Raw genomic sequence first — 57,671 nt, 5'->3', positions numbered from 1 at the left:
CGGCTGCTATTATTTTCTATTTCCGTGACAAGGTTAGTCTCTGAACACCAAAGTTTAAAAGCGATCCACAACAAATAGCCAGCCCCTAAGACTTTGATCGTTAAAAATAGAGTCTCAGATAGTTGTAGCACAACAGCTAACCCTGAAGCTGCCAATGCAATCATTACCGAAAATGCGGCAATCCGCCCAAAACCCGCAACCAAAGAAGACTTAAAGCCGTAGCAGCGTGCATTATTCATAGATAGCAGGTTATTTGGTCCCGGTGCCATGTTGAGCGCAAAACACGGAGGAATAAAGAGCAATAACTTCCAGATTTCCAAAATACTTCCTCCATGAAAACTAACACCACAATAATGTGCTCGATCATAATTGACTAAATTGAGAGATAAAGAATACGAGCCGACCTTTAATAAGCTTATACGTTGATTTACCTGTTATGCTTCTCTAAATTCAGGCTTTAATAAACCAAAGCACTTTAAATCATGAAACTCATTTTTCCAATAGCCACTTGAGCGCCGAACCCCTTCCTCTCTAAAACCTAACTTTTTTAGTACTGCTTCAGAAGCCACATTATCTATCATGGTATCTGCTTGGATTCTGTATAATTCACAAAACGGTGATTCTTTAGAAAATGCTAAGCCAATGATCTTTCGCAATGCCTCAGTTGTAAAACCAAGCCCCCAGTATTTGGGTGAAAGCTCATAACCTATACCTGCATTTTTCATCTTAGAGTTTATTGCGTTCAACCCACATGTGCCAATCAACTGACCTGTGTTTTTCTCTCTAATGGCCCATCGAATACCAACTTTTTCATCAAAGCGACTATTGAAGAAATCAATTAATGCAGAAGACTGTTCTTCTGATTTATGAGCGTCGATATCGTAATATTTAACTACGCTTTTATCGGAAAAAATTTCGAACAAAGCTGGCGTATCGTCCTTTGATAACTTATTAAGGGCTAACCGTGATGTTTCTAACTCTGGGAATTCCACTATACCTTCCTTGAAGTTATACCTATTTAAAAGGCTAACTATCGCTTTGTAAAATTTGCGGTGAAACAGAGCAAACTGTTCGATTTATTATTTTGCAAATCGTTTTTTTGCTTGTTTTAATGTGATTAATAATTGAGAAAAAGCACATATTCCAGCGCCAATGAATCCGATTTGCGTAATCGCTATAGAAGAAAAGCCAAATTGCTCAGAATACATGTACTGACCAAGCAACTTCCCAAGAGTAAAGATACCTAATAAAACCAACAATGGACATACTACTAAAGTAAACCAAAACCATATACTTTTAATGTCTTTCATAAAAACGTCTCTTAAATTAAATGAGCACGACTATTACTCATTTTTTTGATGTGCCATGTGAACGATTATCGGTGCTTATACTGTGTCGGACAATAACCTCTCGTAATATCTGGACAACGTAACTTCATATGCTTCGCGTTGCGACCACTCACGCGTTCACGCCACAACTTAAAACTACATGATTTGAGTCGAGTTCGCATAAAACGAATAACTTCAGACTCACTTAAACCAAATTGAAATTCAATCGCCTCAAATGGAGTCCGGTCTTCCCATGCCATTTCTATAATTCTTGACTCGGCTTCAGGGGTCAATTTCACTGCAAATCACCTTGTTTTGAAATGACCCTTATTACGTACCAACTGAACGTTTAGTTCACCCACGGTTAAATTGATTGTGTCTAATCTACTCTCAACTTTATCACTCTTATAGGTAACTTAAGCCAAATTAAAAGACAAAATTCTGTTTGTTATACTCCGACGCGAGGCGAAAACAAACTCCGGCAATGCATCAGCTCAATTGCCTTGTTGGTGTTTGTGGAATCCTGCGATAAAGAACTCAACTTTACCGCAAGATTTGCATGCATACATGTCTAAATTTTCTTTACTGACAAATAGTTCACCTAACTCCCCCAGAACGCCCCAGCGAGTTCCTTCGTGGAAATTTTTTGTTCCAATGAAAGTTAAACCTGTTTGGCATCTAATACAATCAGGAGTTAGATTGGTAAGGTCTTGATCAGGAGCTGATTTTCCTTTTTCACAGCGACAGTTCCAACATACTTCAAAAGAATCATCGTCTATGATGGTATTGCAGTTTTGACACGTCCACGACATTGATTTTCTCCTGAATCCTAACGTCTGCCTAGATTGGCTTATTTAGTAAAAAACTACTCAATCGTTGTATTGTTTAGTGAATAATTCCAAACTTTGTAAAAATAAAAAGCGTAACCCAAACCAAGTGTAAGCAGAGTAATAATAAACCAAAGTATTACGTGGCCTATATTCCCAAATATATCGGTATGACATACCATTTGTCTCTGGTTTCCTTGTTCATCAATTAATTGCGAGCGATTAATTATAAATTTAGAAAATGAATATGGAAAAAAGAATGCTCCGATACCAAAGGTTATTAATATTAAAATAAACCAAAGGATTAAATGACCTAAGATGTCAATCGTTCCTACATCAGCTTGAATTCTCATACTTGCTCCTTGCTATACTTGTTACTTACACTAATGTAACTATATAATAAATGATAAAGGACATGAGGTTACTTGTCTTTACTTATTGTCTAGTAGTTTTTCCTCAACAATTTTATTAGCTAAACAAGCTCGCAAGCCAATCAAATGTTAAAAAGGTGGTAAAAACCTTTAGTCCAACCACCCCAATAAAAAGAAAAATTAAAGCAACTTTAACTTTTTTCTTTTTATAATGTTCCAGTTTAGCAATTTAGCTTATTTAGCACGCTACTCACCAGCCTTTCCAGCTTCTAGAATCGGCAGCCCTGCTTCTGTTGGTATATAAATACGTTCGCCATTACCCTCTTGCAACCCTTTGATCCAAATGTAACGTAGATAAGCCTCATTGCCTTTTAACGACTGACCAATAATTTTGTTAGCTTCTGCCGCAGCTTTCGCGCGTTCAATATCAGCTTGACCTTCCGCCTTGGCTTGAACAATTTTAGCTTCGCCTTCAGCCTGAGCCAAGGTTACTCTCGCCTTAGCTTGCATTAGCGCCGCTTGCTCTCTAGCTTTAGCTTCTTCGATTAAGATTTGTTTGCTCCACTCAGCTTCTTTAAGTGCTGCAATGCCGTTCATTTCTAACTTGTAGACTTTATACTTTGGCCATGCCATTAATGCGAGAACAATCAAAATTACAAAAAATAAAACTGTCGCTACAAGGCCACCAAAGGCTATTGCGTTTCTATTGGGATGCACGGTCTCTCCTATTGCTTATAATGCCCTGTTAATAGATAAATTGGGCAAGCCAGAATCAAGCTGGTCCAACTTTTCCCAGTTAAACGACTTGTCATGCGTTTATACACTGCTTTAAAAGGCTTAAACTAACAAACCGTATTAATACCACCAAACTATAAATGGCAAAGACGTATTTTACTGGCGAACAACCCTTATCTTCAAGCGCTGTAATGACTGTGTTTAATAATGCCTTATCTACGAATTCACTCGACTTCTAAGCTTAGCGTTCTTCAGGCTTGATATGTTTGGCTTTTGCTGAGAATTCTTTAAGTTCTTCAATACTATATTTGCTATGTATTCTTTTAACAGACGCTGGTTGATGGCTAATACTTAAACCTTCACGCCTTGCTACTTTTGGCCGAATAGGACGCGGCATAAAGCCCCCACCGCAATTTGGACATACATTCTCTAGTATCTCATTTACGCACGTGACACAAAAGGTACATTCATATGTGCATATCATTGCTTGTGTAGAATCTGGGGCTAAATCTTTATCGCAGCATTCGCAATTGGGTCTAATCTCTAACATAGTGTACCGCTCCATTTTGATTCACATAACGGCCATTAAATGCGATTGCTCATGGTACTTACACTGCACCCTTTTGGTTTTCAGTTATGCTTTTATAAATTAAGAATAATACCCTATAGATACTTCACTCGCTCATCCAAGCATTCATGAGATCCCATTTCAAATTCGCGACATATCCAAGGGCGATTTTCATAAATCGTGCACATTAAAGTTTCTCTATCTAAGGCTGCACACCAACCATCGTATAGTCGCTTCATTGTCTCACCACCATACTGGTCGCGTTCGATAAATTGCTCTGGCACACCCGTGTCTGAAATAATCATAACTTCAAGACGGCAGCAACAAGCTTCGCAGTTTGAGCAAGATACATCCGATGAGGAGACGTTTTTAATTGGTATAATCATGAATAACTACAAGTAGGTGAATTGTGTATGATAGCGTAAATTTATTACAAACTACCTTTCTTTCTCGAGAGCAATTATCTTTTAAGATATAACACTCAGCTAATGGGTAAAATTCAGCTGGTTATAATCTTAGGCAAAGTGAATAGCTCGCAATGTTCCACTGAACTGCTTATCATCCGTCGACGTTCCACTTCTAAAACTCGTGCGCCTATTTAACAAGCCGAATTTATAATTCTAAAACAGCAATTTACCTAAAAACAAAACTTAAGGAAAGGTTTAGGTAAAAATTGCCCTACTGGAGGACCGCATTCAAAGATGAGGTGTAACTGTCCACTTCCCTTAGCAAGAGTACCAGCATAAATGTTCGAATTTGAGTTAATGCGTTGGATCAAGCATCGGGTGTGGCACAATCACCGACGGCGTTAGGATGGCAACCAGTGAAAACTGATTGACCCACGAGCATAGACTGAAGACAGGTGCCACCGATAATCGGCATAGGACGAAATAAATAAGGTAGGCTTTGTTAACCGCAAGGTTGAAAAACCACGAATACCACCGGGGCGACGCTTCGCCATGATAACCGGCGAAACTACTTGCTTCATCCATGCATTAACTCGCTCTAATTCGAGCTCCACATTATGGTTTAAGAAGTTAAACAAGGATCGGTGCGCTTAACTTGACAGTGGGAGTCATACCAATGCTGCCTTAAGCGGTGAATAATTGTTGGCTAAAATGTGAAGCGGAGCCGAGCTAACTGTTACGAATCCGGCTTTAAGGACTTGTTAGAAGAGTTACAACGAGCACGCACTATATTATACCCCGCAACACCAAAAATAAGAGGGAAAGCAGTCCAAAAGCGTATTTGTAATGGTATTTTGCTTTTATATTCTTCATAACTGATTTCGTAATACTCTCTTGGCTTATCTCTCAAAGCAAAGTACTTCCCATTTTCAGTTTTAGTGTTTATGTCAGAGCCCATTCCTATAAAAAAATTTATCATTCCATTTAAAACAACTAACCCAAGTAATAGAAAATGCCGAACGCTCAAATTAGGTATTTTTTGCTGGCCTAGAGGTAAATTTTGATTCGCCATAGCTTCTTCTTTGTCTTCTGTTACTAGAGCATAAACAAACAAAGAGATTGCCATTAGCAAAGCAACAGCCATCCAAATAAAAGGTACATTTAGATTTATGTATGTCGAAAAATGGTCAAGAAATAAAGGTACAATCAAGATTTTTAAGTGTGCTACTTTCATCGACTCTTCTAACGCCGCCAGCAAAGGCGCAGCTATGCTGCGTCCTGTTGACTGACCTTGTTAGCCATCGTTTGCTCAATCATTTTTTTGCGTTTTGCCCAAAATGCTATTGCGCCGATAGGTATTGTAAAAGTAAATATTAACGGAGCGAATTCGCTTGCAGCACTAGCACCAACACCTAGAAACTTTATTGTTGCTATTTTTGTAGCTATTTCGCCAGTAGTCCAATTCATTGCAACCGCACCAATACCAACAAACGATAACAAGTACCAGCGCCACTTTTTCTCTATAGGGGTTCGATAAACAAAAACGCAAGTCACGACCATGAATATTGGAGTGACTATTGTTAGAGCCAATATCAAAAACTTAAACACACTTAATTCTGCGTTACCAAATGAATTTAATACTTTTTGTGATTCATTAGTGCGGTAAACATTAATTCCAGTTACCAAAAGTTTTCCGTCTTGCTTGGTCATGGAAACGCTTGATATTGACCAATCTACTTTGAATTTAGATTCAAACGAAAAATTCGCCGACCAAATATCATTGAATATGCGGACATGGGAACCCATTAATTCAGTTTTTAAAGGCTCACCTTCAGGAAAAAAGCTGGATAATTTATCCAGTTCTTCAAGTGTCACCTTGGTAAGAAGCTCTGGATGCATTTGATCTTTTATATATTCATAGTTTTTCAATCGAAGTTGATCTAAATATTCCTTGGCAAAAGATGACTCTTCTTTTGGAACTATCGATTCTTTCATATCATCGTACGAACAACCCACCACAAATAATGCAACAATGATGGTTAATATAAACTTCATTTAGTTGGTCTCTCCATGAGATGGCTAACGCCTTACTAATGGGCGCATAAATGCTTGGCTAAAATTAGCGACCAAGGAGCGTAAGCCTGCTATTTTACCTCCTTTGGTAAAATCATTTGTCAGCTAAGTTACACTCTAGAAAACGCACTTTTACGATGGAGATCACCGCCGCAATATGGACAAGCCAATGATGAGGTAAGAATTGTTCGACCACACTTAGTACAATCACATTTTTCTTTAGTGTTCACTCGACCATCCGCTTTACCATCCATTAAGTCAACTTTCTCAATGTATCTTTTTAAATCACCTTCAGTTAAACCTGAGTGGTCTTTTAATAAAGTCCACATAGCCATAGTCACTAGCTTTAATTGCTCGTGACGTGTTTCTAACTCTCGTAATCGCACTTCATTTGTCGATATTTTACCATCTTGATACTTATCTTTTTCATGGTTACTACGGAGTTCATCTTGCACATCACCGATTTGGCGATGTTGAAACATGTCCCAGATAAAGTCTATCACCTAAATTTCTCCCAGTGGCTAACGCCTTGTTAATGGCCGCATAAATGTTTGGCTAAAATAAACTGCTAACTAATGCTAACTGGACACCTGCTAACTGCTAACTGGATAACTGCTAACTGGACACCCACTTTTAAAGAATGTGCTAACTGGACACCCACTTTTAAAAAGAGATAGTCAGACCTTTTTCTGATTGGCTGTATCTTCTTTATGACCATATTACCAAAAATATATCCGTAGTTGACCCATGATTATTTCGCTTATGTGACTTTTTGTAAATTACCTTAAGCTTTAAACACACTAAGTCCTTCCAACAGTGGGGATTGTGTTTGGCATTGGTAAAGTAACTGCTAACTGGACACCCACTTTTAAAAAGAGATAGTCAGACCTTTTTCTGATTGGCTGTATCTTCTTTATGACCATATTACCAAAAATATATCCGTAGTTGACCCATGATTATTTCGCTTATGTGACTTTTTGTAAATTACCTTAAGCTTTAAACACACTAAGTCCTTCCAACAGTGGGGATTGTGTTTGGCATTGGTAATACTGCTTGAGTGTTAGGTAAATAGCGCTTCGCTGCTTTTTATACTTCGTCGCCTTTTATGCTGCTGTCGCTCACAATACATATTGAGGTTGTGTGCTTTGCCTACAGCACCATAAAACACTTTTTCAAATTGCGTGGTCAGTTTAAACCAATTTTCAGCTTTGATATTCAATCTTTGCAGAATTAGTTGTTCGTGTTGGTCTATATGACCTCGTTTGTCAGTGCGAATACATTTGCCTGTCAGCTCAACAAGCTCTAAGTAAGATGTAAGCTCGTATGGCAAACCTTTTGGCATGTGTTTTTTGGGACACCCTGCAAAACGTGCTAATACTTTGGGTTGTTTACCTGCTCTTGCATGTTCACAGCGCTTTTTGATACTCGTATGTATTGACGTCTCTGGTGTCTTTGCCATCTTAGCTCTGATGGGGTTTAAATCCACATAGGCCATACAGGCCATCAATGCGGCCTCATCCAGTAACGCCTGACTTTTAAAGCGCCCTTCCCAGAATCGGCCAGTACAACCATCTTCTTTGTTTGCTTCACGTGCGATGCCTTCGTTCAACACCCGCATAAACCAGCTAATACTCGACAATCTATCGCGATATTCTTTTATCTCATTATTTAAAAAGAACTGTTGGCCCGTATCTAAACGCTCGCCATTTAAAAATCGATGACTTAAATACGACCCTTTAAACAATTTATGCCAACGTAACAGCACCGCTTTGTCGCTCAGTCTCTGGGCTTTTTTATCATCAATAAACAACACCACATGAGTATGATTGCTCATTACCGCATACGCACACACATCTATACAAAATACTTGTGCTAAAAACAACAATCGTTCTTCAACCCAACCTCTGCGATGTTCATACGATTTACCCGTGAGTTTATCTTCTCCGCACAAAAATGCGCGTCTGACACAGCGTGACACACAGTGATAATACGGAGTATCTGACAAACTGATTTGCCGCTTCCTTGCTAATCCCATCGTTCACTCCTTGAACTTAAGAATTTGAAATGTTTTCTGAAGAACAAAAGCTTAGACTACCCTTCCCAGCATTCAAGTTAGGGTGGGCAAGTTAGGGTGGGTGTCCGTTTAAAAAACGTTCAAGTTAGGGTGGGCAAGTTAGGGTGGGTGTCCGTTTAAAAAACGTTTAAAAAACGTTCTCTTGATTTCATCGACAGTCCTCTTGGTAGTGCTAACGCCTCAGTTAAAAGGCAAAATTTGGTTGGCTATAATGTGAAGCGGAGCGAAACCAGCCAACTGAATTTTGTCCGCTTTTAAACTGTTTGTTAGGTTTCAGTTTCCCTAACTTTTTCAAGAACATCTAATGAATCACTTATGTATAACTGGTGCCCTTTACTATTTTTGATTTCAAACACCCTCTCTACACCCTTACAATGCAAGAAATCTAGCTCTTTTATATCGCACAAATCAACCCAACTACCAACACCTCTAACAGCAACTTGTTCATCTTGCTCTAATACACCTTCTTCAAATTTGATATCTTCGGCATAAGTACCTATGAACTTTCTGTACGAGAGATTTATTCTAGTAAGGGCTTTTTTTCTTAAAGTATTCTCACTTTCGGCCAAGAAACCTCCGCGGTCTTTGGTATAAGAATTTTCGTCATGAACGATATCTTCGTGAATTTTCAATTTACATTTATCAACCCGAATAATCGCGTACGATCTTTCACACTTGATTAAAAAATCACTTCTGTCTGAAACTAATTTTAAAGTCTCCCAAATTTGTTTCGAATCAACGTGCGAACCACCTCCTTTTGTTGTTACAACTTCTTCCATAGTGGACACTCTTGTTTCAAAAGCAGCACACTCTTTGCCAGAGAAAGGGGCTATCAATGGCTTTCCTATTAAAACTAGTTGTCCCTGTATTCTAACTAGCTCATTATCCTTGCACTTATCTAATTTAAATATGTTTGCTTCTTTAAATGTACGGATGAATTTCCTATTCCCCCAAAAATATGAACAGGTGTACGTTAATAGCCAAATAACAGAAGCAGTGCCAAAAATTATAATGAATAAACGGTTAGGCATAGATTCCCATAATTCCGCAAACCAAACCGACCGCTCTGCGAACTCCCAACCAGCAAAAGCAACAAGGAAGAAAATGGCAAAGCCACCAAAAAGCCCAATATAGTGCACAATTGATTCACTAATTTTCATTTACAACCCATCTTAATATTCGAGTGTTGGTATGACAAAACTCTGCTCTTTGCCCTGAAACCTAACGCCGCGCTCATGGGCAAAACGTAGTGGAGCCAATTTGTGGTAAAGTGAGCGTAGCGAACCACAAATTGGCGTAGCGTAGTTTTGTCCCTTGCAGCGCTTTGTTAAATGTTTTTGCACCAAACATCTAGCTCGCCTCTTGTATACAACCCAGAATCATCAGAGTAGATGCCATTCACAATTTCGCTCAATTTTACTGGGTTAACCTTACAGCGAAAAGGAAGCTTACCATGTGTTTGACTTACAGCAGAGATACGAATTTGTCCGGCCATCTCGTCAAACCATGAATAAAACACCATGCTAATACCCATACTTTTTCGTTCATAAAGCTCTGCACAAGATTCAATAAACTCTTGAACTGAATCTTTACCCCAATCATTTAGCACCGTGTCATTGAAACCAAAAGAAACCATATTTGAATTAGCTTCTTCATTGATTTCCTCTGAGGAAACTATCTCAGTTTCAGATTCAAGCTCCTGAACCCAATTATTCAACGTACTATGCATATCGTTTGACATTTAACGCCCGGTTATAGGGCGGAAAAGGCTTGGCTAAAATTAGCGACGAAGGAGCGCAAGCCAAGCTTTTTGCGTCCCATCATAAACCGCTTGTTATACGAAAGTTATCAACAATCTTGCATAGCTCATCAGGAGAAACACTGTTTAATCGTTGATGCTTTTCTTGAGACATACCTAAAGCTGGTTCAACCATATAAACTTCAAAATAATCACTTGTTAAAACATCTATACGATCTTTTATTACGTCACCCGAACGAACATATGGAGTAGAACTATACCCTACATAACTAAGCAAATGACCATCTTTGATCTCATAACGATTAGAATAATAAGTTACATCTATTTCACCACGTGAATTAAATTCATAACTTAAAACACATTTTTTACCATCTTCAGTGAAACCTATTTGGCTAAACCAGTATGGGTATATTCCATCAAATTTTAGTTCCCAAACACCAACTAAATCTTTTGAGCTAAATGACTTATCTAAACTGGTATTGGTACATGATGTTAAAGCCAATAAAAATAATAAAGAGGTTATAGTTTTCACTGAACTTTCCCTTTCGTATAACAGTGTATTAGCGTGAATTCGCGTTAATGTTCTACCCACTAGCCCTACAACACACCAATCATCAAATTTAATTACACCAAATATTAGCAGGTCAGATGCTATTAGCCCTCTAAAAAATTACAATGGGCGTAGTTCAAACCGAGAATCTACTTAAACGAGAATGAGTGACGCGTTTATAAAAGTTAAATCTATTATAAATCATGAACATAAATATCCAGCCTGATCTTTAGACAAACAATTTACGCAAAAATTAACGGGGCCTCTAGTTACGAATTTTAACGCTTTAAATTACACCAGTATAAAAAACAGCCAAGGATTTACTATAAACAAGCAATGCGAACAGGCACAAAAAACCCGAGCCTTGCTCGGGTTTTTACTAAACAATCTGTGATTAAAACTTCGGACCGCCACCGCCCATCATGCCCGGTGGTAACATGCCTTTCATGCCGCGCATCATTTTCATCATGCCGCCTTTGCCCTTCATTTTCTTCATCATTTTTTGCATTTGCATAAACTGTTTAAGCAACTTGTTGATGTCTTGAACTTGGGTGCCAGAACCTGCCGCGATACGTTTTTTACGAGACCCTTTGATAATATCAGGGCGTGCACGCTCTTTAGGCGTCATAGAGTTAATAATGGCTTCCATTTGAGTGAACGCTTTGTCACCCACCTGCCCTTTCACTGCATCAGGTAAGTTATTCATACCCGGCAGCTTTTCAAGCATAGACATCATACCGCCCATGTTTTTCATTTGGCGTAGCTGTTCAGCAAAGTCTTCTAATGTAAAACCGTCACCTTTAAAAACTTTTTCCGCTACTTTTGCGGCTTTGTCTTTATCGACCTTCATCTCAACTTCTTCGATAAGTGACAATACGTCACCCATACCAAGAATACGAGACGCTACACGGTCTGGGTGGAATGGCTCAAGCGCATCGGTACGCTCACCCACACCAATAAACTTAATGGGTTTACCGGTAATATGACGAATTGATAACGCTGCACCACCGCGCGCATCACCATCGGTTTTGGTTAAAATAACACCGGTAAGCGGTAGAGCTTCATCGAAGGCTTTAGCGGTGTTTGCGGCATCTTGACCGGTCATCGAGTCAACAACGAATAGTGTTTCAATCGGGTTGATGGCACTGTGAAGCGCTTTGATCTCATCCATCATGTCGTTGTCAACGTGTAAACGACCCGCGGTATCTACAAGTACAACATCAATAAACTTTTTCTTCGCATGACTAATCGCCCCGGTGGCAATATCCACTGGCTTTTGTGAGATATCACTGGGGAAAAACTCAACGTCAACTTCACTGGCAAGAGTTTCAAGCTGTTTAATCGCCGCTGGACGATATACGTCAGCACTGACCACCAACACTGATTTTTTCTTGCGCTCTTTTAAGAACTTAGCAAGTTTACCCACACTGGTAGTTTTACCCGCACCTTGTAAGCCTGCCATCATGACAACTGCAGGCGGCTGTGCAGCTAGGTTTAGCTCTTCGTTGGCCTCCCCCATGGCTTTTTCAAGTTCTTCACGAACAATCTTTATAAAAACCTGACCTGGGCTTAGGCTTTTTGTTACCTCAACACCAACAGCGCGCTCTTTTACTTGTTTAACAAACTCACGGACTACAGGTAAAGCGACATCGGCCTCAAGCAGCGCCATCCGTACTTCGCGCAGTGTTTCTTTAATGTTATCTTCGGTTAGACGGCCTCTGCCGCTGATGTTTTTAAGCGTTTTACCTAAACGTTCCTGGAGGTTTTCAAACATGTATTAGGTTCCAATAAATCGTAATTGCTCGACATTATACTGATATGGCCCCTACTAATACAGTGTTCAAGTGCAGACAAAGTTTCTTTTTGGAAACTCTATGCAAGCAGCAATGCTTAAAATACAATAGCTTTACAAAGGAAATTTATTATTAGGCACACTTTGATGTTGATTATTAGCTTGTCTTTATTCGCCAGTCTGTTCTACGTGCTTGCAACCGGCCATGTTTTATCAAGACTATTTCATAAAGAAGGGCCAAATCAAAAACTGACGATTGTTCTCAGTACGCTGGCGATTTTGGCGCATATGCTGCTATTGGTGAACTCAGTGTTTACCAGTGAAGGGCAAGACTTGAGCACGGTTAATGTCGCGTTGTTAACCTGCTGGGTTATCGTTGTCAGCGTCACGGCTGTGTCGTTAAAGCTTCCCGCCACCTTGTTGTTGCCTGTGGTGTATGGCTTTGCTGCATTATTACTGACAGCCAGTTTATTTATTCCTCATCATATTGTGATGCAAACCATTAATGTTGATTTGGGCTTGGTAATACATATCTCGTTGTCATTATTAGCTTATTGCGTACTTATTATCGCTACACTCTATGCTGTGCAATTCTTCTACATAGATAACCGCCTAAAACATAAAGACCTTGCAATCATGCACAGTCATTTGCCACCTCTGATGCAAGTTGAAAGGCAACTGTATCAACTATTAACCATTGGCACAGCGCTATTAACGTTGGCGTTGTTATCGGGTTTTGTGTTCCTCGATGGTATGTTTGCCAAAGAGTATATTCACAAAACGGTACTCTCTTTAGCGGCTTGGGTCGTCTTTACTGGCGTCACTTTAGGGCATCACCAATTTGGCTGGCGTGGTAAATCTGTTGTGGTTTCAATTATGCTTGCCTCAGGACTAGTAACACTGGCCTATTTTGGTAGCCGATTTATTCAAGAAGTCATCCTAGGCAAGTTTTAACTTGACTCTTTGGGCTGGCTAACGCTTAATACACGTTCGTAAGAAAGAAAGGGATCCACTGTTGGACGACATATCTACAAGCACCTTATTTATTATATTGGGCTTGCTTATCATGATCTCGGGCTATTTTTCTAGCTCTGAAACGGGGATCATGTCAATAAACCGCATTCGACTGCGTCACCTCGAAAAAGAAAACCACCGTGCAGCTAAACGCGTAAGCAAGTTGCTACGACGTCCCGACAGGCTTATCGGCCTGATCTTAATCGGTAACAACCTAGTAAATATCGCCGCGGCTCAAGTCGCAACGATTATCGGTTTACGTTTGTACGGAGATATGGGGATTGCAATTTCAACCTTTGTACTCACCCTAGTGGTACTGATCTTTGCTGAGGTAACACCTAAAACGCTCGCTGCGTTATATCCTGAAAAAGTCGCTTTCCCAAGCTCTATTATTCTAAAGGGCTTATTAAAAGTACTGTTCCCGCTGGTTATCACCGTAAACTGGATCACCAACGGCATGCTCAAATTATTCGGTATTTCTAATCAGCAAATCGAAGAACATAGCCTCAGCAAAGAAGAACTCAAAACTGTGGTAAATGAGTCCAGTGCGTTGCTACCGAGTAACCACCAAAACATGCTGACTTCCATTTTAGATTTAGAGCAAGTTACCGTTGAAGACATTATGATCCCACGCAATGAGATCAACGCAATAGACATCAACGATGATTGGAAAGACATCTCGAGACAATTGACCAATGCGCAACATACTCGTGTGTTGTTGTATCGCGACCAAATTGATGATGCCGTCGGTTTTATTCATGCCCGCGATGCATTGCGACTATTAACCAAAGAACAGTTTGATAAGCCGTCATTGCTCAGAGCAGTACGTGAAATTTACTATATTCCTGAAAATACCTCACTGAATACTCAGCTGTTAAAGTTTCAGCAAAGTAAAGAGCGTATTGGCTTAGTGGTAGATGAGTATGGCGATATTCAAGGGCTGGTAACACTGGAAGATATTCTCGAAGAAGTCGTCGGCGACTTTACCACCACACAAACCCCTGCTGCCAGTGACGAGGTGAACGTACAAAGCGATGGTTCGGTGCTGGTTGATGGCGCAGCCAACATCCGAGATATCAACAAAGAAATGAACTGGGAGTTACCGACCGAAGGTCCAAAAACACTCAGTGGCTTGATTGTTGAACATCTTGAAGATATTCCCGATGCCCCTATGAGCTTGGTTATTTCCGGCTATCCAATGGAAGTCGTTGAGCTAAAAGAAAATATGGTTAAGTTAGTAAAAGTTATGCCTGGTAAAAATACTAATAAGCAATACCATATCTAGCACGCAATTGAATCTTTAGCCGAGCTATCGCTCGGCTTTTTATTGCCTTGTTGCACGCTAAATAGTGCCAAGCTACCGTCATCAGTTAATAAAACTCACCTCCTTGATTAAAGGTTAAGCTAAGCGATAAACATCAGCCTGCTAAGTAAAGCCTCATTTAGACATGGCAGCGGTTGAACTCCCTATACATGTGTTCTGCGCTTGGCAAAGCTAGCCACAAGGTCACGCAGCTATAATGACTGACCTAACACCGTACACACCCAATGGTAAAAACACGCAAACTCCCTATTCATTGCTAGCTTAAACGAAAAAAATCTTTTCACTAAAAACAGAGTATAAAAATAACCTTTAAAATCAGTTGAATATAAAAGTAAATTTAATTGTTACCGTTTTTTTACAGTGTTTTTCTCGTAATTTTTACCACCTCAATAACAATGGCTATCAGCTCACAACAAGTGAGCGATGCACTTTATTAATTATTTATAAGGAAAATTACAGTGAAAAATAAAATCTTAACGTCTGCGCTATTACTGGGCACAGCACTATTTGGACAACAAGCGTTTGCAACTGATTACAAATATGCTCAGTGTAAAGACAATGAATATTCAGGTCATAATGCTCGTTGTCTATGGAATACAATAGATGGTAGAGATCCACTTCCGCCCAATACCGTTCGCTTCGATAAAGGCACGGAAAATGGCGCAAATGTTTACGTTTGTCGCGACCGTGGTAAATTAGTAGGTAAATACGTTAATGGCACCTGCTATGTACCATCGTATGGTCGAGAATACCCACAACCACAAAACGGTTTCGAAATTCTCGAGGTACACCCAAGTTACTTGCAATGGGAACAAGTAAACACCCGTGTTGACCTAGAAAGCAACATACTCCACCCGGGTAAATACTTAATAAAAAGTGGCAGAGACAGTGGCTACCCTATGTACGTGTGTGGCGTAAAAGACGCGCACGGTAACTACATGACAGGCAAACTAGTGAATGGTCACTGCTGGTACGCGGCAGGTGGTCGCGAGTACAATTACTCTCTGGCTTCTGGCCATGTATATGTATTGTGGTACACGGGTCCTATGTAACAAGCCAACATCAGTGCGTAACCCCTTACTATGGGGTTACGCTTTATATCCATACTCTCTGTTAACACCACAGCCCTCCCTCTGTTTTCACATCGCCACCGACAAAGGCTCTTCAAATAACCACTATTGCGATATGAGCAATTAAATTGAAAGAATACAGTCACATCAAAGTCATCAACTTATGTTTGACTGTTCCCTTTTTAACGTAATTAAAATTAAAGGGTCAAATATGTTGAAGCATTCATTAAAATCTTCCCTCATCGCCTTGTCTATCAGTGCTATTTTGTCTGGCTGCTCACTAGATGGAGACGATGGTAAAATTGGTGCGCAAGGGCCTGTTGGCGAACAAGGCGAGGCCGGTGATAAAGGGGAGCAAGGCGACAGTGGTCAGGATGGATTAGATGGACAAAATGGCTCTGACGGAAAAGACGCCAATCGTTTACTTGATATTCAATTAGTTGGTCGCGCGGTTCTCAATTCACAAAGCCCTGAGGGGGCTGCTGAGATTGTTGCATACCAAGCTTCAAAAAAGTGGATCTATGCAATCAACAGTTCAGGCGAAAACGCGGTAGTAGAAGTGTTACCTGCAACGGCTTTTGATAGCGTTGCGCTGGCTAAAAATAGTGAAAGCGTGATCACCGCCACAAATTTAAACAGCGTCATGACCTTAGAGTTAAACCAGCATACACCCGGTGATGCCAATAGCATTGCCATCGACAATAATAATCAATTACTGGCCGTCGCGATGGCCTCAAAAACCACTGGTGAAGCAGGTCATATCGCATTTTATGATGTCTCTGGTGATGCCCCAGTATTTTTGAAAAATGTCACGGCTGGCGCCCTACCCGATATGGTCACTTTCAATCATGACGGTACGAAAGTTGTCGTTGCCAATGAGGGTGAACCCGCTGGCGATTACAGTGTTGACCCCGAAGGGACTATTAGTATTATCGATATTACCAATGGGGTAATTGCAAGCACTGCAACACACATTGACTTTAAAGCTTTCAACGATAAACAAGCTGAACTTGAAGCGCAAGGCATGGTATTTGCCAACCCAACTGGGCGCACCATTAATGGCAAACTCATCAATACAACCGTCGCGATGGATTTGGAGCCTGAGTATGTCACCATCACCAAAGACAACCGCTATGCTTACGTGTCAATCCAAGAAAACAATGGTATGGCGGTGGTTGATTTAAGCGACAATAGCGTTAAGTTATTAGGTCTTGGCTTTAAGGATTGGTCGAACCTAACCATGGATGCGTCTGATAAAGACGGTAAAATTCACTTTCGCTCATATCCAGGTTTGTACGGCATGTACCAACCTGACACCCTCACCAGCTTTATGTGGAAAGGTGCCAACTTTATCGTCAGCGCAAATGAAGGCGATGGTCGCGAGTACTTCTTTGACACAAGCGACGAAGCAGACTGCTTAACCAAAGGTGGATTAGATTATGACGAGGACGACGGCTGCCTTGCTTATGTGGATGAAAGCCGAGCGAAGAAGCTCACCTTAGCCAGCAATTTTTCGTATTTGAACAACGACAATGATGACATTGGTCGCTTAAAAGTAACCACGGTCAAAGGTGATGCTGATAATGACGGTCAGTACGAGCAACTTTATACCTATGGTGCGCGCTCATTTACCATTTGGGATAGCAATGGTTTAGTTGTGTTTGATTCCGGCGATCAAATTGAACGTATAACTGCCGCTATCCACGGCGATGCATTCAACAACGATGAAGATGTTAATGAAGGCGATACCCGCTCAGACGCCAAGGGCCCAGAACCTGAAGCTCTGGCGCTTGGTAATATCGGTGAGCGCCTGTTTGCATTTGTGGGTTTAGAGCGCATGGGTGGTGTCATGGTTTATGATATCACCAACCCATATGACGTAAAATTTGCAGACTATTTTTACAACCGAGGGCTGGTAGAAGACGCTGAGATTTCGGGGGATTTGGCACCCGAAGGGATGACATTCGTCAGTGCTGAGCAAAGCGCCACTGGCAAGCCGCTATTGATCATCGGCAACGAAATCTCTGGTTCTATTGCAGTGTGGCAGATAGCACTTTCACAATAGTTTAACAGCCCTCCATTATTGCTCAGTGTATACATACAACAGTAAAGCCACGTATGTGAGCACTGAGCATGTGAAAAACTCGAACATTGAGTTCAATATATAGTCAGTGTAGAATCCCGCCTTTGTTAAAATTTTAGGGAATTTACAGGTATGCATTTACCTGCATTGCTGCTGGTACTCGCAGCGTTGTTGTTAACCTCATGCGCCACAACGGTGACATCAATTAAAACAGATCAAAACCAACAACTAAGCCAAGATAAAGGTTATGTGTTGCTGGGGATCCAAACCGATTTATCCTTAAAAGCGATAAAAATAACAGGACCACAGGATATCTTCCTTAGCTACAAGGATTTAAGGGCTGGAACAGGCTACTTTCTACTGGATCTGCCTGCGGGCCTTTACACCATTGAGCGTATCGACATTTCCAACTATTGGTATACCAGTTTGTTAGAAGATTCAAAGTACTGGCAGTTTGAAATACACCCAGACAACATTAATTACGTGGGACATTTAGAGTTTGCTCTAGGAGCGGAGCTGGTCAATCGCTCTTCGGAAGCTGTGGAATTTTTAGAAGATGAGTTCCCCAACCTGCTCGACAAACAGAGCCTTCACTACAGTGGCCCCGGCGAAGATGGCTTTTTCAAACTTTTAGAACAGATGGACAGAGGTGTGCAATGAAGCAATTATACGCAGCAACACTAATGCTATGCGCGTTTTGGATGTCAGCGCTGAGTGCACAGCCTATCAATGCTGAACACTTATATACTAATCCAAATATGTCGATGGTACAGCTATCTCCAACTGGTGAATATGTATTAGTGTTTGAACAACAAGACGACAGTAACACACTGAACCTCTTGAGTACGCAAAATCTACAATTCACATCCAGCGTCTCAATAGGCAAAGACAACAGTATATTGGGCTACCAATGGCTTACTGACGAGCACATTTTATTCCGTATGAGCCACGCTTCCGAGAGCATTAACCTGCTTGGTACCATTGAAAACGGCATACTAAAGGGCCGAATATTAAGTCTGCTAGGGTATTTAGTCCACGCACTTCCCTCTGACCCCAATAAGGTAATGTTCGCCAAGCGCAGTAAAAGCAACACAAAGCACAAAGTGTACATTGTGGATATCAAAGATTTGCTTGTTGGTGATTTCGATGATGCCTACCTTATTGAAGATACAGGTAAAGAGTTCGAATACTACTATTATGATGATGCCTCACAGCGCCTGATAGCCACACAGTATGATAAAGAAGAAAAAACCTTTACTGCAAAATACATTGAAGTAATGGGTGATGAATGGCATACCGCTTTTACATTAAAAGACGCGCGCTACTCTTTTGAGGCGTATGGTTTTATTGACGACACAACCCTGATGGTACTGACCAATAAAGATACCGACAAAGTGGTGTTACGAGAATTTGACATTCCCTCACAAACGCTTGGAAAAATCATCTACCAACACCCAAAATACGATATATTTTCAGCAGATATTCGCAACAAGGAAGTGATATCTGCCTCTTATCGTGAGTACGGTTTGACTCAAAAAGTATTCTTTTCTCCACATCAGGCTGATTTTCAAAAACGTTTAAAGGCCACTTTTAACGGTCTCGACAGTCATATTATTGGCCAAAGCGAAGATCAAAAGATTAGTTTGCTTTATGTCAATGGGTCAAACGAACCTGGGATGTACTTCATATATGATGCGCAGCAAGACAAAGCACACAAAATTCTCACCTCTTATCATGAGCTGAGCAAGTATACTTTTCGCTCATCTAAGGCCATGACAATTACCGCGAAAGATGGAACACAGTTAGAGGCATTTTTAACTTTACCAACGGATATTGACCACTCGACTTTATTGGTTATGCCACATGGTGGCCCCATCGGCATTCAAGAAACCGATACCTTCAACAAAGGCGTTCAATACTTAACTAGTCGAGGGTTTGCGGTATTGAGAGTCAATTTCCGCGGTTCTGCGGGCTTTGGTAAAGCCTTTTCGGAACAAGGGGTGGGAGAATTCGGCAAAAGAATTGAAGAAGATATTTCAGCGGCTGTATCTGCGGTTACTAAGCAGCACACATTCAAGCACATGTGTAGTATCGGTGCGAGCTACGGCGGTTACTCATCAGTGATGTTGGCGATAAAAAACCCAGAGCTGTATGACTGCGTCATTGCCTCCTTTGGTATCTATGACTTGCAATTACTGTTTAACGCTAGCAACTACCGTTCTGACGAAGAGTATCGCAAATTTATTGCCAGAACCGTCGGTGAGTTTGATAACAGCATGTTTGATGTGTCCCCGGTTTACCTCAGTAACCAATTAAAAGCCCCTATTCTGCTAATTGCGGGTGTCAAAGATGATGTTGCTGATTTTGAACATACCAATCGACTTAAATATTTACTGCAGAAAAACAACCACCCCGTTGAAACCATGTTTTACCCTAACTCAGCTCACGGCCACTATTCTTGGCGCTGGGAAAGACATGAGATGGCCGTCACCTACGACTACCTGATGAGAACACTGGGCATTAAGGAACCTGATATGGCACGTTTAGACTCTCTATCTAAAGAGTCTCTTGCCCGAGACTATGCCGAGATTGGAGATGACTATTCATTTGGCAACAATCAGGAAAAAAATGCTGCCAAAGCGTATGAATACTATCTAAAAGCGGCATCCTATGGACACCCAAGAGCCACATTCAACATTGGTGCTCGCTATTATCGTGGTGAGCTAGTTGAAGAAGACTACAACAAAGCCATTGAGTATTACAAAAAAGCCGCCGAGTTGGGTTACGGGCAAGCACATATGCGCCTAGCGAGGATGTATATGCACGGTGAAGTATTACCCGTAGATTGGCAGCAAGCATACAGCCACCTAGAGCAGGCAATGAAGCTCGATAGTCCCCATGTAAAAATTCGAATGGCAGAGTTTTACTGTAGCGCACCTGCTGAACTTAAAGACATTGATAAATGCATAGAGCTGATGGATATCAAACCGTATGAACAGATCTCCAGACGCGCTACCCAAAATGCTCTGAACTGGATTAATAGCGTACTTGCTTGGGTGTTTATCAATGCGGAACTCACTGATGCTCAGCTAGAGAAAGTACAGAATTTTGCGCTTGAAACCTTCAAGCTCGATCATTTACTTGCATCAGTAGAAGATATGCAGGCTGGGCAATTCACGTTGCAAAAAGCCCAATTGTATTCTGAACAAGATCAATATCAGCTTGCCAGCAGTGATGGTGTGTTAAGGGCAAATGACCTTGAGAATGATAGATATGGTGTGATGTTTGATGCTGATATCAGCGGTATAGACAGAAATAAACACCGTGTTGCATTGGTTGCTCATTGGAAAGAAATAGACGAACACGATAACAGCTACGATGTGGATACACATTTAATGTTTGGTTCGCCAAAAGCGCAGTGGTTTTCACTTAATTCATTCGAAGATGTTAAAAAACCAAAGACACTGATATTTGAACTATATGACTTAAATCAACAGTTACTGTTTAAGCATGAGTATCGCGTTGCCCCCAGCACCGAACAGTAAACCGTGGTAACCTGCCCTAAAAGCGTCTCACCACACGCTTTTAGGGCATCCCCCCTGCACCTAGCAAATAGCCTGCTGCGAGTTCTCCATAAACAGACCTGACAACATTACGCCAAAACTTCTCTTTGCATAATCACTAGTAACTTATTGTCTGGCACTGCATAGGTACCCAATATTTTGTCTGGCGAGATCACCTGAGCCAACTTCCAACCTGCCTGCCCATGCTTGTTTAATACCGCGTTAAGCTCAGACGCTAAGGGCTTATTAAAATCCAATGCAATACGGGCATCAAACTCTATTTCCACCACCTTAAATTCATATTGAATTGGCTCTTCATTCTCACTGAGCGAGTGCACCTCAACATCAAACGCAGCGGCCAGTGCTTTACAGGACCGCATTGACGCAGCGCCCTCATTTTCAATACGTTGTATTGTTCTTAGGTTTAATCCTGTATGTTGTGCAAGTTGCTCCTGAGACCAAGACTTACTACGTCGTAACTGGATGACCTGCTTTGTATTTATTTTCATAACTTCTACAACTCGTACTTTGCGCCTGCTGTCTACAATTCGATACAGCAGAGCACAAAAATTTAGCCGACATTTTTACGACACTTTTACTTAGCGACGATATAACGGGTTAGGTGAAAACAGCGCAGAAAAGACTAATTATTCACAATGAACGAATAAACACCCACAAAACCCGCGCCACATCTAGCATACTAAAAGTGTATAACTGACAATAATCGTCACACAAAATAACGAAAAGTTAGCACATACTCACTTAGAGTAAATACTTAAAACATTCAACCCGATTTATGGAACGCAATAGTAAATTATTCGTAAACATTAATCCACATGAATGAATATTGTATTCATTCCAATCTGTGTTCCCATATATAAAACTGTAATAAGGTAGCGCCAGTGACAACAACTAAAGAGTAAAAAAACGTGCAAAAAATCAATAAAATCACTCTCAGCCTTTTAGGGGTATGCTCTTTTTTATCAACCACTTGCGCGCAAGCAAATGCAGATGAAAATAGCGAAGAAAAAGTCGAACGCATCTCCGTAACCGGCAGTCGTTTGTTGAGTATTGAGGCAACCTCACCGTCTCCTGTGACCGTGATCTCAGAAGACATTATTGCAGCCAGTGGTGCTACCGATATTGCAGAATTGCTAAACAAGCTCCCTTCAATGGCACCTGGTTTGAGTTCTGGCACCAGCAACTACAACGGCAGCGCGGGTGTAAGTACCCAAGATTTACGTGGTCAAGGCGCCAAACGAACACTGACATTAGTCAATGGCCGTCGCCATGTTGGCTCGATCCCTGGTGAAAGTACGGTTGATATCAGCTCTATTCCAACTGGGCTTATCAAGCGTATTGAAGTGCTCACGGGCGGTGCGTCATCAGTATATGGTGCCGATGCGGTGGCAGGCGTTATTAACATCATCACCAAAACAGATTATGTTGGCTCTAAGTTAAATGTATCAGCGGGTATATCTTCTCGCTCTGATGGTGAAAAACACGGCTTCAACTTCCTTCATGGCTTAAACTTCAACGATAACAAAGGTAATGCCACTTTTTACTTCTCATATGACAAGGAAGCAGAAATTGACGCCAAAGACCGCCCCTATACCAACGCAAACTGGCAATACTTGCCTAACCCAGAACATGTTGCTTTAAAACTAAAGCTACTAGCTGAAGGTAAGAGCTCAGAAGAAGTCGCTGAAATTACCAAACATGATGACATTCCAAATAACATCATGGCTCGACGTTATTCTATCTCCGCGAGCCCAACCACAGTGGTATTTATTGGTGGCGTGGCATATACCTTTAATGCAGATGGCTCTATGCGCCCAGTTAAACTGGGTAAAAGTGGTGAGTTATACCGACCTGAAAATGGCTTAACAGGCATACAAACCGATGAAGGTGGTGAGCAGCTCGGTGCCTACGAGTACCAGCGTTTACGGGTGCCTGTTGAAAAAGCGATGTTTAATAACACCATTAACTATGAGTTTGATTCTGGCCACCGCCTTTCGCTTGATACTAAGTATGTCAAAACTGAGTCAGAGTCTCGCATGTTTCCACACTCATTGTATGGTAGCGTACCGCTTACCAGAGATAACGCCTTCATTCGCTCAGATCTTGGCGCATTAATGGATGAGAACGAAATGTACTACTTGCCTATCGCCCGTCACTTTACTGAGATGGGTCAACAAGGCAGCGATTACAGCCGTGACCTGTTTCAAGTTGTAGCGGCCGTTCAAGGTGAATTCTCAAACCACTGGCAGTGGGAGTTTTACGCTCAATACGGTAGGGCCACCGCAGATAACACAACTGTCAACAGCTATTATGAAGATCGCTGGCAGGCAAGTTTAGACTCGGTAAGAGACGAAAATGGCAATGCGGTTTGTCGTGCGACGATTGATAGTTCAGCAGCGCCAATTGCAGGCAATGATTATAGTAACTGTGTACCGCACGATGTGTTCACGCCCATGTCGGATGAAGTACTCAGCTACATTGACCTTGAGCACACCTCTTCACAATCACAAACACAAAAAGTGGTGCACTTTAACACCAGCGGCGACTTGTTCGAAGGCTGGGCTGGCCCAATCGCGGTATCACTGGGTGCCGAATATCGAAAAGAAAGTAGCGAAACTAACCCTTCTGAAGCGCTCCAGCAAGGTTACGGCGCAAGCTATTCTGTGGCACGCCCAGTAGTGGGTAGCTACGATGTAAAAGACGTTTTTGTCGAAGCTAACATTCCGTTGCTCAAAGATGTGTTCATGGCATCTAAACTTGATCTGAATTTGTCTGCCCGTTCAGCACATTATAGTGAAGCAGGTCAAAACACCAGTTGGAATGTCGGCGCAACATGGCAGCCGATTGATGATCTAACCGTGAGAGTATCCCGTTCTCGCTCGGCTCGAGCACCAAATATTAGTGAGCAGTTTACCTCTGAAGGTGAAGGATTTGCGTGGTTGTATCAGCCATGTAGTCAAAACCGCATTCAAACTGCTGAGCCACATGTGGTTGAAAACTGTAAAAAACTGGGCGTTAACGTCTTTAAAAATGAAGATGGTGTGACCACCAGTGATATCCGCTGGTATCAACCTGGAACACTGCTGACCTCTGGTAACAAAGAGCTAGATGTAGAAACCGCCAACACTTTGACTGCAGGTCTAGTGATCACTCCTGAGAGTATCAAAAACCTTGAGATAACATTCGATTATTGGGACATAAAACTTGATGGACTCATTAGTAGCTTTAACGTTTCCACGGTTGTTGATGCGTGTGTTGAACAAAGCTCACTGGATAATCAGTTTTGCGCGTTATTAACGCGTCAACCTGATGGCATAATCACTCATGTTACCTTGAAAACCCTCAACTTAAATCAACGTCGTACCAGTGGTTTAGATATTATCGCAAACTACAAGTTTGATGCGTTAGGGGGTGAATTTGGTGTAAACACCATAATACAAAAGCTAATTAGAAGAGATATTCAAACTGACCCGACATTAGAGTTGGAACCAACCGTTGGCTTGTTTGCTCACCCGCGTTGGAAAGGCACAATTAACTTAAGTTATGAAAATGATGACTTCCGTATTGGTGCCTCTACTCGCTATGTTGGCGAACAGCGCAGCAGAGATACCTACACAGCATCAATCGTTACACCGCATGAAACACCGACTATGATGTACACCGATTTAACGGCGTCTTATAACATCAATGAGCAGTTACGTATTAACGTAGGCGCCAATAATGTTTTTGATAAAGGAACTCCACAAATGCCAGAAGCCGATATCGGTGGTGCTAGCTACTACACGGGCACCAGTGGCGGGCTATTTGATACATTCGGTAGAACCTACTTTGCCAGTGTTAACTGGGAGTTTTAACGACATTAATTAATCAAGTTGAAGCACAGGGAGACTTCCCCCCCTCTCTGTGCTTATTTTGCTCAACGGCTTCGTTCTTTTAAATACAAATACAAGGGTAAGCCAAACGACACGCCCACACACAGTGTTCCTACTACTGCATACCAACGCCCGACTACCTGATGTTTGTTACCATCAACAACAATAAAAACCACCAGCGCCAGCGCCGCGACAATAACGTCCAACCAAGCAAATAGGCTCACAGGATGGCTGATAGCACCTTGATAGAACACCATCACATCAAGCCCATGCTCAGCTAACCACGGCAACAACACCATCAAAGGAACACTTGCCCCCATCATAGTCAGAACCAGATAGAGATACTTCATATTCAGTGACTTCCTGAGTACTTTTTGGCAGCTAAATCGGCTTATTTAACGAAATAGTTGTTAAAAATATAGCGCCATGGTAACACCAGCGGCGTCAAAATTACGCCAATAAAACAAGCAAATGCCACACCTGTGGCGTATTCATCTAAGCCCATGTTCAAGTGCATGGGTAACGCGAACATGGCCAGCCAAATTACTTTCCATAACAATTCAAACATCAAAATGGGCAGCATCTGCAAAGGAAAAAACACCCCGACCAGTGACAAAATCATAAACCCCATCAACATCGCATTGATCACCGTATATGAATCCGCCGATATGCCCATTTCAGAAATGGCTTCAGGGGTATTTGACAGCCCTAGACCTATAACAATAAAAACATACATCGCTCTTAGAAAATTGAGCCGAATCTTTCCCACCTCTTCCATCTTTCACTCCTTGGTGTCGTTTTAAGTTCTTTAATATTCCCAACAGACAGGAAACAGCGCTCTTGTAGACATTTCCGACTGTCTGGTTTGCCTTTCATGCTACTCAAATATTAACAGCAAAACCCTCGTTTTCATCTCGCCAACTCAAGTCTTTGTAATCATTATTCTCACACTACTTTAACCGATTGATATTGCTTTATTTTCAGTATTAACCTCTGAGTTCAATTACCAAAAAAGCCTTATGCTGTATTCTAACGTGCAAGTTATGAAGTTTTAGTTAAAGGTGAGCCATATTTGCAAAGGACACAGCGATACCTTGCCCAAAGGGCAAACAACCTCACTTTATAAACGCCTTACAAGCGGTCAGTTCAGACTCGAACTGCCCGCGACTGCAAACAAAAAAGCCCACAGAAGTGAGCTACTGTGGGCTTTTTATAATCACGGTGTTGTTATCTACATATTTTTTATCTAAATAGTCAGGCTAATTTTACTCTTGTAAAGAAGCGAGATCTTCCGCTAGCTCATCGAGTTCTCTCTGCAAATGAGCGCGCTGTTTGTCGGTTAAACTGTGGTAGATTTTAACCAGAAACTCACGGTCTAGTGCTTGATTATGGGCATTGTTGTTATTCAACTCATCGGATCTAAATTGTTCTGGATCGTTCAACAGAGCCAGTAAGGAAGTGGTGAAGTTTTCACCCCTATCTGGCTGGTCAAACAGTGTTTTCAGCTGTTGATGGTAAGCGGTACGATATTGATGCCAAAGCTCAGCTGTACTCAATTTCTTACCATAAAGCTCATCAATTAGCTGCTGTTGCTCATCAGTTAGCTTACCCAACCACTGTTTTAGGTTATCTTTATTGCCCTCAACCCAGCGTTTCTTACGCTGTTCAGCGGTTTGCTTTTCGCGTCTTTTGGCGTCTTTCTCCTCAGACTGAGTTAACTCTGTAAACAATTCATCCACTTGTTCCTTAGTGAGCATATGCGCCATTTGCGCCAAGTCTGGGGTGAGTTTGCTTCTTACTCGATGCCAGTGTGACAACATCTTCTGCTGATGTTCTTCGATTCGCTGCTCTGAAATTTTACCCGTTTGTATATCGGCTTTAATTTCATTGAGGTGCGCAACATATTTAGCCAACTCTTGGGTTTTATGCCACTGCAACCAATCTAATAAACGCTCGTCAAAACGATCTTCTTGCTCACTGTCTAAAGAAATATAATCATCTAAATACCAGTAGGTTAGCCAATCGGCATTTCTGTATACGAATTTGGTGGAACAACCTGCTAATATCACCAAGGTGAGCATCAATATTATTTTTTTCATTTTTTATCCCATTGATAACGCTTGTCCCCTAGTCTATACATGGTTGCGAAGAAAATAGATTAAAAAAGTGTCTGAAAGTATTTCAAAATATGTCAGATCACTGAGTCCATGTTGCCTATCTTAAGTCGGTCGCTCAAGTAGTCTCGCTACACATTAATTAATCACGTTTTTCCATCGCTGCACGCGACATTTTTAATAGCCACTTTCTGGGTAATAACGGTATCACCCAATTGATCATCAGCTTTATCACACGCTCGTTAAATGATACCAGCAAGCCTTTGCTCATGTCTCGATAACCAGTCGCCGCCACCGATTGCGCAGACTTGGCATATTTCCAAGTCGCCACACCTTGTAAGTCTCCTGTGATCACAAAGTCCGTGGCAACAGTACCTGGGCACAATGTGGTCACGCTAATATTATGTGCTTTAACTTCCTCGGCAATTGCCTGCGAGAACGATGTCACATACGCTTTTGTGGCAAAGTAAACTGCTTGCAACGGCCCCGGCACAAACGATGCGCTAGAAGACACATTCAAAATACGCCCATAATTAGCAGCAACCATATCTTGTAGATAGTAATGGGTTAAGTTGGTCAGCGTTACCATGTTAACCTGCATCATGGCTTGCTCTTTTGCAAGCGTCCGCTGATGAAATAAACCATGACCGCCAAACCCAGCATTATTGATTAAAATTTTGATCTTAATGCCCAGTTCTTCGGTTTGTGTGTAAATTTTCTGGGCGGCATCGGCTTCACTTAAGTCCGCGACAATGACCCAAACCTTAACTTGATGTGCAGCCTCTAACTCAGCCTTAAGCGCCTCAAGTTTTGCTTGGCTGCGGGCCACAATCACCAAGTCATTGCCACCAGAGGCATGAATACGTGCCAACTCCATACCAATACCACCAGAGGCCCCTGTGATAAGCGCTATATTCGCTTCTGTCATCGTCTATTCCCTTTTTAGTCAGATAGTAAGCTCATTTAAAGCAATCAAATCATGCCATCTAAAGCCCCTTGCGCCAACCTGTAATAGTTGTCACATAAATACTAGCATTGGCTCAGTGCGGCCATGGCCGCTTGCGCTTTGTGCACTTGCACAAAAATATGATCATGGTAGAAGCCCGCTATCACATTGGCACTGATCTGTTTTTCAGCTAATCGCGTCGCAAATGTGGCAGTAAGACCAACCGCATCTAAACTAGAGTGAACCATTAGCGTAATACTTTTGAACACCGAGTCATAACAATGTTGATGTTGGTCAGCAAGTGCTTTGGGAATGACTAACGTCATTCCCTCAGGCTCCATACACATAGCAATTGGATTTAACTTAGCTGCATCCCCGTATTTGCCTGTTGGCAAGGTAATAAATACAAACTCCCCATCCAGTAACGTCGGCTGCATTGATTTCAATAAGATGGCTAAATTCGTTTCACCCTTCATAGTTTTTTCCCTCGATATCATTAACTACTTGTTTTAAGACCAATAATGGCTATAAACAACAGCATCATGAAAATACCTTGTAAAAGAGACATCGTACTACCTAGAAATACATGGTTGATGACCATCAGGCTAGATACACCAACGCCAAGCCATACCATATAGGCAATTGCGACCGGAATAGCTTTGATAGATAGTGCAAATAAATACAGGCTAATAATCATTGAACCACACGCCAAGAACACAAACGGTGGTTTAGAGAAAGACGCTGATTTTTCCAAAAAGACAAGCCAGCCAGCTTCAAAAAAACCAGCTAGAACAAGATACAACCAAGACATAATACACCCCATCTATGGGGCCGTCCCCAAATGAGATAGAGCGGTGAGGTCGTCCTCACTTCATGGTTAACTGCGCTAAGGTTAAAACGCTGGGTGTGTGCTGTCAACACCACATTACATCAAAGCCCTTCAACGCCGTAGTGCCGCGAAACATTTTGTGTTTGCGCGGCCCACATTGATGCGCTAACTCGGTGTTGATGCTGTCTAAATGCCTCTGCATCAATAAATTCTTCATAGACGTCGAATCGCAGTGGATTGTCAGGATTTTGAGTTACCTCAAAAACAATACATCCCGGTTCAGCCCGTGTCAGCTCGATATGTTCATTCAATGCTTGGCGTACCTGACCAAGCTCTGGTTCTGGCACCAAGATATGCCCACGCAGTATGATTTTATTCATACAACCTCTGTTTTTAAGAATTATTTATGTGTACTCCCACAGCGATATCAATCGCCCGACAGCCCAGAATAAACCTGAGCTTGGAGCATATCTAACAACAATATTCCCAACAAGAAATTACAATTTAGGTAAAAAATCAGCTTGAAAAACAACCTGTTTCTAATTACGGTAGAATTAACTTCCCCTCGTATAAGGAATCAATTTACGCTGTAGAAATATTACCAAATAACAATAATTATCTGTAATAAGGAAATAACATGAAAGTAACTTCAGCAATTATGCTGTTTGCGTTATCTGCCACAACCAGTTATGCAACCACACAGTTAAGTTCACAACTACCCAAAGATTCAGCCAATACCATCAACCCGTTAAAAACTTATCGTATATTAGCCAATAGCGAACAGCACAGCTATCAATTGGCCCATCAATATCATGACGCCCTCATAGACAGACAAAACAGCTTTGTTACCCTACTGCTAGAACAAAGTGATGTCGATGAACTACGTAAAAGCGGATATTTTGTTTTGCCAGTAGAGGCCAAACAAGTACTTAAAAATCAACCCCACCTCAAGCAAGCGCTACAACGAGAGACGACCACCAAGACTGCGCGGTCAATCAAAAGCAGCAGTCTCAATGAGCTAACCGGGATCCCTGGTTTTCAGTGCTATTCAAGCGTGGAAGAAACCTATCAACAGGCCCAAGACATTGCGTCGCGTTATCCGCAATTGGCTTCTTGGCAACCAATTGGTTCATCATGGGAAAAAACTCAAGGTTTGGGCGGTTATGATCTCAACGTCCTAGTGCTTGGCAAAAAAAGTAAAAAACGTAAAAAGCCTAAGCCCATTGTATTTATGCAAAGTGCGATACATGCTAGAGAATATACAACCGCAGCGACAACCCTCGCGTTTGCTCAGTACTTAGTAGATAACTATCAAACTAACACTGATGTACAATGGATATTACAAGAGCGTGACATCCATATTCTCTTTGTTGCCAACCCAGATGGCCGAAAACTGGCTGAAACAGGCTTGTTATGGCGCAAAAACACCAATGATAACTATTGTGCAGATACACCGCAAAGACGCGGGGTCGACCTAAACCGCAACTTTAGCTACGAATGGTTTGCCATCGATAATGGCTCTAGTGGCGAGCAATGTGATTCAACTTACCGGGGGCCAGTCGCTGCATCAGAGCCCGAAGTTCAAGCTATTGAGCGTTACGTACGCAGCCTGTTTGAGGACCGTCGTGGTGACTTGCCAAGCGATGCTGCACCTTTGGATACGCAAGGCGTATTTTTGGATATTCACAGCGCTGGTGGTTTGATTTTATACCCCTATGATACAACCAATGAGGCCGCGCCTAATGAACCACAGTTAAAACAGTTGGCCCAGCGCTTTGCCGCATTTAATGGTTACCAAGCGATCCCCGGTGTGCAATTGTATCCCGCAGATGGCACTACATTGGGTCTTGGCTACTCTGAGTTGGGTGTCGCCAGCTTTGTGTTCGAGTTAGGTCGCACCTTCTTTGAAAGCTGTGAAAGCTATCAACAAGAAATACTACCCAACAACTTACAGGCATTGCTCTATGCTGCCAAAATTGCCGATGCTCCGTACATCACACCACAGGGCCCTGAAGTACTAGACTTGAGAGTCTCAGGCGCAGGCTCTGAGGCAGTACCTCAAGGAAGTGAACTGACCATTCAAGCACGCATCAGCGATGAGTTTTTACTCGCACCGAATGATACTCAAATTGAACCTGGCCAAGCCATTAAGAAAGTACGACTAAAAGTTGAACGCCACGGTAGAAAGTTTGGTAGAAAAATAAAGCTCAAACCGGTTGATGGGGTATTCGATACACCCGAAGAGTTCATTAACCACCCATTAAATACCCGCTTTTGGCCAAACGGTAGCTACACGCTTATTTTGCAAGCACAGGATAGCGATGGAAACTGGGGAGTCAAAGCCACGCAACAGCTCACTCTAGATAGTAGCGCAGCGGCTCCTGTTGCAGCACCTCAAGTGGACTTTGTCACAGAGTGCGAATATGGCGGCTGTAGATTAACGGCTATGCCTGAATCAACATCTGATGAGGAGCTGACCTATAAATGGTTCATTAATCACGCTACAGTACCCTTGCATGGGTCAAGTGTGGAGTTTGCAGGGCTAAAAGGTACACAGACAGTCAAGCTCGAGGTTGAGAACCGCTATGCTCAGCGTAACTCTACAGAAAAGTCCTTCGAAATGGATGGCCCAGTCTTACCCATCGTCGACGTGAGCTATGAATGTGAAAAACTGCGCTGCCGATTTGATGCTTCGAAAAGCTATGACCCTGATGGCTCGGTCGCGTTTTTCGGCTGGAGAATAAACGGTGAGTATTTAAGCGCTAGAGATGCCGTGCTTGAATATGAGTTTAGTCATGCCGGAGAGCACAAAGTAGAGGTAGTTGCGGTAGACAATGACTACTACTTTAGCTTGAAAGTACTTTACATTTCAGTGGCCGAATAGAAATTTGGGCCAAGGCATAGGCCTGGGTGGCCCTTTTTTCTCGCTCATAGCGCCAACTAACAATGAATGTTGGAAGGCGCTACGTTTTTTCAGGCAACTTGAAAATGAAGCTACTATGCTAATTCAACATCAAAAATCATCGCTATTTCATAAGCCTGTGTGATGCTCATCACCGTTCTACCACTTTCAAAATTGCTGATTGTAGCCTGATCAACGCCAATTAATTCACCTAGTTGTGCTTGTGTTAAACCATGAAGTTTACGTAAATGGCGATAGCGCAACCGCAACTCCGTCACATACCTGCAAGCGGCCTTGCGCCTATTAATGCCCTTATCTCTCATATCCGCCCTTATCACAGCCTGATCCCCACGCCTAACTCTTTAATGAAGGAATGAGAAAATTTAATCTATAGGTTGAAATAGCCATAACCTTCTACCTTTGCCTAATGCTACTTGCTAAGAGTTTCTGACCTTGTTCAAGAAGGCGACATCTGTGTTTGGGTTATGTCGTTTTCCCAATTTTGGCTTATCACTCTCAACAGGTTTCGTCATTTCGAACTTATCGCGTCATTCTGAACTTGTTTCAGAATCTCATCACCTGAAACGAGTGCCACGACTACCATTACCCCGTTACTGATGTCACTTATATGCTTGCATATACAGTCGTAGCTCTTGCGCGAGCACTTTGACATCAAAATCAGCTGCAAAACGCGCCACTAAACTGCCATCGGGCGCTATCACTGCAAACATCTCTCCATGTGACACGCTATAATCCTGCCCCTTGGATGAAACATGAAAACGGACCTTTAAACTGCTAGCAAACCGTTCAAGCTCTAACTTGTCTCCAGTTACACCAAGCAGTGACGCATCAAAATGTTTTACAAACTGTGCAAGGTGTTCAGTACTGTCCCGCTCAGGGTCAACTGAAACAAAAACAAAAGACACGGGCTGCGGTTGAGCACCTAAATTACGTAGTTGCTCGGCAAGCTCCGAGGCTTTCATCAAGCCCAGTGGACACACATCAACACAGTGTAAAAAGCCAAACCATACGATACTAAAACGGCCAAGTAACGACTGTCGGCTATATTCACCTGCTTGTGTTTGCAGACTAAAATTCACAATATGCTTAGGCTCGGCTAACCACTCAATACCACTTGAAGGTGTAACCTTAGGCGCAATAAAAGACAGCACAGTGCCAAGCAAAAGCGCAATGCTGATCACTCCCATAGCGAATGCGAAGCGCCTACTGACGCTGTAATGTATAACTGACATAAATTAGATACACACTTAACAGCGCAGGTAAAGTTACGCCTGCAAAATCAATTAGCAAAAATACAGGGCTACATAAACCGACCAAAACTTCCCAAATATGAAAAATTGCATGACCCAAAAGCCACGCAGCGGGGAACAACCAAAGCGCCAATCTCTGCTTCGGGTAAACACAGCCAAGAACAAAGGCAACACCAATGAGCAGATAATTGATGCCAACATCGCGCACCAAGTGCTGATTAAAAGGTCCTCTATCTGACACGCCAGGCACCAGCCAATACCAAGGCTCAGGCGCTAAAATCATAAATGTTCCGTTGATCATGGCGAGTAAGCCCAACAACATCGCAATTCTGATGCTTATCGTCTGTGACATACTTTCCTCCGCTGGCTAAACACGGTTGTTAAACACGGTTGTTATTAGGAGTCAGTGTCAAATCATTGAGTGTTATACGGCTACAGCTTTTGCCATAACCCAGCGTATATTTAAGGGTGGGATAAACCCGCATCGCGCTGATAGCCAACCCCAGTGAAACAAGCCCATTTTGCCCCCAAATCGTCTGTATTTTTTCTCTTAATTCATCAGCATGAGTGCTATGTGCTAACACGCTGTCAGTAAACTCAACAATCAAAGCAACCTCCGGCGGCAACAAATCCACCTCTTTAGCAATGATCGCTTGAATATGTTCAGCATCGACGCCCGCTTCCAGCGCCATATTGACAACCAGCTGCGTGCACGGCCCACAGTCGTCCCAAAGAATTGCCCTAAGCCTCGCTGCGTATATGACTTCTGGCGGCAAATTTCCAGAGTAGGAAGCCATAGTCTGAAAACCCATAAATCGCAAAAAAGCGGATAAATCGCTCCTTAGAATATCCTGCATGTAACCCACATCGTAATCGTAGCGCTGCGCCGTTGAGCGTAGGGTTTTGTTAAGTAGTGAGCGGATCATTTCCTTCTCCTTAAGTAGTGGTTGGTGTATCAGTTTTAAAACCTATCGCGCCGCATGTTTACGTGACGAGGGAGTTATTCTTTTGTAGTCGGATACTTGGTATCGATGTACTGGTTTAAGTAGCAACAAAAAGCTCAGCGCAAACAACAATGCACAGCCACACAACATGATCAAAAAGCGCTCATCACGCAGCAGTAACGAGCCCAGCATGGGTCCGGTTGCCAATGCACCATACGACAGCAAAGCAGCAATGCTCGCCAATGTCGTATGGGTGTCGTCTTGGGTAATGAGCGCAAGAAAGTATGAATGAACAGCAGGCCATGAGAAAAATAACAAAGACATTGCAATCACATAGGCGAAAAGATGCGCAGAGAAACACAACAAAACAGCGCTACAGAAGGATAACACCACGCCTGCAGCTAGCCAGCAAGAACGGCCAAATCGATGAACCCCGATGACAGGCAACATGGCCCCTGCTAATCCTAATAGCCCCGTTACAGCGATAGATATATTAACCGTTACTTCATCAAATCCCGCTGTATGACCTATTTGACCAACATAGGTCCAAATGGCGCTAGCAGCAATCAGATAAGCACTCATAGCAAGCAATAAAAGTAACGTATTTGCTCGTATACGCTTTTGTGGCGGTTGACCCTTTTGTCGCTCAGAGCCATTAGCGAACGGGACGCAGCCCTTAAAACTGGGTAATAACAAAGTACAGATCAAGCCAAGCGCACACAGCGCGGACATCACGTAAAACACCGCGAGTTCGCCTCCCCAAACTCGTAATGTGGGTAAGGCGTAAATAACCAATGACCCTATACCAAATTGCATCAACAACAATAGACCAAAGGCACGGTCGCCTTTGCGCAGCTTGGCTAACACCGTAAACGCAATGCCGACGCTCATGCCGCCTAATGCGCCCCCCACACATCGCCAAACCAGCATCAGTGAGTAGTCATTGAGCCACACCGTGCTAAAATCCAAACCACATAACATCGCCAAAGCACCAAATAGCAAGGTTCGCCATGGTAAACGCTCGCTCAACAATGCCGCCGCCATCAAGCCTAATAAAGCGCCATAGCCATTAAGGGCGACAACCTGCCCCGCTTGCGCTTCAGTTAATTCCATACCGTAAACCAACGCATCCACAACAGCGGGTAAAAAATTAAGATAGGCCAATCCCACCATGGCAACAAAAGCAACAAGTAGATAATCTAATGTGCCATGGGCCGACACTTCGCTGGGTCGAATAGGTTTAAACATGGTGTACTCACAAAATGATTTGTTGATCGTGAGCTAGATTCTATGCTGCTGAAAAAAATAGAAAAATGGGCAATAATCCCAAAGACCCATGAATAGTATTCACGAATCTTTACTGCTATATTCGACCTATATTGCGCAATAGAGACACAAGGAATGGATAAACTTAGAACGTTAGAAATGTTTTTAGCCACCTGTGATAGTGGCAGCTTCGCCTCTGCCGCCAAAGCCTGTCACACCGACCCATCTACGGTTAGCAAAGCGATTTCTCGTTTAGAGGCACAACTAAATCTCACTCTATTTCAACGCTCAACAAGACAACTGCGTATCACCGACAGTGGCCTGCGCTACGCCAGTACCGTACGCAAAGTCATCCACGAATTAACGGATGTTGAACAGGACTTGCAGCATGTTAACGATGCACCTAGTGGCACATTGCGGGTTAATTCAGCCGTTTGTTACGGGCACCTCTATCTGAGTACGATCCTGCCCGCATTTTGCAAGCGCTACCCCGATATAAAACTAGATTTAGAAATAAATGATCTGCATGTCGATATTATCGAAAACAACATCGATATTGCGATAAGAACGGGGTTTGTGAAAGACAGTCGTTTGATTGCGCGCCGCCTCAGTCCTATGGACTTTCTCACCTGTGCATCTCCTTTATATTTAAAAGAGCACGGTACGCCAAGAACATACCAAGACTTCGAACATCATAGATGGATTGGCTTTCGCATCAAAGAAACACGCCAGCTACAACCAATTTATCTACCCAACGAACAAGGTCAATTCGAGCTGTGTGAGCTACAACGCACGCATTTAACAGACGATGGTGAGTCTATGGCAAGTATGTGCGCCAATGGCATGGGCATAGCGCAGTTGCCACACTTCTTAGCAAAACAGTACCTAGACTCCGGCGCATTGGTTTCTCTGTATCCTCATATCAGACCACCACAAATCGATAGCGGTGTATTTGCTATCTATCCAAAACGCGAATATTTGCCCGCAAAAGTCAGAGTATTTCTAGACTTTTTAATGACAGCGCTTGAAGAACAAGGAGAAAATAGCCAACAAACATGGGCGCAACACTGCGACCCGCAAGTTAAGTTTTAGCATGGCTACCTTGAACCGCTCGCGCGTTACTGGCGGCTATTCGCTGCCAAGCAATAATCGCTTAATCAGCCACGTCTAATCAAGACGTGCATTATCATTCCCTACAGCAATCCAAAGCTAAATATTAAGAATAATTAATCAGCAAACTCTGGTCAGAGCAGAATACTCCTCCATATTCCATCCATTTTTTATTGCTACAAAAGCACTGTTTTTTATAATGGAAATAATAAAATATGCGCACAAAATATCTAGCCCTAGTGCTACCTCTCTTTTTGACCGCTTGCTCGAGTGATGACAACTCGGTGAAGGTTAATACAGACAATTTAACCAATAGTGATGTTGAAAACGTCGCCTTGATGGAAATTAAAAACCCAGAACAAGGTGTTTTCCAACCTGGCCAACCTATTAGCCTCGACTTTACTATTAACACGACTTTGCTGGAAACAGAGCATGTGGGTGTTACCTTTATGGCCATTCCTAAAGACAAAGTAGAGCAACTTAAAACCCATGATAACCCAGAAGGTTACAACTTGGGTGTTCACTATATCGCGCAACTAACACCGGGCGAGCAGAGCTTTACCGCTCAGCTGATGTTGCCAAACATGGATATGCCAAGTGGTGAATATCTCATTGCTGGGTACGTTGACAGCGCCAGAAGCATTGAAGATGAGCAAGACCTAGATGACAACGCCTCACGCGGACACGAAACCGGTGATTTCACTACCTACGCACAGGTTTCAATAGACTCTTCTAAATATCATGACTTCGTTATGGACAAACTGGTTGTAGGTGATGGCTATGCTATTTTCCCTGATGTTGGTTTGCGTGAAACCAGCACCGAGGGTGCGCCAGAGCACAAAGAAGCAGACTTAATTGGTCACTTTGATGCGAGTAAATTTGGCTCGGGTGTAAACAGCGCAAATGTCTCAGCAACGATTACCATCAATGGTGAAACCCTGCCTGTTCACTTTTGGCAAGAAGGCCTGAATCACTACGATGATAAAATGCACATTGAGTTCAAAGATCATGAGCAAAGTCATTACTTCCCATATGATATCGCTATCAATGGTGTGTTACTTGGCAAGCTACATGACGCATACAATGTAGACTCAGACAGCAACAGCTTTGAGCTGACCATGACACTAGAAGATACCTCTGAGTTTGATGAGAGCAACACAGCCAATAACACGCTGACCATCGAAGTGCCTTACACGCTGTATAAAAATGAAGTGCCTGACGATCACCCACAAGCAGAGCAGTTGAATGCAGCCGCAGCGGCACAAGCAAATCAAATGCTCTACCCTATGGCTGCAAAAGCAGATTCGGGCCAAGTTTCTCCATCTGCCATCGTTATAAAGGGCAAAGACTCATTGCTTATCATGGACATGTTTGCAAACGTTTATGGAGATAAGTCAAAAGTCGCGGTTATCCCTTTGTTCAGCTCATCAATGGCTTTTGCCAATGTAAATGGCGGAAAAGCTTCAGCATCAGCGTTTGGCGCTTTTACTTTATACATGTTTAATCAAAGTAAGAGCCTATTTAGCGCTAGTGTCTATGGTAATGCAGACGGCGGTGCAGGCACCATTGAATACGGTATGAAAGCCAGTTTGATTGGCAATTCACTTATCGACGAGTCAGAGACATTAGAAGCCTTGAATAAAAGTTATGGCTATGATTGGGAAGAAGAACAAAAGCTGTTCTCAACCACCTTCACCATTGTTATTGTACCAATCACTGTTTCTGCGGGTGTGAAGGGCAGCGTGGGTGTCAATACCGACCTTAAATACGAAGACTTACGCTTTAGTATCGGTGGTGATGTACTCACTGCAAGCCTTGAAGCGTATGCGACAGCGGGAATCGACTTGTTGATAGCAAGTGGCGGCATTGGTGTAGATTTTCTGATCATTGGTGATACCCTAACAGCAGAAGCCTATATCGATATCAGTAAAGTTCTGTCTGATTCAGAATTGGTTTACGGTCTGGACATCAGTAATAACATGAAAGCAATCGAAGGTGAGTTCTATCTGTGGGTTAAGTATCCAGGCTATGAGTTCTGTTGTTCGTTCCCTACCAGAGAAGCGACGAAAACACTGTATAACACGGGTGCGCTGTACGATAAAACGTGGGAACTTGTTAGCGTTCAAGACAGCCTAAACTTTGCCAATTAAGGAGTAATATGTCGCGTTTAACCTTATTTATGGTTAGCGCCCTGACACTGCCATTTGGCAGTGTCAGCGCTAACGATAATTGTACGAGCTGGGGTGAATTTACCACCACAGCAAACACTCAAATGACCACATTAAACAACCCTAGCAGCAACCGTTTAAGCATAGCAGGCGCGCTGCTATACAGGCCTCTACTGCGCACAGAACAAACGTATTGGTTGGGCTTGCAACTTCACCAAGCTACTTTGAGCGTTGATAATACCACAGCAGAATCAGCGCTCTACCAAGTCCCATTCGCGGTCAAAATAGGCGCTCAGTCGGGTCAAATACTGGACTATCATTTTGCTGCCAAGCTCAAAAGTGAAGATGAACAAAAGCTCATCGCCTTATACCAAACCATGCATATCGAGCGCATTAAGCACCTAGACTTAACAGCGCCAACTACGGTTGAAGAAAATGACAATATGGGGCGCTACAAGGTTCGCTATGAACGTGTTGATGACACATCACTCATGCGTCAAAAGTTGGTTTACCTGCAAACCACTCAAGGTAGTAACCTTTTCAACTTCAAACTACCCGAAGTGAAATCTGATACCTTCAACATTAGGCAAAATGCTTGTTGGCTCTCAAGTTTAGAGGGCGAAAACCACACCTTTGTTGAAAGTGAAAAAGGCGATATTCGCATCAACGTACAACAACAAGTATCATTTAAAATCAGTCAACAGCCTTTGCCTTCAAAGGCCTTGCTATTGTCACTGCCTATTGATCCCAAGAAGTGGCCAATGTTGCCCAGCAGTGTGGTTTACCCTAAGCCCGCACCAAACCCGCTACAAGATGCGCAAACATTCCTCAATGCACTCACAGCGATGGATTTAGCGAGCCTTGATGAAAAAACGCTAGAGCAACTACTGTATGACAATCAAGCTTACTTATTGTCATTGCAGCAAGCCATTCGCGACGGATTGTTTACAGACAAGGCCTTAAGCCGTCTATTTTTGAAACTCGGTCAGAATGATACAAGCAACGCGCACCAGTTGCTCGTCAACTTATATCTTGATAATGAGATTGCTGGAAAACAGCGTTTTCGCAGCTTAATGGCATTAAAATACATCGAAAACCCATTATCAGAACATTTAGTTGAACAAATTTTCTCACATCTCGATAGCAGCGAACTCAGCAGTGAAGAACAGCTTCTCTCTCGTAGTTCTATGATGGTGATGGGCATAATTGCCAATAACCAAAGTGGTAGTGATTTTGCGAACAAAATTACCGATACACTGGCGGATAAACTCATTACCACCAGAGATCAGAAAAAACAGGCGAGTTTATTGAGTGCATTAGGAAACAGTCGTGACGCACGTCATCAAGACAATATCAATAAGTTTATGAGTGACAATGACGCCGAGTTGCGCCGCCGCGCGGCTGAAGCCTTGGGTAAAATGCCCAACCCGCAGAGTTTAAAAATGCTTGAGAAACGCCTAGGTGCAGAGCAAAACAACAAAGCGAAAAGTGCGATTCTAGAAGCGATGGGCAACAATCGGCTCGACCGAAGACAGCTAGACACCTTGCTGACATACACTGAAAAATCAGCCAATAAATCGTTACGCCTCAGTGCCATCAACGCCGCTGCTAAACAACAAAGCACTGATGTTGATGTAAAGTCTCAACTTAAACCTCTACTTAAAAAAGAAAAGGACCGAGAAGTCCTCAGAGCCTTAATGCAAGCCATTCATGGTGACAAATAAAAAAGGGACCTCGGTCCCTTTTTTCTTGCAAGTCACACTGGCATGAGTAACAGCTTGCGAGTTCATCAGCCACCTAATATCAACTCAACCACTTCCTTTTTGGAGGATAGCTTAATATCCATTAACACATGGGTTGCGTTAACATCCGTGAGGTAGTCCACATTACTCGGTGCAGCACCAATGATAGTGAATTCTCCAGTGTCCAGTTGATATGACCATAATTGCAGCGCTTCATTGATGCCGTACAGTGCGCCATTGTTTATGACAAAACGTTTGCGACTTCCTTGCGCCTGCAATGCATCCAAATGCTGCGCCTCTAAAGAAGCTAAGCGCCAGAATCGGTGCATTTTGTCCATATACACTACCTGCCCGTCAGCACTTCTATCTGCCCAGACTACTTGAGAATCCAGCAGAACGTGAACACTAAGCTGATCCAAATTAAGCAATGCCAGCTTGACGATACCATTGATACTTATCTGTGCTAGCGCAGTATTGGATACGCTATCCCATTGAAACAACCGTTCTATCGGGTAGTCGAAGGTATATGTATCTCCCTGCGCATCTAAACGAATACGTGTTAGCGAGCGGTTCACGTTGACCAAAAGACTGCCACCGTGATTTGCCCATTTTAAGCCAAACACTTCAGAGTCCATTGCAAAGCTGGAAAGCTGCCGAGTTTTATTGCCATCTGTTAGCCAAACTTGTGGGTCACCCGAGCGTTCTGATATATACGCAATCAGCTGTGAATCAGGGGAAAAAGTCGCACTATCCTCTGCAACGTTAGAGCGATGGAGCACAGTATAAGCATCCGCTTGAGCACCTTGCTCCGTTTGAGTGACCATATTGGCTACATCATCAAGTGCTCCAATCACCACATCACTGTCGTAATGGCCCTTAATCGCCAGCATTTTTTGACCTTGTGGATGAACAACAGGCACACCTATGGGCTGATCCAGTGGTAAACTAATCTCTGCAACTTTGCCTTGCTGTGTCACAGTAAACAGTCGTCGACCTGTACTAAAAATCAATTGGTCTGCCATGGGAGAGAAGTTCGGATAAATCAGTCTATGCGGTGCCACGCTATTCGGATACTCTATACGATGACTTGATAATACCTCGCCCTTCGGTGTGAGCATTTCAATATAGTAATGGCCATCACTGTGAAACCCCGTCAACGCAATTTTTTTGCCGTCATTAGACACATCAAAGTCATTAATGCTGCCATCGGGCAGGTGATAAAGAGGTGTACTTTCACCTTGTGAAACCGAATAACGTATTAACTTCCATGCATCCGAGCGTTTTTGTAACAAGGCGATATCATTGTTATTCAACCACATTGGTTTACGGATCTCTGAGTTTTTGCACTCCATCAATACAGTGGGAGACTGGGGAGCACTGAGAGCTTGAGTAAAATCTAGACTCACCAATTGATAACACATTTTTTGGGTAATGGGCTTGTCACATTGATCTTGCGTGATAAACGTGAGCTTATTCCCATCACTTGAAAAACTATGCGCACCATATACTCGCAAATTTTTGGTGAGTTGAAACTCTTCTTGTGTCTCAATATTTTTTGCCCAGATATGATTAATACACAGCGCATCTGAGTAGCGGCTAAAAACAATGAATTGACCATCAGGCGAATAAATCCCACCGCTTTCCTTATAGTCCGTCGCGGTTAACGCTCTTATCTCACTCACCGATATATGAACGGGTTTTGATGACGAGAAATAATGAAAACCAGCCATAAACATGGCACATAAAGTAATGATCATCGCACCCAATTTGACCGGTACTTTTGCAGTTTTCAACACCGGTTCGTGGCCATCGGCCATAGAGGCCGTATCCACGGGGGCCGTATCCACGGGGGCCGCATCCACGGAGGCCGCATCCACGGGGGCCGCATCCACGGAGGCCGCATCCACGGGAAGCACCTGTGTTGTTGGCTCCTCGGCGACTTTTTCTGTGCAAACCTCGCATTCCAAACTATAGCCTTTTTTGGCGTGTGTTTTTATCAAGACTTGAGTCTTACCATCATCTCCCAGCGCCTTTCGCAGTTGAGCAATGCTACGCTGTAAGGTATTTGGCGACACCACCGTACCTGCCCACACATTATCAAGCAACTCATCCTGACTCACCACTTTGCCCTGTTGCTCAGCCAAATAAGTGAGTACAGCAAGCGCTTTAGGTGCCAGTGTTTGTGATGTATTGTGGTGTGTGATTTGATTTCTCGACAAATCTATAAAGAAGTCACCAATCCAGTAGTGCTGCATTGCTTTTACCTTAATCCTGATGAATAAGCTCATTCTAAAAAGAGACAAAACAAGACGAATACCTTATCGAAACCCAGTCATTAGTCAAACAAAATATATGTAACAACTTGATAAAATTAATTTTTATTTAATCAATAAGACGTCAGTAAAAAATCACCTCAACATCAAGTCATTTGCGTTCATTTGCCTCAAGCTAGCGTTATTCGTCAGTCTAGCTTAAGGATCTCTGATATGTTTAAAGTCTTTTTATTGGTTATTTTATTGCTACAGCCTTTACTCGTGATAAACGCTGAGGAGCACAGTTCGTATGTGATGCCAAAAACACATGTTGTTGCGCTTAAAGACAGTGATATGGAATATCAATATGAGTTATTGATCAAACTTCCCGAGGAGTACCAAGCAAATAAACACTTAAATTACCCTGTGATCTACTTCACCGATGCGGTGTGGCATATTGAAACTCTCTCTGGTATTAGTGAGTTTTTGTTTAATGACGTTATTTTAGTCGGTATTTCTTGGCAAAAAGACAATCACAACCCGCTACTAGTCGATGAAGGTGAACACGCGAGTCGGTTTCGCGATTACACCATCAGAACATCCAGCAATGCGGCAAATCAAGCCAAATACAAGTTTGGTCAAGCACAACAACATTTAGCCTTTATTAATCGCGATGTGTTTCAGTATGTTGAAAAGCACTATCGTACAGACCCCAGCAAACGCACCTATTTTGGCTATTCACTCGGAGGACTATTTGGTGCTTACGCATTGATGTCACAACCGGACACCTTTCAAAACTATATTTTAGGCAGCCCGTCATTAAGAAATAACTTAACCAAACTTGAGAGCGCTCACCAACGCATCACAGCCAAACAACGCGACACAAAAATTAATGTATTCATTGCCCACGGCACGCTGGAACAAGATCGCAGCAAACTAATTAACGATTTTGTGACAACACTCAAGACAAAACACAGTTCGCCACTGAACATCACCAATATAGTCGTTGCTGGTGATCATCAAAGCGCTTTTCCCGCAACTGCCGTGCAAAGCCTACATTGGCTAGCAAACCTAAAATACGCAACACACCCATAATTCTTTTTAAGGAATTTTTATGAATATTTTTGTTAAACACCTGATAGTGATAGCTTTATTCTCTAGCATCAGCACCTCGCTCCAAGCGAACACCTTAGACACAAAACCTTGTGCGAAAGAATCTGCTCCAGCAGTTCTCGCAACGCAAGAAGCATTATCATTTTGGGACTTTCCTAATCTTGAGAAACCATATCTAGAGGCCAAGCCAACTCTGAGAGCTGATGGTATTGAGGTAGGTAAGCTTGATAAAGATAGCAGCACTCACGCCAACATAATTGCACTAGCAAAAGAGATAGCAAATAAGCAACACAGCGATATTGATAGTTTACTCATAGCGCACAACGATAAATTGATATTTGAGTCTTATTATCTGCGCGGCCGAGTAGACTTGCCTCACCCTCAGGCATCAGCGACCAAGTCCTATGTGAGTATGGCCTTAGGCCGTGCTATTGAGTTAGGCCACTTATCTATGGCAGATTTACACAAGCCGCTCATTGAGTTTTTAAAACACCTCGACACCAACAAACTGGTCGAAGGCGCTGACACCATTACTTTGCACAAAGCACTGACCATGCGCTCAGGCATTCGCCTAACACGCCCACAACTGGATGAATTGGCCAAGCAAACAACACTCATGAAAGGCCAAGCCCAAGTTCAAACCTATTTGCAGCACAGCCCAGCAATCACGGCGCAATCACAACACTTTAACTATCAAAATCTAGACCCTAAGTTGGTCATGCAAGTTCTGGATGCTGTTGTGCCAGGTGGCGCAAAAGCATTCATCAAAACTGAACTGCTCGACAAGCTGGGTATCGAAACATACCAGTGGGCAGATGATGTCAGCGGATTACCGATGGCGCCCTATCATTCACAGATGACTTCGCGGAACATGCTTAAATGGGGCCAACTGGTGAAAAACAAGGGGAAATGGAAAGGAGAACAACTGATCTCTAAAGCCTTCATGAACCAAGCAACCCACCGTCATGTCAGGCTCGGTCAAGACGATATTTTCTTCACCGGTGATCATGTTAACAACCCGGCTTATGGCTACTACTTTTGGCACGCTACGATGAAAGTCGGCGATAAACACTACACCACAACCTCTGCACAAGGTGGCGGTGGTCAGTACATTATTTTAGTTGACGAGCTGGATCTCATTATTGTGTTCACCGCAAGTACCGGTGAAGAACGTATCATGGAGCTAACAGCACAACGTATCTTGCCAGCGTTTATCTAGCTGTGTACAAGGTTGGATAGCTAGAGCCTATCCAACCTAAAACTAACTAGCGCTCGCCAGCAACACTAGCTTACCTTAACCACACGAGGGTGCTTTTCTGATGCGAATTCATGATAAATATCATCTAAATACGACGCCAATTCAGACTCGTCCAAATCTGGGGGAATGACCACATCATACACACGACTGCGGATCCCACTATCTGACTCAATGAATAATAACCATTGTTGCTCTAATTTAATGACAGACATCTTCCTGCCAAAAACATTAAATTTTACTATCACTTATATGACTTTCTATTTTGCTGTTGAGAAGTATTTTAGTGTACACCGAGCAGTATTTCCTAGACTATAAATATTTATTGGTTCGCATTTTAGTTACAATAGAGCGCTTTTTTGCCACAAACAGAAGCACTCATCTATTGTAGCCTTTTTAATACAATGTAGATTTATAGTGCAATGAAGACACTTATTAAATCAATCACCGTCATCCTACTTACCTGTGTAACCCTGACCGCTAACGGGTCATATGCTGATAGCTCGACCACAACGACAAAGTCCAAAATACCGCAAGCTCATACTATCCGACTACCGTTTCGACGTGACGGTTAACGGAGTATCCGTGTACAACGTTAGTACTACCTTAGCCGTGGGAGTACCGGCCACGATTACTTTTTTCGATGACAATAACAACGAAACCTACCAAGTGAGCCTAAACGCAGACTTTGACAAAAAAGACAATAGCCATATCGCGACTGTTCACCATACCGTACACGAGAAAATGGCTGACTCTTGGGCTGAGTTGATCAGTGCAAAAATGGCTTATCAAGATAACGTGCAGGGTCGTGTTACGCTATATGGCAACAACTCAAAGAGTGTGACCATCATCGGCAAAGTAACGCCAAAGGTGCTGTAATATTTTAACGAAGGAGCGACTATCTGTTACTTTGATGGCAAGTTGCAGGCCTGAGATTTCACAACCACTCATTATGATATCCACCAGACCCCTGCTACAAGTTGATCTGAAAAGGTCTGGTGGTTTAGTTACGCTAACTATCGCGGCTTATAGCTTACTGATGTCCACCTCAAGTTTTGCCAATTGCGCAGCGGTTTTAGCACTCACGTCGGCTGACTTGCGTCCCCCCAAATGGGCCGCAAAGAAGATTTCCATTGCGTGGATAGAGGCCAGTTTGTTCTCTCGCTTCGCAAATCCATGCCCTTCATCTTTGGCAAGATAATACTTCACAGGTAACCCCGATTTATAAAGCGCACGCGCTATATTGTCTGACTCCGCTTTGGTCACTCTGGGGTCGTTTGCACCTTGAAGCAGCATCAATGGCGCCTGAATTTTGTCAACAAAATTAATCGGTGAACGCGATGCCATATCTTTACGATCTGACTCAATCAATGGGTCACCAACCGCTTTAAACCAATCGCCCAGATACGGACGAAAATGCTCTGGAAAAGATTCAACCAAAGTGATCAAACTAGACGGCCCGACATACGAGATAACCGCTTTATACACATCGGGCGTAAATACAGCACCTGATAGTGCTGCGTAGCCACCATATGAAGCCCCCATGATGCCGACGCGCTCTTTATCTGCAATGCCCTGCTCAACGAGATAGTTTACTCCATCGGTCACATCGTGCTGCATGTGGCCCGTTCCCCAGTTACGCTCACCAAGCAGTGTAAAGCGTTTACCAAAACCGATTGAACCACGATAGTTAGCCTGTAATACCGCGTAACCTCGGTTAGCAAAGTAATGTGCGATTGGCCCAAAGTAGTCACCGTCATACGCCCAATGATCACGTGCCCAAGGCCCACCATGCGGTAATACAATCGTTGGTAGGTTTTGCGCGCCTCCCTTTGGTAAAGTGAGATACGCCTGAATTTGTTCACCATCACGGGCAGTGTAGTAAATCGTTTTTCTAGGCGATAACAATTCTGGGGCGATTTTTGGTGCCTTATTCAATAAATCTACCAGTTTCTTGGTCTGGGTTTCATACACAAAACGTCTTCTCGGTTGCACCGAAGAAGTAACACTAATGTCCCAATGACCTTCCTTGTGGTCTATCTTATTGACTAAAATATCAACATCTTCATTACTAAACTGTGACTCTATTTCTGCCAGTCTTAGCTTAGCCTCTTCCTGTAGAGGATAGTTACGCAGCCTATCGCCATAATAAGTGACTAAATAAGGCGCACCATTTTCATCTAGTAGTATTTTCTCTAGATCGGATTCATCTTTTGGGTCTTGATGAATTGGCTGAATCTCACCATTACTGACGTTTAGCGACAGCAATTGCTCTTTATCGCGCCCACCAATATTCGCACTGACTAACGCCGTATTTGTCTTTTTATCAAAGTGATAGAATTCAATATCTTCGCCTTCTAAGGTGTTTAAAACCTTAAGCCATTGGCCATTGCTTTTACGATACAAGGTGCGGGTGTTATCTTTGTTTTTCACCAAACCTAATATCACCTCACCTTGCTCATCAATATACTCATCAGCAAAGAACAACGTGTTAGTGTGTACTGACTTTAATTCGAGTGTGTCAGCGTTTAGGTGGTACACATCTAACCTACCGCTGTCACTGTGATTGGCCTTAACAACCAGCGTCTGTGGTTGCTCACTCAGTTGCTCCATAAACTCAAACTGTGCGTTAGGGTTAGGTGTTAATTTCTTGATTTCAGGCGTTTTATGTAAGTCATTAACGTCAAATTGCAAAGAAAAGATCTGGGTCTTTTCATTCCCCTGATGGTCTTTGAAAAAGAACAGCTCGCCATCTCTTGCTGACCAAGAATAGTTATCAACTGGGTCTTCAAGCTCAGTCAGTGCTACCGCCTCAGAGATTTTGCCCCCCTTGGGAACAATAAACAGGTTGTTCGCACCATTTAGGCTTTTCAAAAACACTAAAAAGCGACCATCTTTGGACAGTTTTACGCCGCGAATTTGCGCCTTATCAAACAAGTCTTCCATCTGGATCAACGCGCTCTGTTGTTCTACAGATACGGAGTGTGTGTTGGTTAACACCGCAGCGCCCTGACATCCAGTTAAACAAACAGCTACAGCCATCGCTGTGCCTAGTAGCGTTTTTTTAAAAATGGTTAATTGTGTTGCCATAGAATTACTCCTCCTTAAATTTAAAATCATCATTACACGTAATTTTATTATTGCAAAACGATAATTTGTTATTTTTTTGCAATCATTACTTTATGATTAATAATAATTCATGCAAAATATCCATGTCGTATAGGAACAATAAGAGCAAATTGATAATGGACAAAATACAAAAAATCAGCGGTATCATGCGCTGGACAGTGGTGCTCATTGCAACTGTTGTAGTGGGCTATTTGCTGTATCAACAGTGGGTGGCAAATACTATTGTGTACTTTGAAAACGAGATGCTGTACCACCTTTGGGATTCAGACCAAGCGAGTAACGGCCTTCTTACGTTACTACTTACCCCTATTCTCTTGCTAATGGCGTTAAGCGTTTATTGGATCTTTGCTTTGCTTGGACAGTTTCAACAAGGTGAATTTTTCAGCCCGCTGGCACTGCGTTACTATGTGGCTTTTATTTGGACCAAAGTGGCGGGGTTACTCTACAAAATGCTATTAGCTGTTGTTGTTGCAAAGTGGCATGACGTGCTGTTTGACAGTAACAAGCTCATCATACATTTTGAGTTTGGCTATTTGACCACATTGATCTTGATGGGACTGGTTGCCTATTTACTCAAAGCAGCCAAAGCAATCGAAGACGAAAACAAAGAGTTTGTCTAATATGGAAATAGTCGTAAATCTTGACGTTGTCATGGCGATGCGTAAGGTCAGTTCGAAGGAGTTGGCTAAAGCCATTGGCATCACCGAGGCCAATTTGTCATTACTCAAACGTGGTAAGGTAAAAGGCGTGAGGTTCGAAACATTGGCACAAATTTGTCAGTATTTAGACTGTCAGCCCGGCGATATTCTTGCCTACAAAGCCGACAAATAACTCTACGGCTTACCATCACAAGGCTAGTTGTGCTTACACTGCTAGTCTTGTGACAAACGGTGTAAGTGAGTTTAGCGCTTTTTTTTGCGCGGGAATACCTTAAACCAAAACGCCATCTCAAAGACAAACCCCAAAATAATAAACAGGAATATACCCGTTGCACTGCCATAACTGTATGACGCGACAGCTGCTAAGAGTAAAAATAAAATAATGAGTATGCGGGGCAGCTTTTCCATATGCTTCCTAATGTTGTCGTTTTAAACCCAGAAATTTTCCCTCTATCAGTAACAAACATCTTGCCAATTAGCAAGTGCTGACCTTCTCCTATCAGCCCACTTTGCGCAAAGTGGGCTTTTGAACATTATGAAGATAGAGAACCCATTTCTGGCGGCACGGCGGTATTTTCTACTTGTGGATCACAATGAATGTTAGCGCTTGGATTGTTTGCATCTTGACACCAAATTGCAAAGTAAAAATCCCCTTTTGCAGAGTCAATATCTTCGAGCACTACTTGGGTATTGTTCTGTGAAGACAAGTCAAACTGCTCTGGTACGTTTGCCGTCATGCGCTGACTCACACTACTAATCGTGAATTTTGGGTCAGCCTTAAGGTCGACTGAAATATCTGTTACACCATCAAGTTGCAGTGGACTTGGCAGCGGTTGAAGCCCTGAACTAGTTTGTAAACAGTATTGGTAATTGTATTGTCCATCACCTGCGTTGCCGCCATGTCCTACTTCTTCAAGGCTCAGTATTACTTGTAATTGATTGGGTTTCATAGGTTTTCCTCAGTTGGGTTAAATAGTAAGGTGAACTCGTCTGGTCGATAGCCAGACGCTTTAAATGATTCAAGTAATACGGGATTTATAGGGCTGCCTGTTAGCATTTGCAGTAGTAAATAATGACCCACAATTTCCCACCTGATAAACAACTCTCTGTTGTTGATATGTGAGTCTATCAATGGCTGATATTGAGCCAACCATTGCTCAGCCATTACTTGATCTTGTGTATTTATTGCTATTTGGGTTTGGTTTAACATTTCGATATAGCGGGTAAAAACAACAAACTGTGCCAGTGTAAGTAGCGTGTTCTCGGCCGTATCCATAACGATATCTTGCTTGTTTTTGAGATATTCAATGGCAACTAAAGTCGAGCGGTTTGCTAGTGAATAGGCGCGCTCCAGCTCTATTTTCTTCAATGCTGAACGCGCTAATATAGAGCGCTCTGACATAGGTATGCTCAGCCAGCTGTCATCAAGAGTCGCTAGTTTCAGTAAAACTTGTTCATGTTGTCCTGTCAGTCTGTAACAGATTAACTCGATCAGTGTATTTATAAGCGACTTTTCATGGTGAGAAATATTTTCGGTATCAAGCTCTAAGAGTTTGGCAATTAACGCATTGCTGCTTTTCACTGTATCTAACGCACGCTGGTAATCACCAATATTCAACAACGCCACACTCATTTTCTGTACAATATCGAATAACTTGAGGGTATTAATCGAATTCTCAGTATCCTTGTTATAAATCACTTTTCTCAGTTCGGTGGCTTTTTCATAAAAAGGCAGCGCTTTTTCTAGCGCACCTTTTCGGTCTTGGATATTGCCCTGCCAAGAGTATGTACCAGCAATATCCGAAATTAACCCATTGTTTTTAGGCTGATATTTTAGCACTTGAGTTTTTAAACTCAGTGACCGCTCAAAATACTGCTCGGCCGCTAAAATATCATTGGTTTTATAGGCAACTGCACCTAAGTTATTGAGTGCGTATGAAAGTTCCAATTGGTAATGCTGATTATCTGGTGCTAGCGCCAGCAATCGTTCTGCATTACTGAGATAGCCACTAAACGCCTGCTCGGCGCTGTCGTACTTTTCTTGCTGATAGTGCAACTGGCCCAGCCAAAAGTAGTTCAGCATCTGTTGTTCGAGTAGCGGCGCATCGTCTGGAGTTTTACTCAATTGCGCTGCCAAAGTTTGAGCCCCTTGACGAAACAGTTTATGGGCTTGTTCAAACTGCCGCTTTTCATAGGCTACCTGACCGAGCAACGTAAACGCATCTGCCAACTGAACGGCCGCACTGGTGCTTAACTGCTCGCTGCCCTGATGGTCGAAATACTGTAAAGTTTTGTTCGCCACCATAGAGAGCAACTCTAACTTACCGATAGGCTCCAATTTGGCTTTGAGATCTGAGAGCATAAACGAAATTAAGTTCTCGGCGGCCCGATTGGCCTCACTAATTTGCTCTTTTTGCTGATTAACCTTAATACCAAACAACACCAAAGCAAACGCTGCGCTAAACAACACCGCCCCCACCAAGCGCTTTAACCTAACACCAGCCCGATATTTTTTGGCGCTTAAGACTAGGTATTGTTTAATCTGCGCATTGATAAGCGCCGATTGCTTCTCTAACAAGCCAATTTTAATGATTTCTTTTATTTGGCTAGGGTTCTTGAGCAAGTAGTCCTGATGTTGCTTCTGTCCTTGCCAACGGTTATAAGCGATTGATATATCTTGAGTTAAAAATAGTACATTGAGATTATCAGTGATCCACTTAGATAACCTATGCCATTCTTTCAGTAACGCATCACAGGCTAGCTGGAGTTCAACCTGCTGCATTGCATTGCCAGTCGCTTGTACCACCGGTACCAATAAATCGGCACGTATAAGCGCTTGTAACACTGGCATATTAAATTCATCGGCGCCTTCTTCAAGGAGCAAAGTTTGTCGCACACTTTGATGGTGATTCTCACTAGAAATAGTCACCAAACCGGGGAAAAAATAACTAAGTTCTGCCTGCTCGTTCGTATCGAGCTGTTGCGTAACCTCAGCGGTATAACTTGCTAAAAATATTGAAAAAGTAAACCGTTGATAACGCTGTTCATCCAGTGGGGTTTGGCTGTGTTTTTGATAAAGTTGCTGTAAGTAACGTTGTAGCAATCCAACTGAACTCACGCCTTGTGATACCTCATCGAGGATCAGTTCATCGATGCCATTACCCAGAGGATTTCCTGCCAGTTCAAAAGGACGACTGATGATCTGATAAAAATCAGCATAGCTAAACAAAGGTAAAATCACCTCACCCTGAGCGTATTCCTCTGAGTCTGCAATCAACCCCGTCGCGCAAAGCTGATTAACACGCTGTGATGGCAGTAAATGTGCGCATGGTACTAGCCAATGAATACGGCTATCATCACTGATCCGTTTGATACATGCCAAGGCATCACTACACAGTGAAACTTTATCTAAATCATCGAGTAGCACAATCAGTTTTTCTTGAGCCCCCAGTTGCACAAGTGTTGTTTCTATATGTCGTATTGACTGTGCGCAGTGCTCACGCAAACTGTAATAAAACACACTGCGAAAAACACTTTCAGACTTCAATGTCATCTTCTTAAGAGTGGGATACAGACCTGCTTTGAGTAACGAAGTGCTACCTTGTCTTGGCAACGCGGTAATTATTTGCACTCGTACCTTAGGCAGACGCTGAACACATTGATGAACAAAGCGCTGTCGACCAAAAAATACATCTTGATGCTGTGTTTGGTAGGGTTCTTGACCTTGATAGGGGTTGCCGTTGAGCCATCTGGGTGTAGGGAGCACAGGCTCAGGTGAGAGTGCATCTTTGTCATTATCTATTGTTGCTAAGTGAGCAACTAACAAGTAGCCCTTCTTGGGCAAAGTTTTAATGTAGCTTGGATGAGCTTTATCATCATCCAGTGCCTTGCGCAGCGATGCTATACACTTATGGAGCGGACTATCGCTGATATATTGATTGGGCCAGCAGTTTTCAATCAATGCATCGCTCGTAACTAGCTCTCCTGCATTGGCAGCGAAATAACATAACACTTCCATTTGCTTGGGCTGTATTGTGATCGCCTGTCCTGCCCTTTCTATCAGGTTTTTGTTGGGCACCACCAGCGTGTTGTTGAGATAAAAAGGACTGAGCTGTTTCGATGTAGAACCCGTCATGACAAATATCATCAGTTACTTGAACACTGCACATTTACCAATCTTAGCGTACCCGTAAAGTGAAATCATTAAAAAATATTGTGAAATAATTTAATTCAACGTTGTTATTTATGTTAATTAAAAATTCTAGCCGTCGAGTCTGTTCTCCTGTCGATTTTCCATCTGTTCCTAACCTTTATTCATGGCATTTTATTCTGCTCTAAAAAACCATAACACATTGTTAATTAACGATATAAAAACAGGTAAGAACGCGGTAAGAAAAGACCAGTAAGGCGTAAGGTGTTCTGCTTTGAGGTTATCTAAATTGTAAACCACTGAACGGGGCACAAGCGATGCTCTGGACGGAAATAAAGATTAAACAACCTCGAAGGAAATTATCATGAAGATTAACAGTACAACTAAGAGCATTCAGCGCGCTATCAAACAATCTGTGATGGCAACATCTCTAATGACAATAACGATGGGTGTGGCCATCGCACACAATAATCCAGGTTATTCACATGATGACCATATTGGCTACAGCAATCCCAACTGGATGGCGAGTATACAAAACGGAGCCCTATTGAGCCAGATATCGATACCCGGTACTCATGATTCTGGTGCCTATAACTTTGGTGGCGACGCGGTTGAAACTCAGACTATGTCACTGTCTACACAATTAAACTCAGGTATTCGTGCTTGGGATATTCGCCTAGGCTCATGTATGCTTGAAGTACCCTACTCACTATGTGTGTACCATGGTGCTGCACCACAGGGCATTGGTTTTGACAGCGTGCTACGAGATGCTGCAAATTTTTTAACCGCTAACCCCACCGAAACAGTGTTAATGCGTATAAAACATGAGATAGGTACAAAAACAATGTTTGAGTATTTCCTAAACGAAGATCTCAACCGTGTAGACCATCTTTTATATAAGGGACAAAGCGATAACCCTACAATGGGCGAAATGCGCGGAAAAATCGTTATTTTACAGGATTATGAAGGCGCTGACAAAGGCATACCATGGGGTAGTTTCAACATACAGGACAACTTTCATCTAACTACTAACTGGGATTTGTATAGTAAATGGGAGTCGGTAAAAGGACACCTAAGCAAATCATCCAGCGGTGCAACTGCGACCAAATACATTAACTTTTTAAGTGGTTCAGGTGGTTCATTCCCTTACTTTGTTGCAAGTGGTCACTCAAGCCCTGCAACTGGTGCCTCAAGGTTATCTACAGGCAAAACCATTGGCGTGTTCCCAAATGATTATCCAGATTTCCCACGTGTTGCCTGTGCCTTTAACCCATTCATCTGGGGTGAAGATTGTACCATTGCATTTGAAGGAACAAATACCCTAACGATGGACAAAATAAAGTCAGGCCCCGTCAATCGCGCAGGCATCGTTTATGCAGATTTTCCAGGTGGTGGCCTGATAGATTCAGTGATCGGACTGAATTATTCACTTAGCTCGAACATAGCGCGTATTAATGGTGTTAATTTCTTATGGAGCTCATCTGGTGCCATTCCATTTATGCACTGTACCGCAATTACTGAAGCAAGTGACCCTCACACTTGGCAGGACAACTACTTCTGTAGCTCTAAAGATATAGGTATGCGCTGGAGCAGTGCAGGCCCCATTGCAGATATGAAGTGTACTCAAATACTTGAACCGGCAGACCCACACACATGGAATGACAACTATCTGTGTCTGCCAGCATCCTCTCAGTTTGGCTTCCAGTGGAGCTACTCAGGCAGTGACAACGTCAACGCAGTACAATGGATCGAAGCTTCAGACCCTCATACATGGTTAGACAACTACCTGACAGTGACCCATGGTGACACATTAGGTCAAGGTTTCTATCTTGAAGTCAATGAGCAGCTCGTTTCTAGTGATGGCCGTCATCGTCTAGTCATGCAAGGCGATGGCAACCTAGTCATTTACTCTAACGACCAGCCGATTTGGGCAACAAATACGCACGGTAGCACAGCCGTCAGAGCCTATCTGACAAATGTGATGTTCAATACTGGCGGCAATCTGATGCTACTGGATGCAGAGGATCAAATGGTCTGGAAAACTAACAGTCTTGGTACTAATACTCGACTCATTATGCAAAATGATGGCAATCTGGTCATTTATAGCGACGATAACACACCAATCTGGTCCAGCAATACTTGCTGTCGTTAATCACAAGCAAACATAAAAAAAGGCGCTGGCGCGCCTTTTTTTATGTTTTTTATCTTGCGCCATTGCTGCAAACAACTCTGAAATGGCACGCATTTTTAGGTAAAGTCAAAAGCCTATGCATTACCTTTTATTTTACTTTGCAAAGCACTAGCTTCTTTTTGTACACCTTCTGGTCCTTTGCTAATCACTTCTTCAATGACCTTGTTTGCTGAGTCATAATCTTCTATCTCGATATAAGCTCTCGCCAAGTCCAGTTTTGCTGAGTAGCCTTCTTCTTCAAGGTCAACATCCATAGCATTGTCTCCAGCTAACAAATCGTCGAACTCAGAAAGTCCTACATCCATATCTGGCTCTGAATATGGCTCTTCTTCCAACTCAAAATCATCACTTTGAGCAAGCAACTCATCTATATCAACAAATTGTTCGTCTTCAGAGTCATCTTGTTGCTCGTCGCCTTCAACATCCGAGATACCTTCTTCATCTTGTAAAAGTGACTCAAAGTCTACATCAACCTCATCTAACTCAACTCTTTCGATAGGCTCAGGCTCAGCTAACTCATTGAGCAATGAATCGAAATCTGATTGAGTTAGATCAGACATAAACTCTTCTTCTATTGCTGCTTCATCTAACGCAATATCGTCGTCTGTCGGTTCATCATCACCGATTCCGTCTAGCTCAGAAAGCAATGTATCGGACGCATCGTCATCCGACTCCAATTCAAACTCTGGCAACGATTCTAAATCAAGCGCGTCTTCTTCATCGTCCGAATCGTCACTTATTATGTCTGCTTCGTCAGGTTCATCGGCGATAGACTGTTGCGCCGCCTGCTCGTCAAACTCCGCCAAAGATTCTACATCAAGCAAGTCTTCTTCATCGTCCGAATCGTCACTTATTATGTCTGCTTCGTCAGGTTCATCGGCGATAGACTCTTGCGCCGCCTGCTCGTCAAACTCCGCCAAAGATTCTACATCAAGCAAGTCTTCATCATCGTCCGGTTCGTCACTGATGATGTCTGATTCGTCAAGTTCATCGGCGATAGACTCTTGCGCCGCCTGCTCATCAAACTCCGCCAAAGACTCTACATCAAGCGCGTCTTCTTCATCGTCCGAGTCGTCACTTGTGGTGTCTGCTTCGTCAGGTTCATCGGCGATAGACTCTTGCGCCGCCTGCTCGTCAAACTCCGCCAAAGATTCTACATCAAACGCGTCTTCTTCATCGTCCGAGTCGTCACTGATGATGTCTGATTCGTCAAGTTCATCGGCGATAGACTCTTGCGCCGCCTGTTCATCAAATTCTGCCAAAGATTCTACATCAAGCGCGTCTTCTTCATCGTCCGAGTCGTCACTGATGATGTCTGATTCGTCAAGTTCATCGGCGATAGACTCTTGCGCCGCCTGTTCATCAAATTCCGCCAAAGATTCTACATCAAGCGCGTCTTCTTCATCGTCCGAGTCGTCACTGATGATGTCTGATTCGTCAGGTTCATCGGCGATAGACTCTTGCGCCGCCTGTTCATCAAATTCTGCCAAAGATTCTACATCAAGCGCGTCTTCTTCATCGTCCGAGTCGTCACTGATGATGTCTGATTCGTCAAGTTCATCGGCGATAGACTCTTGCGCCGCCTGCTCGTCAAACTCAGCCAAAGATTCTAAATCAAGCGCGTCTTCATCATCGTCTAGCTCCTCTGGCATATCGTCAAGCACATCATCAATGAGCAATTCAGATAACTCATCATCAAGATCGCTGTCCAAATCATCATCAGATGCTATCCCTTCGGCTAATGCGTCAGCCAAACCTCGTTCAGTTTCACTGACACTAGAAGGTTGTGACTCATCGTTTAGTTCAAGCTCAGGATAACTGTCGAGTTCAATACTTGGCTCTACTAGATCTTCAATTTCGTCTTCGTTATCCTCTTCCAGCAAATCAACTTCATCTGCTAGTGGGTCATCACCAAGCGCGACCTCTTCTTCGTCAAGCGGCTCATCATGCCAATCTTCTTGTTCTTCACTATCCAATTCGTTTAGAAGCTCATCAACACTTTGTAATTTTGATGTACCTTCTGTGCTCAATGGATGCTCTGGGATCTCTTCTTCTTCATCAACATCATCTAATGAAACATCGAATTGGCTTTCGTCCATTTCTGATGTTAACAGCGACTCTTCATCGTCTGCTGGTTCATCCAGCAAAGCATCGATGTCATCGGTCTCTAATTCATCTTTCGCAGGCTCATCCAGCAAG

The 57,671-nt window shown here is 42.8% G+C and carries 54 protein-coding genes (1 of these 54 running past the window's edge); 17 read left to right on the top strand and 37 right to left on the bottom strand.

Annotated features, from left to right (window positions below):
• The 17 genes from C2M32_RS07535 to ffh all read right to left on the bottom strand — a co-directional run.
• Positions 1–320, bottom strand: the 5' portion of a protein-coding gene (locus tag C2M32_RS07535; protein ID WP_105167839.1) for a LysE family translocator. Its footprint begins 298 nt before the window's first position; only the first 320 of its 618 coding nucleotides appear in the window; its start codon is at positions 318–320; its stop codon lies beyond the left edge, outside the window.
• Positions 321–434: 114 nt separating this feature from the next.
• The gene (locus tag C2M32_RS07530; RefSeq protein WP_105167838.1) at positions 435–992 is read right to left on the bottom strand and encodes a GNAT family N-acetyltransferase; all 558 of its coding nucleotides are present in this window, start codon (positions 990–992) and stop codon (positions 435–437) included.
• An 87-nt stretch (positions 993–1,079) separates the two neighbouring features.
• Positions 1,080–1,310 (bottom strand): hypothetical protein, encoded by a 231-nt coding sequence (locus C2M32_RS07525; protein WP_105167837.1) that lies wholly within the window; start codon positions 1,308–1,310, stop codon positions 1,080–1,082.
• Positions 1,311–1,375: 65 nt separating this feature from the next.
• Positions 1,376–1,627 carry a TIGR03643 family protein gene (locus C2M32_RS07520; RefSeq protein WP_105167836.1) on the bottom strand — a complete coding sequence of 84 codons (252 nt, stop codon included), beginning with the start codon at positions 1,625–1,627 and terminating at the stop codon, positions 1,376–1,378.
• Positions 1,628–1,822: 195 nt separating this feature from the next.
• Positions 1,823–2,140, bottom strand: a complete 318-nt coding sequence (locus C2M32_RS07515) for a hypothetical protein (RefSeq protein ID WP_105167835.1) — start codon at positions 2,138–2,140, stop codon at positions 1,823–1,825.
• Between the two features lie 53 nt (positions 2,141–2,193).
• Complete coding sequence (locus tag C2M32_RS07510; protein WP_105167834.1) at positions 2,194–2,508, bottom strand: DUF6693 family protein; 315 nt, start codon at positions 2,506–2,508, stop codon at positions 2,194–2,196.
• Positions 2,509–2,772: 264 nt separating this feature from the next.
• On the bottom strand, positions 2,773–3,243 hold the full coding sequence (locus tag C2M32_RS07505) for a hypothetical protein (RefSeq protein WP_105167833.1): 471 nt from the start codon (positions 3,241–3,243) through the stop codon (positions 2,773–2,775).
• A gap of 259 nt (positions 3,244–3,502) precedes the next feature.
• Positions 3,503–3,811, bottom strand: coding sequence for a DUF1272 domain-containing protein (locus C2M32_RS20995; RefSeq protein ID WP_105167832.1), 309 nt, complete (start codon positions 3,809–3,811; stop codon positions 3,503–3,505).
• Between the two features lie 113 nt (positions 3,812–3,924).
• Positions 3,925–4,215 carry a YkgJ family cysteine cluster protein gene (locus C2M32_RS07495; protein ID WP_105167831.1) on the bottom strand — a complete coding sequence of 97 codons (291 nt, stop codon included), beginning with the start codon at positions 4,213–4,215 and terminating at the stop codon, positions 3,925–3,927.
• A 757-nt stretch (positions 4,216–4,972) separates the two neighbouring features.
• Positions 4,973–5,470 carry a hypothetical protein gene (locus C2M32_RS07490; RefSeq protein ID WP_105167830.1) on the bottom strand — a complete coding sequence of 166 codons (498 nt, stop codon included), beginning with the start codon at positions 5,468–5,470 and terminating at the stop codon, positions 4,973–4,975.
• A gap of 32 nt (positions 5,471–5,502) precedes the next feature.
• Positions 5,503–6,291 carry a hypothetical protein gene (locus tag C2M32_RS07485; protein WP_105167829.1) on the bottom strand — a complete coding sequence of 263 codons (789 nt, stop codon included), beginning with the start codon at positions 6,289–6,291 and terminating at the stop codon, positions 5,503–5,505.
• Positions 6,292–6,419: 128 nt separating this feature from the next.
• A complete protein-coding gene (locus tag C2M32_RS07480; protein WP_158678161.1) occupies positions 6,420–6,812 on the bottom strand; it encodes a hypothetical protein in 393 nt (130 codons plus the stop codon).
• Between the two features lie 557 nt (positions 6,813–7,369).
• A complete protein-coding gene (locus tag C2M32_RS07475) occupies positions 7,370–8,344 on the bottom strand; it encodes a transposase (RefSeq protein WP_105167827.1) in 975 nt (324 codons plus the stop codon).
• A 305-nt stretch (positions 8,345–8,649) separates the two neighbouring features.
• Complete coding sequence (locus C2M32_RS07470; RefSeq protein WP_105167826.1) at positions 8,650–9,543, bottom strand: hypothetical protein; 894 nt, start codon at positions 9,541–9,543, stop codon at positions 8,650–8,652.
• 167 nt (positions 9,544–9,710) lie between these two features.
• Positions 9,711–10,124, bottom strand: a complete 414-nt coding sequence (locus C2M32_RS07465) for a hypothetical protein (protein ID WP_105167825.1) — start codon at positions 10,122–10,124, stop codon at positions 9,711–9,713.
• Positions 10,125–10,203: 79 nt separating this feature from the next.
• Entirely contained in the window at positions 10,204–10,674 is a 471-nt protein-coding gene (locus tag C2M32_RS07460; RefSeq protein ID WP_105167824.1) for a hypothetical protein, read from the bottom strand.
• 412 nt (positions 10,675–11,086) lie between these two features.
• A complete protein-coding gene (gene ffh, locus C2M32_RS07455; protein ID WP_105167823.1) occupies positions 11,087–12,466 on the bottom strand; it encodes a signal recognition particle protein in 1,380 nt (459 codons plus the stop codon).
• Between the two features lie 165 nt (positions 12,467–12,631).
• Here ffh and C2M32_RS07450 point away from each other — a divergent pair, with 165 nt between their 5' ends.
• The 6 genes from C2M32_RS07450 to C2M32_RS07425 all read left to right on the top strand — a co-directional run bounded on the left by C2M32_RS07450 (position 12,632) and on the right by C2M32_RS07425 (position 21,520).
• Positions 12,632–13,438 (top strand): cytochrome C assembly family protein, encoded by an 807-nt coding sequence (locus tag C2M32_RS07450; protein WP_105167822.1) that lies wholly within the window; start codon positions 12,632–12,634, stop codon positions 13,436–13,438.
• Positions 13,439–13,499: 61 nt separating this feature from the next.
• Entirely contained in the window at positions 13,500–14,783 is a 1,284-nt protein-coding gene (locus C2M32_RS07445) for an HlyC/CorC family transporter (protein WP_105167821.1), read from the top strand.
• A gap of 497 nt (positions 14,784–15,280) precedes the next feature.
• Entirely contained in the window at positions 15,281–15,874 is a 594-nt protein-coding gene (locus C2M32_RS07440; protein WP_105167820.1) for a hypothetical protein, read from the top strand.
• Positions 15,875–16,103: 229 nt separating this feature from the next.
• Positions 16,104–17,957: a choice-of-anchor I family protein gene (locus C2M32_RS07435; RefSeq protein ID WP_105167819.1), complete on the top strand. Its 1,854-nt coding sequence runs from the start codon at positions 16,104–16,106 to the stop codon at positions 17,955–17,957.
• Positions 17,958–18,107: 150 nt separating this feature from the next.
• The gene (locus C2M32_RS07430) at positions 18,108–18,635 is read left to right on the top strand and encodes a hypothetical protein (RefSeq protein ID WP_105167818.1); all 528 of its coding nucleotides are present in this window, start codon (positions 18,108–18,110) and stop codon (positions 18,633–18,635) included.
• Positions 18,632–21,520 carry a prolyl oligopeptidase family serine peptidase gene (locus C2M32_RS07425; RefSeq protein ID WP_105167817.1) on the top strand — a complete coding sequence of 963 codons (2,889 nt, stop codon included), beginning with the start codon at positions 18,632–18,634 and terminating at the stop codon, positions 21,518–21,520. Before C2M32_RS07430 ends, C2M32_RS07425 begins: the two co-directional genes overlap by 4 nt.
• A gap of 107 nt (positions 21,521–21,627) precedes the next feature.
• Here the strand turns inward: C2M32_RS07425 and C2M32_RS07420 are convergent, their stop codons facing one another.
• Positions 21,628–22,047 carry a helix-turn-helix domain-containing protein gene (locus tag C2M32_RS07420; protein WP_105167816.1) on the bottom strand — a complete coding sequence of 140 codons (420 nt, stop codon included), beginning with the start codon at positions 22,045–22,047 and terminating at the stop codon, positions 21,628–21,630.
• A 420-nt stretch (positions 22,048–22,467) separates the two neighbouring features.
• On the opposite strand from C2M32_RS07420, the gene C2M32_RS07415 reads away from it, so the two are divergent.
• Positions 22,468–25,413: a TonB-dependent receptor domain-containing protein gene (locus tag C2M32_RS07415; RefSeq protein ID WP_105167815.1), complete on the top strand. Its 2,946-nt coding sequence runs from the start codon at positions 22,468–22,470 to the stop codon at positions 25,411–25,413.
• Between the two features lie 62 nt (positions 25,414–25,475).
• Here C2M32_RS07415 and C2M32_RS07410 read toward each other — a convergent pair whose 3' ends face one another.
• From C2M32_RS07410 to C2M32_RS07380, 7 genes are all read right to left on the bottom strand, one after another.
• Positions 25,476–25,781, bottom strand: coding sequence for a DUF2834 domain-containing protein (locus C2M32_RS07410; protein ID WP_105167814.1), 306 nt, complete (start codon positions 25,779–25,781; stop codon positions 25,476–25,478).
• Between the two features lie 41 nt (positions 25,782–25,822).
• Positions 25,823–26,209, bottom strand: coding sequence for a hypothetical protein (locus tag C2M32_RS07405; RefSeq protein WP_105167813.1), 387 nt, complete (start codon positions 26,207–26,209; stop codon positions 25,823–25,825).
• 487 nt (positions 26,210–26,696) lie between these two features.
• The gene (locus C2M32_RS07400; protein WP_105167812.1) at positions 26,697–27,530 is read right to left on the bottom strand and encodes a DUF6279 family lipoprotein; all 834 of its coding nucleotides are present in this window, start codon (positions 27,528–27,530) and stop codon (positions 26,697–26,699) included.
• Between the two features lie 157 nt (positions 27,531–27,687).
• Positions 27,688–28,473: an SDR family NAD(P)-dependent oxidoreductase gene (locus tag C2M32_RS07395; RefSeq protein ID WP_105167811.1), complete on the bottom strand. Its 786-nt coding sequence runs from the start codon at positions 28,471–28,473 to the stop codon at positions 27,688–27,690.
• Positions 28,474–28,574: 101 nt separating this feature from the next.
• Positions 28,575–28,967, bottom strand: a complete 393-nt coding sequence (locus C2M32_RS07390) for an ACT domain-containing protein (protein ID WP_105167810.1) — start codon at positions 28,965–28,967, stop codon at positions 28,575–28,577.
• 20 nt (positions 28,968–28,987) lie between these two features.
• Positions 28,988–29,302 (bottom strand): DMT family transporter, encoded by a 315-nt coding sequence (locus C2M32_RS07385; RefSeq protein WP_158678160.1) that lies wholly within the window; start codon positions 29,300–29,302, stop codon positions 28,988–28,990.
• A gap of 119 nt (positions 29,303–29,421) precedes the next feature.
• Positions 29,422–29,700, bottom strand: coding sequence for a putative quinol monooxygenase (locus C2M32_RS07380; RefSeq protein ID WP_105167808.1), 279 nt, complete (start codon positions 29,698–29,700; stop codon positions 29,422–29,424).
• Between the two features lie 257 nt (positions 29,701–29,957).
• Between C2M32_RS07380 and C2M32_RS07375 the strand changes: the two genes are divergently transcribed.
• Positions 29,958–32,204, top strand: a complete 2,247-nt coding sequence (locus tag C2M32_RS07375) for a M14 family zinc carboxypeptidase (protein WP_105167807.1) — start codon at positions 29,958–29,960, stop codon at positions 32,202–32,204.
• 113 nt (positions 32,205–32,317) lie between these two features.
• On the opposite strand, the gene C2M32_RS07370 is transcribed toward C2M32_RS07375, so the two are convergent.
• The 5 genes from C2M32_RS07370 to C2M32_RS07350 form a co-directional block, all read right to left on the bottom strand.
• Complete coding sequence (locus C2M32_RS07370; RefSeq protein ID WP_105167806.1) at positions 32,318–32,545, bottom strand: helix-turn-helix transcriptional regulator; 228 nt, start codon at positions 32,543–32,545, stop codon at positions 32,318–32,320.
• Positions 32,546–32,842: 297 nt separating this feature from the next.
• Entirely contained in the window at positions 32,843–33,475 is a 633-nt protein-coding gene (locus C2M32_RS07365; protein WP_105167805.1) for an SCO family protein, read from the bottom strand.
• The gene (locus C2M32_RS07360) at positions 33,447–33,845 is read right to left on the bottom strand and encodes a hypothetical protein (RefSeq protein WP_105167804.1); all 399 of its coding nucleotides are present in this window, start codon (positions 33,843–33,845) and stop codon (positions 33,447–33,449) included. Before C2M32_RS07360 ends, C2M32_RS07365 begins: the two co-directional genes overlap by 29 nt.
• 28 nt (positions 33,846–33,873) lie before the next feature.
• A complete protein-coding gene (locus tag C2M32_RS07355) occupies positions 33,874–34,419 on the bottom strand; it encodes a hypothetical protein (RefSeq protein WP_105167803.1) in 546 nt (181 codons plus the stop codon).
• Positions 34,420–34,461: 42 nt separating this feature from the next.
• A complete protein-coding gene (locus C2M32_RS07350) occupies positions 34,462–35,685 on the bottom strand; it encodes an MFS transporter (RefSeq protein WP_105167802.1) in 1,224 nt (407 codons plus the stop codon).
• Positions 35,686–35,838: 153 nt separating this feature from the next.
• On the opposite strand from C2M32_RS07350, the gene C2M32_RS07345 reads away from it, so the two are divergent.
• The 3 genes from C2M32_RS07345 to C2M32_RS07335 all read left to right on the top strand — a co-directional run bounded on the left by C2M32_RS07345 (position 35,839) and on the right by C2M32_RS07335 (position 40,705).
• A complete protein-coding gene (locus tag C2M32_RS07345; protein ID WP_105167801.1) occupies positions 35,839–36,795 on the top strand; it encodes a LysR family transcriptional regulator in 957 nt (318 codons plus the stop codon).
• Between the two features lie 233 nt (positions 36,796–37,028).
• Positions 37,029–38,963, top strand: a complete 1,935-nt coding sequence (locus tag C2M32_RS07340) for a hypothetical protein (protein WP_105167800.1) — start codon at positions 37,029–37,031, stop codon at positions 38,961–38,963.
• Positions 38,964–38,971: 8 nt separating this feature from the next.
• On the top strand, positions 38,972–40,705 hold the full coding sequence (locus C2M32_RS07335) for a HEAT repeat domain-containing protein (RefSeq protein WP_105167799.1): 1,734 nt from the start codon (positions 38,972–38,974) through the stop codon (positions 40,703–40,705).
• 65 nt (positions 40,706–40,770) lie between these two features.
• Here the strand turns inward: C2M32_RS07335 and C2M32_RS07330 are convergent, their stop codons facing one another.
• A complete protein-coding gene (locus tag C2M32_RS07330) occupies positions 40,771–42,978 on the bottom strand; it encodes a winged helix-turn-helix domain-containing protein (protein WP_105167798.1) in 2,208 nt (735 codons plus the stop codon).
• A gap of 231 nt (positions 42,979–43,209) precedes the next feature.
• Between C2M32_RS07330 and C2M32_RS07325 the strand changes: the two genes are divergently transcribed.
• The gene (locus C2M32_RS07325) at positions 43,210–44,070 is read left to right on the top strand and encodes an alpha/beta hydrolase (RefSeq protein ID WP_105167797.1); all 861 of its coding nucleotides are present in this window, start codon (positions 43,210–43,212) and stop codon (positions 44,068–44,070) included.
• 19 nt (positions 44,071–44,089) lie between these two features.
• The gene (locus C2M32_RS07320; RefSeq protein ID WP_105167796.1) at positions 44,090–45,307 is read left to right on the top strand and encodes a serine hydrolase domain-containing protein; all 1,218 of its coding nucleotides are present in this window, start codon (positions 44,090–44,092) and stop codon (positions 45,305–45,307) included.
• A gap of 65 nt (positions 45,308–45,372) precedes the next feature.
• Here the strand turns inward: C2M32_RS07320 and C2M32_RS07315 are convergent, their stop codons facing one another.
• Positions 45,373–45,591, bottom strand: a complete 219-nt coding sequence (locus tag C2M32_RS07315; protein WP_105167795.1) for a DUF7661 family protein — start codon at positions 45,589–45,591, stop codon at positions 45,373–45,375.
• Positions 45,592–45,835: 244 nt separating this feature from the next.
• On the opposite strand from C2M32_RS07315, the gene C2M32_RS07310 reads away from it, so the two are divergent.
• Positions 45,836–46,222 (top strand): hypothetical protein, encoded by a 387-nt coding sequence (locus C2M32_RS07310; RefSeq protein ID WP_158678159.1) that lies wholly within the window; start codon positions 45,836–45,838, stop codon positions 46,220–46,222.
• Between the two features lie 147 nt (positions 46,223–46,369).
• Here C2M32_RS07310 and C2M32_RS07305 read toward each other — a convergent pair whose 3' ends face one another.
• The gene (locus C2M32_RS07305; RefSeq protein ID WP_105167793.1) at positions 46,370–48,433 is read right to left on the bottom strand and encodes a prolyl oligopeptidase family serine peptidase; all 2,064 of its coding nucleotides are present in this window, start codon (positions 48,431–48,433) and stop codon (positions 46,370–46,372) included.
• A gap of 155 nt (positions 48,434–48,588) precedes the next feature.
• Here C2M32_RS07305 and C2M32_RS07300 point away from each other — a divergent pair, with 155 nt between their 5' ends.
• Together C2M32_RS07300 and C2M32_RS07295 are read left to right on the top strand one after the other, a co-directional pair.
• Positions 48,589–49,092, top strand: coding sequence for a DUF2975 domain-containing protein (locus tag C2M32_RS07300; RefSeq protein ID WP_105167792.1), 504 nt, complete (start codon positions 48,589–48,591; stop codon positions 49,090–49,092).
• Between the two features lies 1 nt (position 49,093).
• Positions 49,094–49,303 carry a helix-turn-helix domain-containing protein gene (locus C2M32_RS07295; protein ID WP_105167791.1) on the top strand — a complete coding sequence of 70 codons (210 nt, stop codon included), beginning with the start codon at positions 49,094–49,096 and terminating at the stop codon, positions 49,301–49,303.
• 71 nt (positions 49,304–49,374) lie between these two features.
• On the opposite strand, the gene C2M32_RS20645 is transcribed toward C2M32_RS07295, so the two are convergent.
• The 3 genes from C2M32_RS20645 to C2M32_RS07285 all read right to left on the bottom strand — a co-directional run bounded on the left by C2M32_RS20645 (position 49,375) and on the right by C2M32_RS07285 (position 53,266).
• Complete coding sequence (locus C2M32_RS20645; protein WP_199886132.1) at positions 49,375–49,539, bottom strand: hypothetical protein; 165 nt, start codon at positions 49,537–49,539, stop codon at positions 49,375–49,377.
• A 125-nt stretch (positions 49,540–49,664) separates the two neighbouring features.
• A complete protein-coding gene (locus C2M32_RS07290) occupies positions 49,665–50,081 on the bottom strand; it encodes a hypothetical protein (protein ID WP_105167790.1) in 417 nt (138 codons plus the stop codon).
• Positions 50,078–53,266, bottom strand: a complete 3,189-nt coding sequence (locus C2M32_RS07285) for an nSTAND1 domain-containing NTPase (protein ID WP_158678158.1) — start codon at positions 53,264–53,266, stop codon at positions 50,078–50,080. Before C2M32_RS07285 ends, C2M32_RS07290 begins: the two co-directional genes overlap by 4 nt.
• A gap of 379 nt (positions 53,267–53,645) precedes the next feature.
• On the opposite strand from C2M32_RS07285, the gene C2M32_RS20640 reads away from it, so the two are divergent.
• Positions 53,646–55,433: a phosphatidylinositol-specific phospholipase C domain-containing protein gene (locus C2M32_RS20640; protein ID WP_105167788.1), complete on the top strand. Its 1,788-nt coding sequence runs from the start codon at positions 53,646–53,648 to the stop codon at positions 55,431–55,433.
• A gap of 113 nt (positions 55,434–55,546) precedes the next feature.
• Here C2M32_RS20640 and C2M32_RS07275 read toward each other — a convergent pair.
• On the bottom strand, positions 55,547–57,671 hold a 2,125-nt coding region (locus tag C2M32_RS07275; RefSeq protein WP_325047867.1), incomplete at its 5' end, for a FimV/HubP family polar landmark protein.

The organism is Pseudoalteromonas sp. T1lg23B (assembly GCF_002964665.1).
In the GTDB taxonomy this organism is placed as follows: domain Bacteria; phylum Pseudomonadota; class Gammaproteobacteria; order Enterobacterales; family Alteromonadaceae; genus Pseudoalteromonas.
The sequence above is the reverse complement of the archived record's forward strand: the minus strand, read 5'-3'. Positions and strand labels throughout refer to the sequence as shown.

Bases quoted from the DNA above. Each gene is read 5' to 3' on its own strand.
- C2M32_RS07525 (WP_105167837.1), bottom strand. From the start codon at position 1,310: ATGAAAGACATTAAAAGTATATGGTTTTGGTTTACTTTAGTAGTATGT.
- C2M32_RS07515 (WP_105167835.1), bottom strand. From the start codon at position 2,140: ATGTCGTGGACGTGTCAAAACTGCAATACCATCATAGACGATGATTCT.
- C2M32_RS07510 (WP_105167834.1), bottom strand. From the start codon at position 2,508: ATGAGAATTCAAGCTGATGTAGGAACGATTGACATCTTAGGTCATTTA.
- C2M32_RS20995 (WP_105167832.1), bottom strand. From the start codon at position 3,811: ATGTTAGAGATTAGACCCAATTGCGAATGCTGCGATAAAGATTTAGCC.
- C2M32_RS07495 (WP_105167831.1), bottom strand. From the start codon at position 4,215: ATGATTATACCAATTAAAAACGTCTCCTCATCGGATGTATCTTGCTCA.
- C2M32_RS07490 (WP_105167830.1), bottom strand. From the start codon at position 5,470: ATGAAAGTAGCACACTTAAAAATCTTGATTGTACCTTTATTTCTTGAC.
- C2M32_RS07485 (WP_105167829.1), bottom strand. From the start codon at position 6,291: ATGAAGTTTATATTAACCATCATTGTTGCATTATTTGTGGTGGGTTGT.
- C2M32_RS07475 (WP_105167827.1), bottom strand. From the start codon at position 8,344: ATGGGATTAGCAAGGAAGCGGCAAATCAGTTTGTCAGATACTCCGTAT.
- C2M32_RS07470 (WP_105167826.1), bottom strand. From the start codon at position 9,543: ATGAAAATTAGTGAATCAATTGTGCACTATATTGGGCTTTTTGGTGGC.
- C2M32_RS07465 (WP_105167825.1), bottom strand. From the start codon at position 10,124: ATGTCAAACGATATGCATAGTACGTTGAATAATTGGGTTCAGGAGCTT.
- ffh (WP_105167823.1), bottom strand. From the start codon at position 12,466: ATGTTTGAAAACCTCCAGGAACGTTTAGGTAAAACGCTTAAAAACATC.
- C2M32_RS07450 (WP_105167822.1), top strand. From the start codon at position 12,632: ATGTTGATTATTAGCTTGTCTTTATTCGCCAGTCTGTTCTACGTGCTT.
- C2M32_RS07435 (WP_105167819.1), top strand. From the start codon at position 16,104: ATGTTGAAGCATTCATTAAAATCTTCCCTCATCGCCTTGTCTATCAGT.
- C2M32_RS07430 (WP_105167818.1), top strand. From the start codon at position 18,108: ATGCATTTACCTGCATTGCTGCTGGTACTCGCAGCGTTGTTGTTAACC.
- C2M32_RS07425 (WP_105167817.1), top strand. From the start codon at position 18,632: ATGAAGCAATTATACGCAGCAACACTAATGCTATGCGCGTTTTGGATG.
- C2M32_RS07420 (WP_105167816.1), bottom strand. From the start codon at position 22,047: ATGAAAATAAATACAAAGCAGGTCATCCAGTTACGACGTAGTAAGTCT.
- C2M32_RS07410 (WP_105167814.1), bottom strand. From the start codon at position 25,781: ATGAAGTATCTCTATCTGGTTCTGACTATGATGGGGGCAAGTGTTCCT.
- C2M32_RS07405 (WP_105167813.1), bottom strand. From the start codon at position 26,209: ATGGAAGAGGTGGGAAAGATTCGGCTCAATTTTCTAAGAGCGATGTAT.
- C2M32_RS07400 (WP_105167812.1), bottom strand. From the start codon at position 27,530: ATGAAAAAAATAATATTGATGCTCACCTTGGTGATATTAGCAGGTTGT.
- C2M32_RS07395 (WP_105167811.1), bottom strand. From the start codon at position 28,473: ATGACAGAAGCGAATATAGCGCTTATCACAGGGGCCTCTGGTGGTATT.
- C2M32_RS07390 (WP_105167810.1), bottom strand. From the start codon at position 28,967: ATGAAGGGTGAAACGAATTTAGCCATCTTATTGAAATCAATGCAGCCG.
- C2M32_RS07385 (WP_158678160.1), bottom strand. From the start codon at position 29,302: ATGTCTTGGTTGTATCTTGTTCTAGCTGGTTTTTTTGAAGCTGGCTGG.
- C2M32_RS07380 (WP_105167808.1), bottom strand. From the start codon at position 29,700: ATGAATAAAATCATACTGCGTGGGCATATCTTGGTGCCAGAACCAGAG.
- C2M32_RS07375 (WP_105167807.1), top strand. From the start codon at position 29,958: ATGAAAGTAACTTCAGCAATTATGCTGTTTGCGTTATCTGCCACAACC.
- C2M32_RS07370 (WP_105167806.1), bottom strand. From the start codon at position 32,545: ATGAGAGATAAGGGCATTAATAGGCGCAAGGCCGCTTGCAGGTATGTG.
- C2M32_RS07365 (WP_105167805.1), bottom strand. From the start codon at position 33,475: ATGTCAGTTATACATTACAGCGTCAGTAGGCGCTTCGCATTCGCTATG.
- C2M32_RS07360 (WP_105167804.1), bottom strand. From the start codon at position 33,845: ATGTCACAGACGATAAGCATCAGAATTGCGATGTTGTTGGGCTTACTC.
- C2M32_RS07355 (WP_105167803.1), bottom strand. From the start codon at position 34,419: ATGATCCGCTCACTACTTAACAAAACCCTACGCTCAACGGCGCAGCGC.
- C2M32_RS07350 (WP_105167802.1), bottom strand. From the start codon at position 35,685: ATGTTTAAACCTATTCGACCCAGCGAAGTGTCGGCCCATGGCACATTA.
- C2M32_RS07345 (WP_105167801.1), top strand. From the start codon at position 35,839: ATGGATAAACTTAGAACGTTAGAAATGTTTTTAGCCACCTGTGATAGT.
- C2M32_RS07340 (WP_105167800.1), top strand. From the start codon at position 37,029: ATGCGCACAAAATATCTAGCCCTAGTGCTACCTCTCTTTTTGACCGCT.
- C2M32_RS07335 (WP_105167799.1), top strand. From the start codon at position 38,972: ATGTCGCGTTTAACCTTATTTATGGTTAGCGCCCTGACACTGCCATTT.
- C2M32_RS07330 (WP_105167798.1), bottom strand. From the start codon at position 42,978: ATGCAGCACTACTGGATTGGTGACTTCTTTATAGATTTGTCGAGAAAT.
- C2M32_RS07325 (WP_105167797.1), top strand. From the start codon at position 43,210: ATGTTTAAAGTCTTTTTATTGGTTATTTTATTGCTACAGCCTTTACTC.
- C2M32_RS07320 (WP_105167796.1), top strand. From the start codon at position 44,090: ATGAATATTTTTGTTAAACACCTGATAGTGATAGCTTTATTCTCTAGC.
- C2M32_RS07310 (WP_158678159.1), top strand. From the start codon at position 45,836: ATGCTGATAGCTCGACCACAACGACAAAGTCCAAAATACCGCAAGCTC.
- C2M32_RS07305 (WP_105167793.1), bottom strand. From the start codon at position 48,433: ATGGCAACACAATTAACCATTTTTAAAAAAACGCTACTAGGCACAGCG.
- C2M32_RS07300 (WP_105167792.1), top strand. From the start codon at position 48,589: ATGGACAAAATACAAAAAATCAGCGGTATCATGCGCTGGACAGTGGTG.
- C2M32_RS07295 (WP_105167791.1), top strand. From the start codon at position 49,094: ATGGAAATAGTCGTAAATCTTGACGTTGTCATGGCGATGCGTAAGGTC.
- C2M32_RS20645 (WP_199886132.1), bottom strand. From the start codon at position 49,539: ATGGAAAAGCTGCCCCGCATACTCATTATTTTATTTTTACTCTTAGCA.
- C2M32_RS07290 (WP_105167790.1), bottom strand. From the start codon at position 50,081: ATGAAACCCAATCAATTACAAGTAATACTGAGCCTTGAAGAAGTAGGA.
- C2M32_RS07285 (WP_158678158.1), bottom strand. From the start codon at position 53,266: ATGACGGGTTCTACATCGAAACAGCTCAGTCCTTTTTATCTCAACAAC.
- C2M32_RS20640 (WP_105167788.1), top strand. From the start codon at position 53,646: ATGAAGATTAACAGTACAACTAAGAGCATTCAGCGCGCTATCAAACAA.